This is a genomic window from Bradyrhizobium sp. 1, assembly GCF_023073315.1.
Classification (GTDB): Bacteria; Pseudomonadota; Alphaproteobacteria; order Rhizobiales; family Xanthobacteraceae; genus Bradyrhizobium.
On sequence record NZ_JADPJH010000018.1, the window covers coordinates 391,432 to 447,070 of the forward strand.

General features: G+C 63.5%; 53 protein-coding genes and 2 tRNA genes (1 of these 55 cut by a window edge). 33 read left to right on the top strand and 22 right to left on the bottom strand.

Features of this window, described 5'->3' with window-relative positions:
• Positions 1 to 84: 84 nt before the first annotated feature.
• Positions 85 to 894: an IclR family transcriptional regulator gene (locus IVB29_RS14270; RefSeq protein WP_247503999.1), complete on the bottom strand. Its 810-nt coding sequence runs from the start codon at positions 892 to 894 to the stop codon at positions 85 to 87.
• Between the two features lie 128 nt (positions 895 to 1,022).
• Between IVB29_RS14270 and IVB29_RS14275 the strand changes: the two genes are divergently transcribed.
• The 6 genes from IVB29_RS14275 to IVB29_RS14300 are packed head-to-tail and all read left to right on the top strand — an operon-like array spanning position 1,023 to position 5,638.
• Positions 1,023 to 1,988, top strand: a complete 966-nt coding sequence (locus IVB29_RS14275; RefSeq protein ID WP_247504000.1) for a tripartite tricarboxylate transporter substrate binding protein — start codon at positions 1,023 to 1,025, stop codon at positions 1,986 to 1,988.
• Positions 1,989 to 1,991: 3 nt separating this feature from the next.
• On the top strand, positions 1,992 to 2,609 hold the full coding sequence (locus IVB29_RS14280; RefSeq protein ID WP_247504001.1) for a flavin reductase family protein: 618 nt from the start codon (positions 1,992 to 1,994) through the stop codon (positions 2,607 to 2,609).
• Positions 2,610 to 2,662: 53 nt separating this feature from the next.
• A complete protein-coding gene (locus IVB29_RS14285) occupies positions 2,663 to 3,523 on the top strand; it encodes a fumarylacetoacetate hydrolase family protein (RefSeq protein WP_247504002.1) in 861 nt (286 codons plus the stop codon).
• Positions 3,524 to 3,526: 3 nt separating this feature from the next.
• Positions 3,527 to 4,330, top strand: a complete 804-nt coding sequence (gene hpaH, locus IVB29_RS14290) for a 2-oxo-hept-4-ene-1,7-dioate hydratase (protein ID WP_247504003.1) — start codon at positions 3,527 to 3,529, stop codon at positions 4,328 to 4,330.
• Positions 4,331 to 4,356: 26 nt separating this feature from the next.
• Positions 4,357 to 4,749 carry a RidA family protein gene (locus IVB29_RS14295; protein ID WP_247504004.1) on the top strand — a complete coding sequence of 131 codons (393 nt, stop codon included), beginning with the start codon at positions 4,357 to 4,359 and terminating at the stop codon, positions 4,747 to 4,749.
• A 13-nt stretch (positions 4,750 to 4,762) separates the two neighbouring features.
• Positions 4,763 to 5,638 carry an amidohydrolase family protein gene (locus IVB29_RS14300; protein ID WP_247504005.1) on the top strand — a complete coding sequence of 292 codons (876 nt, stop codon included), beginning with the start codon at positions 4,763 to 4,765 and terminating at the stop codon, positions 5,636 to 5,638.
• A 68-nt stretch (positions 5,639 to 5,706) separates the two neighbouring features.
• On the opposite strand, the gene IVB29_RS14305 is transcribed toward IVB29_RS14300, so the two are convergent.
• From IVB29_RS14305 to IVB29_RS14315, 3 genes are all read right to left on the bottom strand, one after another.
• A complete protein-coding gene (locus IVB29_RS14305) occupies positions 5,707 to 6,435 on the bottom strand; it encodes a LuxR family transcriptional regulator (protein ID WP_247504006.1) in 729 nt (242 codons plus the stop codon).
• Positions 6,436 to 6,622: 187 nt separating this feature from the next.
• Positions 6,623 to 7,630 (bottom strand): LLM class flavin-dependent oxidoreductase, encoded by a 1,008-nt coding sequence (locus tag IVB29_RS14310; RefSeq protein WP_247504007.1) that lies wholly within the window; start codon positions 7,628 to 7,630, stop codon positions 6,623 to 6,625.
• 177 nt (positions 7,631 to 7,807) lie between these two features.
• Entirely contained in the window at positions 7,808 to 8,578 is a 771-nt protein-coding gene (locus IVB29_RS14315) for a hypothetical protein (RefSeq protein WP_247504008.1), read from the bottom strand.
• Positions 8,579 to 8,843: 265 nt separating this feature from the next.
• Between IVB29_RS14315 and IVB29_RS14320 the strand changes: the two genes are divergently transcribed.
• From IVB29_RS14320 to IVB29_RS14330, 3 genes are all read left to right on the top strand, one after another.
• Complete coding sequence (locus IVB29_RS14320) at positions 8,844 to 9,347, top strand: Twin-arginine translocation pathway signal (protein WP_247504009.1); 504 nt, start codon at positions 8,844 to 8,846, stop codon at positions 9,345 to 9,347.
• A 10-nt stretch (positions 9,348 to 9,357) separates the two neighbouring features.
• Entirely contained in the window at positions 9,358 to 9,978 is a 621-nt protein-coding gene (locus IVB29_RS14325) for a ferric reductase-like transmembrane domain-containing protein (RefSeq protein ID WP_247504010.1), read from the top strand.
• Between the two features lie 690 nt (positions 9,979 to 10,668).
• Positions 10,669 to 11,145, top strand: coding sequence for a cyclic nucleotide-binding domain-containing protein (locus IVB29_RS14330; RefSeq protein ID WP_247504313.1), 477 nt, complete (start codon positions 10,669 to 10,671; stop codon positions 11,143 to 11,145).
• A gap of 970 nt (positions 11,146 to 12,115) precedes the next feature.
• Here the strand turns inward: IVB29_RS14330 and IVB29_RS14335 are convergent.
• Positions 12,116 to 12,190, bottom strand: a tRNA-Thr gene (locus tag IVB29_RS14335).
• Between the two features lie 315 nt (positions 12,191 to 12,505).
• On the opposite strand from IVB29_RS14335, the gene IVB29_RS14340 reads away from it, so the two are divergent.
• From IVB29_RS14340 to IVB29_RS14360, 5 genes are all read left to right on the top strand, one after another.
• Entirely contained in the window at positions 12,506 to 12,694 is a 189-nt protein-coding gene (locus tag IVB29_RS14340) for a hypothetical protein (RefSeq protein ID WP_247504011.1), read from the top strand.
• A gap of 41 nt (positions 12,695 to 12,735) precedes the next feature.
• Positions 12,736 to 14,442 (top strand): FAD-dependent oxidoreductase, encoded by a 1,707-nt coding sequence (locus tag IVB29_RS14345; RefSeq protein WP_247504012.1) that lies wholly within the window; start codon positions 12,736 to 12,738, stop codon positions 14,440 to 14,442.
• A gap of 229 nt (positions 14,443 to 14,671) precedes the next feature.
• The gene (locus IVB29_RS14350; protein ID WP_247504013.1) at positions 14,672 to 14,980 is read left to right on the top strand and encodes an EthD family reductase; all 309 of its coding nucleotides are present in this window, start codon (positions 14,672 to 14,674) and stop codon (positions 14,978 to 14,980) included.
• Positions 14,981 to 15,161: 181 nt separating this feature from the next.
• Entirely contained in the window at positions 15,162 to 15,671 is a 510-nt protein-coding gene (locus tag IVB29_RS14355; RefSeq protein ID WP_247504014.1) for a hypothetical protein, read from the top strand.
• 126 nt (positions 15,672 to 15,797) lie between these two features.
• Positions 15,798 to 16,622: an alpha/beta hydrolase gene (locus tag IVB29_RS14360; RefSeq protein ID WP_247504015.1), complete on the top strand. Its 825-nt coding sequence runs from the start codon at positions 15,798 to 15,800 to the stop codon at positions 16,620 to 16,622.
• Positions 16,623 to 16,634: 12 nt separating this feature from the next.
• On the opposite strand, the gene IVB29_RS14365 is transcribed toward IVB29_RS14360, so the two are convergent.
• Positions 16,635 to 17,276 (bottom strand): TetR/AcrR family transcriptional regulator, encoded by a 642-nt coding sequence (locus IVB29_RS14365; RefSeq protein ID WP_247504016.1) that lies wholly within the window; start codon positions 17,274 to 17,276, stop codon positions 16,635 to 16,637.
• Positions 17,277 to 17,359: 83 nt separating this feature from the next.
• On the opposite strand from IVB29_RS14365, the gene IVB29_RS14370 reads away from it, so the two are divergent.
• From IVB29_RS14370 to IVB29_RS14410, 9 genes are all read left to right on the top strand, one after another.
• On the top strand, positions 17,360 to 18,298 hold the full coding sequence (locus IVB29_RS14370) for an SDR family oxidoreductase (protein ID WP_247504017.1): 939 nt from the start codon (positions 17,360 to 17,362) through the stop codon (positions 18,296 to 18,298).
• Positions 18,299 to 18,324: 26 nt separating this feature from the next.
• Complete coding sequence (locus IVB29_RS14375; RefSeq protein WP_247504018.1) at positions 18,325 to 18,984, top strand: NAD(P)H-binding protein; 660 nt, start codon at positions 18,325 to 18,327, stop codon at positions 18,982 to 18,984.
• 78 nt (positions 18,985 to 19,062) lie between these two features.
• Complete coding sequence (locus IVB29_RS14380; protein WP_247504019.1) at positions 19,063 to 19,512, top strand: DUF2948 family protein; 450 nt, start codon at positions 19,063 to 19,065, stop codon at positions 19,510 to 19,512.
• Positions 19,513 to 19,667: 155 nt separating this feature from the next.
• Positions 19,668 to 20,963, top strand: coding sequence for a histidinol dehydrogenase (gene hisD, locus IVB29_RS14385; protein WP_247504020.1), 1,296 nt, complete (start codon positions 19,668 to 19,670; stop codon positions 20,961 to 20,963).
• A complete protein-coding gene (locus IVB29_RS14390; protein WP_247504021.1) occupies positions 20,960 to 21,457 on the top strand; it encodes a UPF0262 family protein in 498 nt (165 codons plus the stop codon). Before hisD ends, IVB29_RS14390 begins: the two co-directional genes overlap by 4 nt.
• A gap of 69 nt (positions 21,458 to 21,526) precedes the next feature.
• Complete coding sequence (locus IVB29_RS14395; protein WP_247504022.1) at positions 21,527 to 21,994, top strand: arsenate reductase ArsC; 468 nt, start codon at positions 21,527 to 21,529, stop codon at positions 21,992 to 21,994.
• A gap of 146 nt (positions 21,995 to 22,140) precedes the next feature.
• Positions 22,141 to 22,770: a Maf-like protein gene (locus IVB29_RS14400; protein WP_007597557.1), complete on the top strand. Its 630-nt coding sequence runs from the start codon at positions 22,141 to 22,143 to the stop codon at positions 22,768 to 22,770.
• Between the two features lie 144 nt (positions 22,771 to 22,914).
• Positions 22,915 to 23,097, top strand: a complete 183-nt coding sequence (yacG, locus tag IVB29_RS14405; RefSeq protein ID WP_247504314.1) for a DNA gyrase inhibitor YacG — start codon at positions 22,915 to 22,917, stop codon at positions 23,095 to 23,097.
• A 183-nt stretch (positions 23,098 to 23,280) separates the two neighbouring features.
• Positions 23,281 to 23,356: transfer RNA gene (locus IVB29_RS14410), tRNA-Phe, on the top strand.
• 83 nt (positions 23,357 to 23,439) lie between these two features.
• On the opposite strand, the gene IVB29_RS38500 is transcribed toward IVB29_RS14410, so the two are convergent.
• Together IVB29_RS38500 and IVB29_RS14430 are read right to left on the bottom strand one after the other, a co-directional pair.
• Positions 23,440 to 29,739: a S8 family serine peptidase gene (locus IVB29_RS38500; RefSeq protein WP_276576854.1), complete on the bottom strand. Its 6,300-nt coding sequence runs from the start codon at positions 29,737 to 29,739 to the stop codon at positions 23,440 to 23,442.
• A 35-nt stretch (positions 29,740 to 29,774) separates the two neighbouring features.
• Positions 29,775 to 30,128 carry a hypothetical protein gene (locus tag IVB29_RS14430; protein ID WP_247504023.1) on the bottom strand — a complete coding sequence of 118 codons (354 nt, stop codon included), beginning with the start codon at positions 30,126 to 30,128 and terminating at the stop codon, positions 29,775 to 29,777.
• Between the two features lie 232 nt (positions 30,129 to 30,360).
• Between IVB29_RS14430 and IVB29_RS14435 the strand changes: the two genes are divergently transcribed.
• Complete coding sequence (locus tag IVB29_RS14435; RefSeq protein WP_247504316.1) at positions 30,361 to 31,581, top strand: ABC transporter substrate-binding protein; 1,221 nt, start codon at positions 30,361 to 30,363, stop codon at positions 31,579 to 31,581.
• A 117-nt stretch (positions 31,582 to 31,698) separates the two neighbouring features.
• Here the strand turns inward: IVB29_RS14435 and IVB29_RS14440 are convergent, their stop codons facing one another.
• The 5 genes from IVB29_RS14440 to IVB29_RS14460 form a co-directional block, all read right to left on the bottom strand.
• Positions 31,699 to 32,844 (bottom strand): helix-turn-helix transcriptional regulator, encoded by a 1,146-nt coding sequence (locus tag IVB29_RS14440; protein WP_247504024.1) that lies wholly within the window; start codon positions 32,842 to 32,844, stop codon positions 31,699 to 31,701.
• Positions 32,845 to 32,913: 69 nt separating this feature from the next.
• Positions 32,914 to 34,059 carry a helix-turn-helix transcriptional regulator gene (locus tag IVB29_RS14445; protein ID WP_247504025.1) on the bottom strand — a complete coding sequence of 382 codons (1,146 nt, stop codon included), beginning with the start codon at positions 34,057 to 34,059 and terminating at the stop codon, positions 32,914 to 32,916.
• Positions 34,060 to 34,496: 437 nt separating this feature from the next.
• Complete coding sequence (locus tag IVB29_RS14450) at positions 34,497 to 36,371, bottom strand: di-heme-cytochrome C peroxidase (RefSeq protein ID WP_247504026.1); 1,875 nt, start codon at positions 36,369 to 36,371, stop codon at positions 34,497 to 34,499.
• A 44-nt stretch (positions 36,372 to 36,415) separates the two neighbouring features.
• Complete coding sequence (locus IVB29_RS14455) at positions 36,416 to 37,804, bottom strand: Dyp-type peroxidase (protein ID WP_247504027.1); 1,389 nt, start codon at positions 37,802 to 37,804, stop codon at positions 36,416 to 36,418.
• A 5-nt stretch (positions 37,805 to 37,809) separates the two neighbouring features.
• Positions 37,810 to 38,262, bottom strand: a complete 453-nt coding sequence (locus tag IVB29_RS14460; protein ID WP_247504028.1) for a hypothetical protein — start codon at positions 38,260 to 38,262, stop codon at positions 37,810 to 37,812.
• Between the two features lie 332 nt (positions 38,263 to 38,594).
• On the opposite strand from IVB29_RS14460, the gene IVB29_RS14465 reads away from it, so the two are divergent.
• Positions 38,595 to 38,774 (top strand): hypothetical protein, encoded by a 180-nt coding sequence (locus IVB29_RS14465; protein ID WP_247504029.1) that lies wholly within the window; start codon positions 38,595 to 38,597, stop codon positions 38,772 to 38,774.
• Positions 38,775 to 38,823: 49 nt separating this feature from the next.
• Here the strand turns inward: IVB29_RS14465 and IVB29_RS14470 are convergent, their stop codons facing one another.
• Positions 38,824 to 40,944 (bottom strand): ATP-binding protein, encoded by a 2,121-nt coding sequence (locus IVB29_RS14470; protein ID WP_247504317.1) that lies wholly within the window; start codon positions 40,942 to 40,944, stop codon positions 38,824 to 38,826.
• Positions 40,945 to 41,077: 133 nt separating this feature from the next.
• Here IVB29_RS14470 and IVB29_RS14475 point away from each other — a divergent pair, with 133 nt between their 5' ends.
• Genes IVB29_RS14475 through IVB29_RS14485 form a run of 3 tightly spaced genes read left to right on the top strand, consistent with a single transcriptional unit; the run spans position 41,078 to position 43,763 of the window.
• On the top strand, positions 41,078 to 41,752 hold the full coding sequence (locus IVB29_RS14475; RefSeq protein WP_247504030.1) for a heme-binding beta-barrel domain-containing protein: 675 nt from the start codon (positions 41,078 to 41,080) through the stop codon (positions 41,750 to 41,752).
• Positions 41,753 to 41,771: 19 nt separating this feature from the next.
• A complete protein-coding gene (locus IVB29_RS14480; protein WP_247504031.1) occupies positions 41,772 to 42,482 on the top strand; it encodes a RibD family protein in 711 nt (236 codons plus the stop codon).
• Positions 42,483 to 42,491: 9 nt separating this feature from the next.
• Positions 42,492 to 43,763, top strand: coding sequence for an NAD(P)/FAD-dependent oxidoreductase (locus tag IVB29_RS14485; protein WP_276576855.1), 1,272 nt, complete (start codon positions 42,492 to 42,494; stop codon positions 43,761 to 43,763).
• A gap of 49 nt (positions 43,764 to 43,812) precedes the next feature.
• On the opposite strand, the gene IVB29_RS14490 is transcribed toward IVB29_RS14485, so the two are convergent.
• From IVB29_RS14490 to IVB29_RS14520, 7 genes are all read right to left on the bottom strand, one after another.
• Positions 43,813 to 44,118, bottom strand: a complete 306-nt coding sequence (locus IVB29_RS14490; RefSeq protein ID WP_247504032.1) for a hypothetical protein — start codon at positions 44,116 to 44,118, stop codon at positions 43,813 to 43,815.
• 164 nt (positions 44,119 to 44,282) lie between these two features.
• Complete coding sequence (locus IVB29_RS14495; protein WP_247504033.1) at positions 44,283 to 44,852, bottom strand: cysteine hydrolase family protein; 570 nt, start codon at positions 44,850 to 44,852, stop codon at positions 44,283 to 44,285.
• A gap of 165 nt (positions 44,853 to 45,017) precedes the next feature.
• Positions 45,018 to 46,889, bottom strand: coding sequence for an ATP-binding protein (locus IVB29_RS14500; RefSeq protein WP_247504034.1), 1,872 nt, complete (start codon positions 46,887 to 46,889; stop codon positions 45,018 to 45,020).
• A gap of 142 nt (positions 46,890 to 47,031) precedes the next feature.
• Positions 47,032 to 47,634, bottom strand: a complete 603-nt coding sequence (locus IVB29_RS14505) for a hypothetical protein (RefSeq protein WP_247504035.1) — start codon at positions 47,632 to 47,634, stop codon at positions 47,032 to 47,034.
• Between the two features lie 193 nt (positions 47,635 to 47,827).
• Complete coding sequence (locus tag IVB29_RS14510; RefSeq protein ID WP_247504036.1) at positions 47,828 to 49,141, bottom strand: tetratricopeptide repeat protein; 1,314 nt, start codon at positions 49,139 to 49,141, stop codon at positions 47,828 to 47,830.
• Positions 49,142 to 49,155: 14 nt separating this feature from the next.
• Entirely contained in the window at positions 49,156 to 50,166 is a 1,011-nt protein-coding gene (locus IVB29_RS14515; protein WP_247504037.1) for an aldo/keto reductase, read from the bottom strand.
• A 161-nt stretch (positions 50,167 to 50,327) separates the two neighbouring features.
• Positions 50,328 to 50,753: a PaaI family thioesterase gene (locus IVB29_RS14520; RefSeq protein WP_247504038.1), complete on the bottom strand. Its 426-nt coding sequence runs from the start codon at positions 50,751 to 50,753 to the stop codon at positions 50,328 to 50,330.
• Positions 50,754 to 50,824: 71 nt separating this feature from the next.
• On the opposite strand from IVB29_RS14520, the gene IVB29_RS14525 reads away from it, so the two are divergent.
• Both IVB29_RS14525 and IVB29_RS14530 read left to right on the top strand, forming a co-directional pair.
• Complete coding sequence (locus IVB29_RS14525) at positions 50,825 to 51,451, top strand: CoA pyrophosphatase (protein ID WP_247504039.1); 627 nt, start codon at positions 50,825 to 50,827, stop codon at positions 51,449 to 51,451.
• 56 nt (positions 51,452 to 51,507) lie between these two features.
• Complete coding sequence (locus tag IVB29_RS14530; protein WP_247504040.1) at positions 51,508 to 52,722, top strand: hypothetical protein; 1,215 nt, start codon at positions 51,508 to 51,510, stop codon at positions 52,720 to 52,722.
• Positions 52,723 to 52,869: 147 nt separating this feature from the next.
• Here the strand turns inward: IVB29_RS14530 and IVB29_RS14535 are convergent, their stop codons facing one another.
• Positions 52,870 to 53,172, bottom strand: coding sequence for a hypothetical protein (locus tag IVB29_RS14535; protein WP_247504319.1), 303 nt, complete (start codon positions 53,170 to 53,172; stop codon positions 52,870 to 52,872).
• A 193-nt stretch (positions 53,173 to 53,365) separates the two neighbouring features.
• Here IVB29_RS14535 and IVB29_RS14540 point away from each other — a divergent pair, with 193 nt between their 5' ends.
• The 3 genes from IVB29_RS14540 to IVB29_RS14550 form a co-directional block, all read left to right on the top strand.
• Positions 53,366 to 53,845 (top strand): hypothetical protein, encoded by a 480-nt coding sequence (locus IVB29_RS14540; RefSeq protein ID WP_247504041.1) that lies wholly within the window; start codon positions 53,366 to 53,368, stop codon positions 53,843 to 53,845.
• 164 nt (positions 53,846 to 54,009) lie between these two features.
• Positions 54,010 to 54,957, top strand: coding sequence for a TAXI family TRAP transporter solute-binding subunit (locus IVB29_RS14545; RefSeq protein ID WP_247504042.1), 948 nt, complete (start codon positions 54,010 to 54,012; stop codon positions 54,955 to 54,957).
• A gap of 229 nt (positions 54,958 to 55,186) precedes the next feature.
• Positions 55,187 to 55,639 carry the beginning of a TRAP transporter permease gene (locus tag IVB29_RS14550; protein WP_247504043.1) on the top strand. The gene runs 1,662 nt beyond the window's last position, so the window shows 453 of its 2,115 coding nt (coding positions 1-453); it begins with the start codon at positions 55,187 to 55,189; its stop codon lies beyond the right edge, outside the window.

Consider the following 55,639-nt stretch of genomic DNA (forward strand, 5'->3'; position numbering starts at 1 on the left):
TCCCCCTCACCCGGAATTCAAGCTGCGCTCGAATTCCGGCCTCTCCCCGCAAGCGGGGAGAGGCGAAGTAGCGCCGCCGGCGTCTTAGGCAACACCGACTCGGATCGCCTGCTCGATGGTGCGGGCCTCGCGCAGCAAGATCTCCGCAACCTCCTGCTCGCGGCGAGGGCCGAGCCTCGTCCGAACGGCGGCGACGGTCATGGCCGCGGCCGGCTGCCCGTCCGGCGTCTTGATCCAGGTCGAGATCGATTTCGTGCCCTGCACGAGGCCGATCTCTCTCATATTATACCCCCGCTTCCGCGCGGCGGTGACCTGGCCGAGCACGGTCGCGACGTCGGTCTGGTAGGCCTCGAACCGCTTCTCATTGGCTGCGACGATTTTTCGCGCGTCCGGCGCGGGCATTGCGGCGAGGATGGCAACGCCTGCGCTGGAGACACCGAGCGGCCGGCGCGCGCCGACCTCGATCGACAGCACCTGGATCGGATAGACACCGATCCTCCGATCGACGCACAGTGTGTCGTGGCCGGTCCGCACCGTCAGGAACAGCGTGTCGCCGATCTCGGCTGACGCGCGCCGCAGCGACGGATTGGCAGCGACCAGCAGCCGCGACGGTCGCGGCCGCGCCAGCGCCAGCTCCGGCACCTGGTTGCCGATCGCGTAGCGGCCGGTTTTGCCGTGCCGCTCGACGATGCCTTCCTCGATCAGCACATGGACGATGCGATGCACGGTCGGGCGGGTGAGGCCGGTCGCGCGCACGACCTCGGCCAATGGCACACCGTCCTCGCGGCCTGCGGCAAGAATACGCAGCACGGCGAGCGCGCGCCGGATCGCCTGCGCGCCCTGTCGCGGTTCCATTGTGTTGCGGGCCGATTTCGGTGAAAGTCGCTTGTCCATAATATGGACAAGAACGCCACAATTCACTCGACAGGTAAAGCGCTCATCTGGAGATTGCGCGGCGATCGAGCGCCACGCGCAACGTCAAGGCGTTCGAAGTGAATTGGAAGCGCCGCCGGGAGGTTAACATGAGATTAATCTGGATTGCCATAGCTGCCGCAGCCGCGATGCTGGCGGGACCCGCGTCGGGCCAGCAATGGCCGGCGCGCAGCGTCAAGCTGATCGTGCCTTATCCTGCCGGCGGCAATGTCGACAGCGCCGCGCGGATCGTCGCCGACAAGCTCCAGGAAAAGCTCGGCCAGCCCTTCATGATCGAGAACAAGGCCGGCGCCGGCGGCATGATCGCGGGCGAGGCCTTCGCGAAATCGGCGCCCGACGGCTACACGCTGTTCGTCGGTGCCAACGGCCCGGTGCTGTTCGCGACCGAGATCAACAAGCGCGATGCCTATAATTGGAAGAAGGATTTCCTTCCCATCACGACCATCTCGATGACGCCGCTGGTGCTCGAGGTGCATCCCTCCGTGCAGGCCAATACATTCAAGGAATTCGTCGAGCTCGCCAAGCGCGATCCTGGCAAGCTGACGATGGCCTCGCCCGGCCCCGGCACCACCAACCATCTGCTCAGCGAGCTGATGCAGTCCAACCTCGACCTGCAATGGGTCACCGCGCATTACCGCGGCAACGCGCCTGCCATCAACGACCTGCTCGGCGGCCAGGTGCAGTTCGCATTCGACCAGCTCACGGTCAGCCTCCAGCACATCAAGGCCGGCCTGTTCCGCGCGCTCGCCGTCACCAGCCCGCATCGCCTGAAGTCGCTGCCTGACGTGCCGACCTTCGCCGAACTCGGCTACAAGGATTTTGACGGCCAGACGTTTACCGGCCTGCTCGCGCCCGCCGGCACGCCGGCGCCGATCGTGGACAAGCTGCACGAGACGCTGGTCGCGATCCTGAAGGACCCCGCCGTGGTCGACAAGTTCGAGAAGCTCGGCGGCGAAGCCACGCCGATGACGCCGGACGAATTCAGGGCTTATCTGGAGCGCGAGGACGCCAAGTGGATTCCGGTCGTGCGCAAGGCCAACATCAAGGCTGATTGATCGATGCAGATCGACCCCACCGAGCTCGGCGCGGAGCGCATCTACCGCCTGATGACCGGCATCGTGGTGCCGCGCCCGATCGCCTGGGTGACGAGCCTGTCGCGTAGCGGCGTGCTCAACCTCGCGCCCTTCAGCGCCTTCACCTTCGTCTCGCAGAAGCCGCCGATGCTCGCCATCAGCGTCGGCCGCAAGGGGGCCAACTACAAGGACACCGCGCACAACATCCTCGATACCGAGGAATATGTGATTCACATCGCCGATACCCCGCTGATGAAGGCGGTGCACGACAGCTCGGTCGAGCATCCGCCTGAAGTGAGCGAGGTCGCAGAGCTGGGCCTGGAGACGATCGCGAGCGAGCGCATCAAGGTGCCCCGGCTTAGCGCCGCACCCGTCGCGATGGAATGCCGCTTCCGGCAGTGCCTCGAATTCGGCGACGCCCGCAGCCGGCTCATCGTCGGCGAGGTCGTGATGTTTCATTTGCGCGACGGCCTCGTGAACGAGGGCAAGGTGGAGACCAAGGCGCTCGATCCGATCGCGCGCATCGGCGGGCCGCGTTACGCCAGCCTCGGCGAGATCGTGACGCTGAACACCGTGTTCCAGACTCCCAAATCGAAAGACTGAGCGCGCGGCTCATCGCGCCGTCACGTGTGCCTGAAGACCATTGGAGAAAGACAATGCGACTCCTGAGCTATCTCTTGGACGGAGAGCCGCGCTACGGCGCGGCCGTCGCAGGCGGTGTCGTCGACCTGACCAGGCGGATCGGCCGGGACTATTCCGACGTCAAGGCGCTGATCGCGGCCAACGCGCTCGACGAGGCGCAGGAAGCAGTGGCAGGACAAAAGCCCGACTACGCCCTGGACGAGCTCGTCCTGCTGCCGCCGGTGCTGGCGCCGGAAAAGCTCTGGTGCATCGGCGTCAACTACGCCGAGCGCAACGCCGAATACAAAGACAATTCGGACCTGCCCAAATATCCGAGCCTGTTCGTGCGCAGCATGTCGTCGATGACGGGTTCCGGTCAAGCGCTCGAAAAGCCGCACGTATCCGAGCAGCTCGATTACGAAGGCGAGCTCGTCATCGTGATCGGACAGGGCGGCCGCCACATCCCGCGCGAAAAGGCATGGTCGCACATCTTCGGCATGACCCTATGCAACGAAGGCACGATCCGCGACTGGCTGCGTCACGGCAAGTTCAACGTCACGCAAGGCAAGAATTTCGATCGCTCCGGCAGCATCGGTCCTTGGATCGTCACCGCGGACGAGCTCGACCCGCGCGGTCCCCACGACATCATCACGCGCGTCAATGGCGAGGTGCGGCAGCAGGACACGACCGAGCGGCTGATGTTCCCGTTCGACCATCTGATCTCCTATCTCTCGACCTTCGCCACGCTGAAGCCCGGCGACATGATCGTGACGGGCACGCCGACGGGGGCGGGCGTGCGCTTCGATCCGCCGCGTTGGCTGAAAGTCGGCGACGTCGTCGAGGTCGGGTCCAGCCGCATCGGCGTGCTGCGCAATGTCGTCGCCGCGGAGCAGTAAATCATGCTGGATGCCGCCACGATCGAACGCCTTGCCGCGCGCCTGGATGAAGCCGAGCGCACCAAGTCGCTGATCACGATGTTCACGAAGGACTATCCCGATTTCGCCATCGAGGATGCCTACGCCGTCCAGCGCGCCTGGACCAAACTCCAGCTCGGGCGCGGCCGAATCATCAAGGGCCACAAGATCGGCCTGACCTCGAAGGCGATGCAGAACGCGGTCGGCATCTCCGAGCCCGACTACGGCGTGCTGTTCGCCGACATGTTCTATGCCGACGCCACGCCGATTCCGTTCGACCGTTTCCATGCACCGCGTATCGAGGTCGAGCTCGCCTTCGTGCTGAAGGCGCCGCTGCGCGGGCCCGATTGCACCATCTTCGACGTGCTCAATGCCACCGACTACGTCACGCCCGCGCTCGAAATCCTCGAGACGCGCATGCATCGCGTCGATCCCCAGACGGGCAAGGCGCGAAAAGTCATGGACACGATCTCGGACAACGCAGCGAATGCCGCGCTGGTGCTTGGCGGCCGGCCGTTCCGCCCCCTGGATGCGGACCTGCGCTGGATCGGCGCCCTGCTGTTCCGCAATGGCGAGGTCGAGGAGACCGGGCTTGCCGCCGGCGTGCTCAATCACCCCGCCAACGGCATCGCCTGGCTCGCCAACCGCCTCGCGCCGCATGACGAATATCTCAGGGCTGGCGAGGTCGTGTTGGCGGGATCGTTTACGCGTCCGGTCGACATCCGCCGCGGCGACACGTTCCATGCCGACTACGGCACGTTCGGCTCGGTGTCCTGCCAGTTCGTTTGAACCAACAAAATAAAAGGGAGCGCACCATGACCGGCCAATCGCGGCGCAAGAGCATCCATATCGGCGGCTTCAAGCACGCCAACCCGATTCCGAACGCCTGCCGCATCGGCAATCTGGTGATGTCAGGCGTCATCCTCGGCCGCGATGCGGTCGGCGCGATGCCCGAAAGCCTGGACGCGCAATGCGCCAACATGTTCGCGTATATGAAGGCGACCGTTGAGGCCGCCGGCGGCACCACGGACGACATCATCAAGATGACGGTGTGGCTGAAGGACCGCACGCAGCGTGCACCCGTCAATGTCGAGTGGCTGAAAATGTTTCCCGACGAGCATTCGCGCCCGGCGCGCCACGCGCTGCCGATGGACAACATGGAGGGCGGCGCACTGGTGCAGTGCGACTTCACCGCTGTGATCGACTGAAGGAGCACCTTGCATGCCGACCTATCTGCCGTTCGATCCCAACCCGCGCCGCCCGATCAAGGCGCCGCCGCCCAAAACCGTCGACAGCCAGTTTCATGTGCTGGGTCCCATCGACAAATATCCCGAGCGTCCAGGTGCTGCCTATCGGATGCCGAGTGCGACCTGGGAAGCGGCGTTGCGCGTGCACAAGACGCTCGGTATCGAGCGCGGCATCATCGTGCAGACCACGACCTACGGCGCGGACCATTCCGTCGTGCTCGACGGCCTCGCCGCGATGGGCCCGAACTATCGCGGCTGCGCCAACGCGCTGGTGTTCGCGGAGGCGAACGATTCCTATCTGGCCAAGCTGCATGACGCCGGCGTGCGCGGCGCGCGCTTCAGTTTTCGACAGGAACTGGGCGCCGTGCTGTCGGATGCGGATTTCGCCCGCGCCATCGCGCGCATCCGCGAACTCGGCTGGTACGTCAAAATCCAGCCGGAGAAGGACGGCATCGTCTCCAGCGTCGCCAAATACGAGAATCTCGACGTGCCCGTGCTGATCGACCACATGGCCCGCCCCGATCCGGAAGCCGGCAAGAACGATCCGAACCTGCGCAAGATGCTGGAGCTGCTCACCAAAGGCAATTTCTGGGTCATGTTGTCACTCGGCGAGAAGACCTCGAAGGCCGGCCCGCCCTACGACGACGTGATCCCGATCGCGCGCACCTATATCGAGGCCGCAATCGACCGCTGCGTCTGGGCCAGCGACTGGCCGCATCCGGTTTCGGTCAAGCAGCCGCCGAACGATGCCGATTTGCTCGAGCTGATGTACCGCTACGCGCCTGATCAAGCCGAGCTGGAGAAGATTCTGGTGCACAATCCGGCCAAACTGTTCGGGTTTCCGGATTGATTCTTGCCGCGCTCATTGCTGTCGGAATTCCGGGGTCGGGCTGACGCGTCCCGGAATGACGGGATAGCTTATGGCGAGATGATCCGGTCGCGCATGGCGATCATCACGGCCTGCGTGCGGGTCACTGCGCCAAGCTTGTCACAGCAGCTCCTGACGTGAGCCTTCACCGTGCGCGCCGTGATGTGCAGGCGATCAGCGATCTGCTCCGTGGAACGTCCGATGGCGGCCAGCGTCAGCACCTCACGCTCGCGTATAGATAGTGCGAGCTGGAGCACCTGAGGCACGCCCGCCAGCCTCAGCGAGCGATCGAAGCCATAAAGCGCCATGAGATGGAGCGCGGGCAACTGCCGATCCGGAAGCTCGATCGAGGCGCCTCCGAAAAAGACCTGACCCAGGCGGCGCGCAGGCGAGGCGACCGGGATCATGACGCCATCCACCATGCCGAAGTCGTGGGCGCGCCGCACGAGCTCGGCCGCGCGCGGCTCCCGCTTCGGATCGTACGGCGCCTCCCTGAACCATCGGAACGGCCGGACCGTCACGTTGCAATAGCGCAGCGCCGGATCGGCGTGCAGAAACTGCTCCTTGGAGTACATATCCAGAAATCCGGCCGGCAGCCGTTCGGCGAGGACGGCCGCGCGCGGACGTTCGTTCGCCGCTGGCGCAAGATAGGAGCAACAGAAATAGTCAAAGCCGTGCTGCCCGAGCACGTGGCCCATGGCGTCAAGAACGCTGGCAGCGTCGGGAAGCTTCTGCACTTTCTCCACGAATTCGAACGCGCGACAGCGAATCTCGTCCATCCACGGTCCTGCATCAGGTTTGAGAGCTCGGCGAAGTGCTACCCTTCCGTATATCGAACTGTAGGACAGCCATGTGTTAGCTGGCAATCCGCGCGGAGTTGAGGGCCATCACGTTGGTCATGGTCTCCGCTCTATCGAGGCTCCTCGGGAGATTGGCCCGCACGCGTCGGCCGCTCGAAGCCCCCGATCAAGCTGCCGGTTGGTCCGCCAGCCTGTCGCGTACTGCCGCCGCGATCTCGAACGAGCGTAGCCGCGCCGTATGGTCGTAGATCTGGCCCGTCGTCATCAATTCGTCCGCGCCGGTATCGGCGATCAGCGCCTTCAGCTTCTCCTCGACGACATCACGCGAGCCGACCGCGGAGCAGGACAGCGACTGGCCCACCATGGCCTTCTCGGCCGGCGACCACAGCGCGTCCATGTCGTCCACCGGCGGCGGCAACGGGCCGGGCGTGCCGCGGCGCAGATTGATGAACTGCTGCTGCAGCGAGGAGAACATGCGCTGCGCCTCCAAATCGCTATCGGCGGCGAATACGTTGACGCCGACTATCGCGTAGGACTTGTCGAGCTGCGCCGAGGGCTCGAAGCGCGCGCGATATTCGCGCAGTGCCGGCATCATCATCTGTGGCGCGAAATGCGAGGCGAAGGCGAACGGCAGCCCGAGCATGGCCGCAAGCTGTGCGCCGAACATGCTGGAGCCGCGGATCCAGAGCGGCACCTTCGTCCCCATGCCCGGCACGGCGCGGATCGCCTGGTCCGGCTGCAAATCGCCAAGCAGCGCCTGCAATTCCAGCACGTCATGCGGAAAGTTTTCGGCCGCCGTTGCAAGGTCGCGCCGCATCGCCCGCGCGGTGAGCTGGTCGGTGCCCGGCGCGCGGCCGAGCCCGAGATCGATGCGCCCGGGATAGAGCGATTCCAGCGTGCCGAACTGCTCGGCGATCACCAGCGGCGAATGGTTCGGCAGCATGATCCCGCCGGAGCCGACGCGGATCGTCCTGGTCCCGCCCGCGATATGCCCGATCACCACGGAGGTCGCGGCGCTCGCGATACCCGTCATGTTGTGATGCTCGGCGAGCCAGAACCGCTTGTAGCCCCACGTCTCCGCATGCTGGGCGAGATCGAGCGAATTGCGAAACGCCTGCGCCGCATCGCCACCCCTGCGGATGGGAGCGAGGTCGAGCACGGAGAAGGGGATCATGTTGGGGGTACCGGGTGGAAGGCGATATACGCCGGAGCTTCACATGTAGTGGCGTCCAGCCCGAATGTCAGCGCGGCACGGCCGCCCAAATGTCCGCGCAACGATGCCATTCAAAATCGCCGTGCCGGGCTTGATCCGAGCCCCATGGCTCGAACCATGACGAGGCGTTGCAGGCAATCACGTTTTTCCGCGCGGGTCTTTCAGGAGGCCCGGCTGGACACGGCCACCTTCCCCGAACACGTTGAGAACCTCGCTGCAAAACGCAGGGATCTCGGCGGCATCGGCCCGCACTGCATATTCGGCATCTCCCTTTTCCAGCGCGATGTCTTGCGCAATCCCCTCTGGCGTTGCGTGTTGTGCGTTTGGTCCTTTGCGCAAAAATTCGGTCCACGACGATCGTCCCGTCGCGATGATCGTTTCCGCGGCCTGTGTGTTCGCCTCGACGCCAGCGCATTTGCCGGGAACGGCAAGCGCGTAATAAGCGGCGAAAACCGGACTCAATGAGTTGTTTGCAGTGGGGTCTTCGTTCGGCCGCAATCCGATCCCGGCATTTGCATCGGCCTTCGTGCATCGGGCCAGTGTCTTCGGCGGATCGTGCCTGGCCAGGTACGTGATTTCAATGGCGCCCTTGTCGAGCAGCTTGACTTTCGCACGCCAGACCGACCGATTGCCGGGACTCCTGAGATTGAGGATGTATCCCTCCTTCAGCTTCTGGTGCGACACGATGGTGGCGCCGCACATGGAGCCACCACAGAACTCGTAACTGGTCGCACTGATCGAGGTGATGTTATCGGAGTTGCGGTGGTAGGACTGGCATTGCGCAGGGCTGTTGCCGTAACTGCCGATCAGATCGCGGGGGCCGTTCGGATAGACCTTCGCGTCGCCAGCCTTCGCGGCAATCTGTCCGGCAAAGACCGACAGCACGGCGATCGCAAGCAGTCGCTTCATTGTCACGTTTCCCCTCGCCACACACGCACCAGCGTTATCTCTGGATGATACCGCCTTCACTGCGGAAGACTACTGCCGAAAGAAATGGCCATCAATCGAAGGCGTGCCCCGGAAGCGGAGCTTCCGGGCAGGTCTCGTCGAGCGGCCCGCACCCCGTTCACAACACCGTTATTGCGACCTGTTGCGCCTTTTGTCTCAACTGGGCGTCCTTTGCGCGTTGTTGTATCATCAACGGAGCGCCTGCCGCTCGCCAGGAGGACCTGACATGACCATCGTCGTATTCAGCCGCCGCAGTCTCCTCGCCGCCGGCGGCTCCGCTCTCGTTACAGGGGCTTTGGCAACCGGCGCCTCCGGGCTGCTGTTGCCGGCCCGCGCGGACGGGCTCGCGCCGACCGAAACGATGTCGGGCGGGGCGAACAATTACCGCAAGGGCGCGCCGGTCGTGGAGCGGATCGGCAAGGGCGGCTTCTGGATGAGCGGCACCGTGCGCCGCGCCGGCGACGGGGCTCCGCTCGCTGGCCAACGCATCCAGATCTGGGCGCACACGACCGAAGGCCAGGAACACGAGCCGCAGAGTCACGGCGCCACGCTCACCGACAAGGACGGGGCGTTCCGGCTCGAGATGCCGCAGATCATTCCGATCTTCGGCCAGCCGCATGGTCACCTCGCCTATGACAGCAGTGAGTTCAAAACTGTCTTCCTGCGGCCGGTGATGCGGAGCGCCAAGGAAACCAGCCTCGAGGCGCACTTCGTGCTTCAGCCGGCCTAATCGATTGCGAATGAAGCAATGGAGATCGGCGCGGGCGCCCCTGATCTGGGTCGCCCTTGCCTTAGCCATTGGCGTGCCGATCGCGCTCGCCGCGGGAAGCGAGCAACTCGCATGGCGCGGTCCGGTCTACATCCTCGCCGGCTTCGCAGGCATTGTTGCCCTCGGTCTCGTGCTGGTTCAGCCCTTGCTGATTGGCGGATATTTGCCGGGCCTGTCGGCCTATCGCGGACGGCGCGCCCATCACTGGATCGGCGGCGCGCTTGCTCTGGCGATTGTGATCCATGTCGCCGGCCTCTGGATCACCAGCCCGCCCGACATGATCGACGCCCTGACCTTCTCGTCGCCGACGCCGTTCTCTCCCTTTGGCGTGACCGCCATGTGGGCGATCTTCGCGGTCGCGCTCCTGGCGCTGCTCCGCCGGCGATTGGGCCTGCGGCTGCGAACCTGGCGCCTCGTCCATATTCCGCTCGCGATCGTCATCGTCGCAGGCAGCGTCGCCCATTGCCTGCTGATCGAGGGGACGATGGAGACCATCTCGAAGGCGGCGCTTTGCGCAGCTGTGCTCGCGGCGACCATCAAGGTCATCGCGGACCTCTGGAGAAGACCGACGTTGCGCGGCGAGAGCTCGTAGCCCGGATACGCTCGTGCTCCATCCGGGCTACGCCTGCGAACTAATCCCGTTCGTCGTATTTATCGCAACGTGAATCGCCTCGCCTGACGTCGGTGTCGATCTCGTCAAGCGGCGGGGTGCATCGAAGCAACGAATATTTGTCGTTGTAAGGCGCGGGCTGTCGCCGGCAGACACTCGCGCCGATGGGGACCTGGATCGACTGAGTTCCAACGGTGTAGAAGCAATTGTCCGACTTTGGATCCGCTTTTTTGGCTGCGTCCTGCGCCAATGCCGGCGCCGAACCGAGCGTCACGACTGCAATTACGACAGCTTTCCACACGGCCACTCTCCGTTAAAAGCATGATCCGGACCCGAACGGCCGCGTTAGCGCAAAATGCGAATCGGCTTTCCGAACGGATCATGCGCAAACAACAACCCGAAGCGCGATGACGATTCATCTCGATCTCGTCGCGCTTTAGTGCAGCAGAGATCGGGACAATGTACGATCGATTGGCGAAACATTCAATTCATACGCACGTATGGTGGCTGGAGCACTTGCGTCGGCTTGCCCGGACAGGCGAGGCCGTTGAGGCCAGTCTTGAAATCGCAAATTGAGGGACGTGCGAACATCGGCTCCAAGCGTGTCGAGCGTCGTCAGTGCCGATGTGCGCTCTGCTTGCCGCAGATAGCGGCGGGGCGTATCCTCGCCGAATGGTTGTCAGTGCCCCCGATCTGAAAGCGTTTCTGCTCGCGACGCCGTTCTTCGGCGGTCTTACGGACCCAGGTCTCGTCCTCCTGATGTCGATGCTTGTCGAGTGCCACTTCGATGTCGGCGCGACCGTCGTGACGGAAGGCGAGCCGGGACGCTCGATGTTCATCGTCAGATCCGGCCGGCTGGCGGTGAGCAAACGGAGGAATGCGGGGAGCGTCGTGCCGATCTCCGTTCTGGAGCGTGGTGATTTCTTCGGTGAGATGACGCTGATCGAAATGCAGAATCGCTCGGCCACGGTGGTCGCGGAAAGCCCGACCGTGCTGTACGAGCTGACGGCCCAAAATCTCTACGCCTGCTACAAGGCCGATATCCACGCCTATGTGATCGTCCTGCAGAACATCAATCGCGAGCTATGCCGACGGCTGCGCCGTGCCGACGAGCGGTTTGCGGGGCACCAGGTGGGTGAAGAGGATTGATCATGCGTAGGATGGGTAGAGCCCTTGCGAAACCCATCATGCCCCGGCACCGAACAAGGCCTTGAGGGCTTCGCTTCGCTCGACCCATCCGAGGAGCAGGCATCGCTGATGCGGCTACAGCAACGCCATCGAGTGCAGCGAGTTTCTATGCAAGCCGAAGGCAACTATGCCGGACAGAAACAACGCAATCCCAGTCACGATTAGGCAACACGCAAACACTATCGGAGCCTCTGATTCATCGTCCACGGCACGGACCATAATAGATAAAATTTTACCGACAATCGAAAGGAAGAATTAACCTTACCTGCGCGGCCCAGTCTCGACCCGTCGGGCAAAACACCCGCCTCCTGCAAAACGCTGTCAATCCTTCCCGACAAAAATATTCCACTTTACCGAAATTCGGAATTGCGGCATTCTCTGCGCCATCCCGGCCCAAGGAGAGGGGCGATCGTACGTCGTGTCGAACGTGGGTCGGGGTGCGGTGGACGCGGCAGTGTCGGGCACGCGAAGGCGGGATCAGGGCGAGATGAACCTCGTGAGGTCTTGGCTAGCGTGCGGACGACCGGCGCCTGTGTCCGGTTAAGCCTTTGGGCGGAGCCGGGCGGCTGCGTACGGCAAAATCGTGTGGTCCTGGCCGTCGTTGCTACGGTCAAGCCTTGCGGAGATGGATCGGGGCTCAACCGGGTCTTCGGCCATCGCCAATTCGCAAGGCGACGGTTACAAAAAGGAACTCGTCGCCGGGGAGAGCGCGGCATAAGCCGTCAACCCATTGCGCAGGGAAGGCCGAGTGTTCGGCGTCACCTGTATGCTGCTGTGCGGTTTTCTGCGTGTGCTTTTGCGCAGCAGACCGCGGGTGCCAGCCGGCACCCGGTCTTCCCTGCGCCCTCTTCACTAAGAGGGGTACGCAAAACAGCAAAACTCGGGCATCCCGTGCCGCGAGAAGGCTGCTTCATGCGTTTGAGCTGAAGAATGGTGCTGCCAGACAGGATTGAACTGTCGACCTCTCCATTACCAATGGAGTGCTCTACCACTGAGCTACGGCAGCATGTGCTGGGACAAGAATCGGCCGCCAAGGGCGGCCACCAAGCGGGCCGATATCTGACACAAGCCCCCCTCCTGTGCAAGCTTGCAGGGCAGGTCGGAACGAGAAAATCGGGGCGATATCAGGCCCAAAGTGCCCGATTTGGCGCGAAACGGCCGACTTCTCCGGATTTTGGTCCTGATATCCCCGGCCAACTGGCCAGTTGGCGAAGCCGTCGGATTCGGTCCATTTCGAGTTTCGCACGATCGGATTCGCGCGGGCCTCTTGAGCTGCCTTATTCCTCGGGCATGTTATCGCCAATCGCTGTATGGACCCGTGATGGCTGACGAGAACGACAAAAGCACACGACAGGCGAGCGGATCCCGCGACGACCGCCTGAAATCGGCGCTGCGTGAAAATCTGAAGCGGCGGAAGGTGCAGGCGCGCGAACGCGCCGCAATCACCGACCCCTCGCAGAATGACAATGGTTCCCTAAATGAGGGGACCGCCGGCAAGACCGACAGTTGAAATCCGGCGGCTGAAATTTCTTGGAGTGAGTGGAAGTGGCAATGGCGCAGGACGAATCGCAACGAACCGATGGTGATGCGCAAATGTCGCGGTTCACGCGTCCTGAACAGACCTTTCCGGCGCTGACGTCAGCTGAGATCGAGAGGATGCGGCATTTCGGCGAGGTCCGCCTCTATGCCGACGGCGAGCTCCTGTTCGAGACCGGCAAGCCGGGGCCGGGCATGTTCGTCGTTTTGAAGGGCCATGTCGCCATCACCCAGCGTGATGGTCTCGGCAACGTCACGCCGCTGATCGATCAGGGCCCGGGGCAATTCCTGGCCGAGCTCAGCCAGCTCTCCGGCCGCCCCGCGCTGGTCGACGGCCGTGCCGAGGGCGAGGTCGAAACGCTGCTGTTGCCGCCGGAGCGCCTGCGCGCGCTGCTGGTCGCCGAGGCCGAGCTCGGCGAGCGCATCATGCGCGCGCTGATCCTGCGCCGGGTCAATCTGCTCCAGGCCGGCGTTGGCGGTATCGTGCTGATCGGTCCCTCGCATTCGGCCGGCGTCGTCAGGCTGCAAGGCTTCCTCACGCGCAACGGCCAGCCGCATCACCTGCTCGATCCCGCGCGCGACCGCGACGCCGCCGACGTCATCGCGCGCTATTCGCCCAAGCCGGAAGACTGGCCGCTGGTCGTCACTCCCGATGGCGCGGTGCTGCGCAATCCCGGCGAGACCGAAGTCGCGCGCGCGATCGGCATGATCGGCGGCCCGCGCAACGACCGCATCTACGACGTCGCGATCGTCGGCTCCGGACCGGCCGGGCTCGCCACCGCGGTGTATGCGGCGTCCGAAGGATTGTCGGTTGCCGTGCTCGACACCCGCGCCTTCGGCGGCCAAGCCGGCGCCAGCGCGCGCATCGAAAATTATCTGGGCTTTCCGACCGGCATCTCCGGCCAGGCATTGACTGCGCGCGCGTTCAACCAGGCGCAAAAATTCGGCGCCGAGATCATGATCCCTGTCACCGTGAAGTCGCTCGACTGCACGCGCAAGGACGGCGCGTTCTCGGTCGCGCTCGACGGCAGCGATCCCTTGCGCTCTCGCGCGGTCGTGGTCGCGAGCGGCGCGCGTTATCGCCGGCCTGACATCGACAACCTCGACAAGTTCGAGGGGCGCGGCGTCTGGTACTGGGCCTCCCCCGTCGAGGCGAAGCTCTGCGCCGGCGAGGAAGTGGCGCTGGTCGGCGCCGGCAATTCGGCAGGCCAGGCGGCCGTGTTCCTGTCGGGCCACGCCAGGAAGGTGCTGATGATCATCCGCGGCGGCGGCCTGGGCGCCAGCATGTCGCGCTATCTCATCGAGCGCATCGAAGCGACGCCGAACATCGAACTGCTGTTCAACACCGAGATCTCCGCGCTCGAGGGCGACGAGGCTTCGCTGCTGCGGCGCATCCGCTTGAAGAGCCGGTTGTCGTGCGACGAGGACACCGCCGACATCCGCAATCTCTTTCTGTTCGTCGGCGCCGATCCCGCCACCAACTGGCTCGACGGCTGCGGTGTCACGCTCGATCGTGGCGGCTTCGTCGTCACAGGCGCGCAGTCGGAGCAGAACCAGGGCCGGCTCGTCGCGCCGCTGGAGACCTCGGTGCCCGGGGTCTACGCGGTCGGCGATGTCCGCTCCGGCTCGGTCAAGCGCGTCGGCGGGGCCATCGGCGAAGGCGCGCAGGTCGTGGCCTCCCTGCACGGCTATCTCGGCGACGCCGCAAAACCGGCGCTTTAGAACGTTTCGAGCGAAGTGGATACCGGTTCGCGTGAAGAAAACGCGTCAAACAAGAATCTAGAACCATTTCTGTTCCGATCCTATCGGAACGGAAATGGCTCTAGTCAAGCAGAAGACAAGCAGACGGCAAGTCGAATGTGGCTTGCCATTATGCCGTGTGATGCGTGACTATCCCTCGACGCGAGTCCAATCGCGCATGGAAGAATAAAGATTCCTATGGGAGGACTAAATGGCTGAACTCGTCGTGCTCTACAAAACGCCCAAAGACGCTGCCGCCTTCGACAAGCATTATGTCGAGACCCACATCCCGCTCGCCAAGAAACTTCCCGGCCTGAAGAAATACGCCGTCAGCACGGGCGCGGTCGGCTCGCCCGCCGGTCCGTCCGGCGTTCACCTCGTCGCCATTCTCTCCTTCGACAGCGTGGGCGACATCCAGAAGGCCTTCGGTAGCGAAGCGGGCAAGGCGGCCGCGGGCGACGTGCCGAAATTCGCCAGCGGCGGCGCCGATCTGCTGATCTTCGACACCAAGGAAGTGTGAGACTCGATTCAACTTTCGTAGAAAACCTGCCATCGTTTGTGACATCGCTGCAAAAAATTCAGCCATGCGTTTGTCGATTCGCACGACGACGCATGGCTTCGCACGAGCCTGTGACATTGCGCATATAGCCATTCCATGAGGGCCGTAATACCATCTCATCCTTCCAAACGGAGAGCTTGAGATGTTGCTTGGATTGAGTCTGCCCGCCTTCACGTTGGTCCATGTCATCATCAGCCTGATCGGTGTCGCCGCCGGCCTCGTCGTCATGTTCGGCCTGCTCGCTTCGAAGCCGATGCCGGGCCTCACCGCGATCTTCCTGCTGTTCACGATCCTCACCAGCGCCACCGGCTTCCTGTTTCCGTTCAAGGAACTGCTGCCCTCGCACATCATCGGCATCATCTCGCTGGTGCTGCTCGCGGTCGCCTGCCTTGCGCTGTACGGCATGAAGCTCGCCGGCGTGTGGCGTCCGGTCTACATCGTGACCGCGATGATCTCGCTCTATTTCAACGTCTTCGTGCTGGTGATCCAGTCGTTCCTCAAGGTGCCGGCGCTCGCCGCGCTCGCGCCGGCCGTGGCGCCGGCCCCGCCGGGCGGCCCCGTGTTCGCCGTGGTGCAGGGCATCGTGCTGGTGTTCTTCGTGGTGCTGACAATCGGTGCGTGGCGCCGCTTCAAGCCGATGTCATTTGCCTGATCACACGATTGTCGTCATCCCGGATTGATGCAAGGCATCGCGTTCGGAATTTCGCACAACCACATCTGAATCATCGGTGCGCGCCTGTTGGCGCCGCGCAATGATTTTCACCGAAAGGAGCAATCCATGCCCACCATCACCACCAAAGACGGCGTCGAGATCTTTTTTAAGGATTGGGGCTCGGGTCAGCCGATCGTGTTCAGCCATGGCTGGCCGTTGTCGGCCGACGATTGGGACGCGCAGATGCTGTTCTTCGTCGCGAAGGGCTACCGCGTCATCGCTCATGACCGCCGCGGCCACGGCCGTTCCTCGCAGGTCTCCGACGGTCACGATATGGATCATTATGCCGACGACCTCGCGGCCGTGACGGCGCATCTCGATCTCAAGAACGCGATCCATGTCGGCCACTCCACCGGCGGCGGCGAAGTCGTGCACTACATCGCGCGCCACGGCGAGAGCCGCGTGGCGAAGGCCGCGATACTTTCCGCGGTGCCGCCGCTGATGGTGAAGACCGAGGCCAATCCGGGCGGTCTGCCGAAGAGCGTGTTCGACGATCTCCAGAAGCAGCTCGCCGCCAGCCGCACGCAATTCTATCGCGATCTCCCTACGGGTCCTTTCTATGGCTACAACCGCCCCGGCGCAAAACCGTCCGAAGCGGTGATCCAGAACTGGTGGCGCCAGGGCATGATGGGCGGCGCCAAGGCGCATTACGACGGCATCGTCGCGTTCTCGCAGACCGACTTCACCGAGGATCTCAAGAAGATCACTGTGCCCGTGCTGGTGATGCACGGCGACGACGACCAGATCGTGCCCTACGCTGATTCCGGCCCGCTGTCGGCCAAGCTGCTGAAGAACGGTACGCTGAAGACCTACAAGGGCTTTCCCCACGGCATGCCGACCACGCACGCCGAGACGATCAACGCGGACCTGCTGGCGTTCTTTAAGGCGTGAGGGGCAAAACCCTCACGTCAAGATCGCTCTGATCGCATCGAAGGTGCGCTTCACGAAGGCCTCCGGCTTTTCGCGCGCACCTTCGCCGATCCAGCTCTCGCCACCGACGCGCATCGCGCCGGTCGAGATCATCGCGACGAGCCGGGCCTTCAGCCGGTCCGACTTGCGGCCGGAGCGCTGGGCAAGTCCTTCCGCCAGGGCCTGCTCGAGCTTTTCGTATTTCAGTTGGTCGCGGGCGCGCAGTGCCGGATTGTCGCGCTTGAGCCGCGACATCGCGGCCGCCTCGGCCGGATCGATCCGTTTGACCGCCGCCGCGATCGCATTCTCCGCCGCCGTCAGCATGGATTCGTCGGCGGGCCGCGCGAGGATCTCGGCGACCAGCGCGGCCGCGGCGTCCTCCTGCCAAGCGGCGACCACGTCCTCTTTCGAGGCGAAATAATGGAAGAAGCTGCGGCGCGACATGTCCGCTTTGGTCGCGATGTCGTCGATGGTCGTGGCTTCGAAGCCGCGTTCCAGGAACAGCGCCATCGCCGCCCGCTTCAGCCGCTCACGCGTCTGCTGCTGCTTGCGCGCGCGCAGGCCGGGCGCCGCCGGGGATTTTCCTCCCGGCGACAATGGCTTGGCGGTTTTCCTGGCAGGCTTCGAAACCTTCAAATTATTTCACCTCTTGCAAATTTGCACTCAGTGCACATTTAGACCGATCGCGGGGCTTTTCCAGCCCCGAACGGAGATATGGCATGACCGACTGGAGCACGGCAGACATCCCCTCTCTCAGCGGCAAGACCGCCGTCGTCACCGGGGCGACGGGCGGCCTCGGCTACGAGACGGCGATGGCGCTGGCGGGCGCCGGTGCCATTGTCATACTCACCGGGCGCAACGACGCAAAGGGCCTGCGGGCGATCGAGGGCATTTGCGAACGGTTTCCCAGCGCGCTGATTGCCTATGAGCATCTCGACCTCGCAAGCCTAGCCTCCGTCGCCGATTTCGCCCGGCGATTTGCCGCCAGCAACGAGCAGCTCGACCTCCTCGTCAACAATGCCGGTGTCATGGCGCTGCCGAAACGACAGCAGACGGAAGATGGTTTCGAGATGCAGCTCGGCACCAATTATTTCGGCCATTACGCGCTGACGGCACGCCTGTTGCCGCAGCTTCGCCGCGCGAAGGCGGCCCGTGTCGTCAATCTCTCCAGCCTTGCGCACCGTTCCGGCGCGATCAATTTCGACGATCTCCAGGGCAGGCATTCCTATCGCCCCTGGCGGGCGTACTGCCAGTCCAAGCTGGCGATGCTGATGTTTTCGCTCGAATTGCAGCGCCGCAGCCTCGCCGCCGGCTGGGGCCTGACGAGCCTTGCCGCCCATCCCGGCTACGCGCGGACCGATCTCATTCCGAACGGCCCGGGCACCAGTTCCTTCCGGTCGCGGGTGAGCCGGTGGCTGCAGCCCTTCATCAGCCAGTCCGCGGCCGAAGGTGCACTGCCGACGCTGCTCGCCGCGACCTCGCCTGCCGCCGAGCCCGGCGGCTATTATGGTCCGAACTGGTTCTATGAATTGAAAGGACCGCCGGTGGCGGCGAGGATCATGTCTCAGGCGAAGGATTTTGCCACGGCAGCCATGCTGTGGGATGTCTCGGCAACGTTGACGGGTGTATCCTTCGACGAGATCGCAGCCGCCGCATGAGCCGCGACATCGTTGGGGACGTTCCGATGCGAGTCATCATTTTCGGCGCGACCGGCATGGTCGGGCAGGGTGTTTTGCGCGAGTGCCTGATCGATCCCGGCATTGACCGCGTGCTCGTGGTCGGCCGCAGCCCGACTGGCGTGCGCAACGCCAAGCTCACCGAGATCATCCACGGAGATTTCACCAACTATTCGCCGATCGAAGCGCAGCTCGCCGGATTCGACGCCTGTTTTTTTTGCCTTGGCGTGTCCTCGATCGGCATGAACGAAGAGCGCTACCGCCATCTCACCTACGACATCACGCTCGCCGCTGCGGCGACGCTGGCGCGGCTCAATCCGCAGATGACCTTCACCTATGTCACCGGCGCCGGGACGGATTCCACCGAGCAGGGCGCGCGGATGTGGGCGCGGGTCAAGGGCAAGACCGAGAACGATCTGCTCAAGCTGCCGTTCAAGGGCGCCTATATGTTCCGTCCCGGCGCGATTCAGCCGCTGCACGGCGTCAGGTCCAAGACGGCCTGGGTGCAGGCAATCTACACCGCAACTTGGCCGCTCTGGTCAGTGCTGCGGCGGCTCTCGCCCAGGCTCGCCACTTCGACCGAGCAGTTGGGCCGCGCCATGATCCATGTCGCCCGGGAAGGGTATCCGCGGAAAGTGCTGGAGATGGAGGATATCAATAGCGTCTAGTCGGCCGGCCCGTTACTTGAGGAAATATCGGCGCCCGTGCGCGTTGGGCCATATCCGCCCCCGAGGAGAAGTTCGGTGATGTCTCCCCAGCTCAAACTGATCGCGCTCGACGCCGACGATCTTGCCGTGATCTCGACCCATGTGCAGGACGCCCGCGTCCAGCCCGCCGATATCATCTGGCGGCAGAGCGAGAAGCGGCTGGTGGTCGGGATGAGCCGGCTAGACTGGGAGCAGACGCTGGACGGCGACGCTGAGCCGCGCCGGCTGGTCGCAGCGCTCCGCTTCGACCGCGTGCTCGCCTGCAAATCGCGCAACATCGACCTTGCCGCTTCGGACGAGATTCTGGACCTCATCGGCATCGAGTTTCACGCCCAGGACGGCCGCGAGGAGGAGCCGGGCGGCAGTGCTCTGCTTTTGTTCGCCCAGGGCGGCGCCATTCGCCTCGACGTCGAGTGCCTGGAATGCGAGCTGACTGATCTCGGGTCGGACGAGCTGGGGGCGGGACTGGGGATCGAGGGGGAGGGCTAAGGCGGCCTGTATACCAGCCGAGCCGCTCAGCCTCCGCCGGAACGGCGTCTTCCAAGGGGTGATTGCAAGGGTTGACGCAGCTTCCCCGCCGCGCCATTGAGCAGGGGTCGGGTGAGCCAATCCGCCTCAAAAGACCAGCCGGAAGCCAAGCCAAAATGCCCGTTCGTCTCGACCGCAGCAGCGCCGATTTTGACCAGCGATTTGCGGCCTTCCTGGCCGCCAAGCGCGAGGCCTCGGCCGACGTCGAGGCCGCCGCGCGCACCATTGTCGACGACGTCGCCAGGCGCGGCGATGCTGCCCTGCTCGAGGCCACCGCGAAGTTCGACCGGCTCAAGCTCGATGCATCCGGCCTGCGCATTACCGCCGCCGAGATCGAGGCCGCGGTGAAGGCTTGCGATGCCGTGACGCTGGATGCGCTCAAGCTCGCGCGCGACCGCATCGAGATCTATCACCGCCGCCAGCTGCCGAAGGACGAACGCTTCACCGATCCGCTCGGCGTCGAGCTCGGCTGGCGCTACACCGCGATCGAATCCGCTGGCCTCTACGTGCCCGGCGGCACCGCGGCCTATCCGTCCTCGGTGCTGATGAATGCGGTGCCCGCGAAAGTGGCGGGCGTGTCGCGTCTCGTGATGGTGGTGCCCTCACCCGACGGCAAGCTCAATCCGCTGGTGCTGGCGGCAGCGTCGCTCGGTGGCGTCAGCGAGATCTACCGCGTCGGCGGCGCGCAGGCCGTGGCTGCGCTCGCGCACGGCACCGCGACCATCGCGCCGGTCGCAAAAATCGTCGGTCCCGGCAATGCCTATGTCGCTGCCGCAAAGCGGCTGGTGTTCGGCAAGGTCGGCATCGACATGATCGCCGGCCCCTCGGAGGTGCTGGTGATCGCGGACGACACCGGCAATGCCGACTGGATCGCCGCTGATCTGCTGGCGCAAGCCGAACACGATGCCAGCGCGCAGTCGATCCTGATCACGGATTCCGCGCGGCTTGCTGCCGACGTCGAGAAGGCTGTCGAAGCACAATTGAAGACGCTGCCGCGCGCCGCGATCGCCGGTGCCTCGTGGGTCGATTTCGGCGCCATCATCATGGTGAGGACTCTCGCCGACGCCATTCCATTGGCCGATGCGATCGCCGCCGAGCATCTCGAGATCATGACGACGGACCCGGATGCGCTCGCCGCAAAAATCCGCAACGCCGGCGCGGTGTTCCTTGGGCCCCATACGCCCGAAGCGATCGGGGATTATGTCGGCGGCTCCAACCACGTGCTGCCGACGGCGCGCTCGGCGCGATTCTCCTCAGGCCTCGGGGTCGCCGATTTCATGAAGCGCACCTCTATCCTGAAATGCGGGCCGGACCAGCTGCGTGCGCTGGGACCTGCCGCGATGACGCTTGGCAAGGCGGAGGGGCTGGACGCTCATTCGCGCTCGATTGGATTGCGCCTCAATCTGTCATGACAGAGCTGCCCGAACAGGACGACTCGCAGAACCGCATCGTCGGCGTCACGCTCGACGAGGACTCGATCGGCCGTTCCGGGCCCGACATCGAGCATGAGCGCGCGATCGCGATCTACGACCTGATCGAGCAGAATTTGTTTGCGCCGGAGGGCGCCGATGGGAAGGGGCCGTTCACGCTGCATATCGGCATCACCGGCAGCCGCTTGATGTTCGACATCCGCCGCGAGGACGGCACGCCCGTGGTCGCGCATCTGTTGTCGCTGACGCCGTTCCGGCGGATCGTGAAGGACTATTTCATGATCTGCGACAGCTACTATCAGGCGATCCGGACCGCGACGCCTGACAAGATCGAGGCCATCGACATGGGCCGCCGCGGTATCCATGACGAGGGCTCGCGCACGCTGCAGGAGCGGCTGAAGGGCAAGGTGCGGGTCGATTTCGAGACCTCGCGCCGGCTGTTCACGCTCATTACCGTACTGCACTGGAAAGGTTAGGGTATGGCCCGGAAAAGTGTGCAGCGGTTTTCCGGAAAGGCCATGCCCTCTGCTCAAGAAGGCTAACGGATGGCTGCGCCCCCACGCGCACGCGATCCGCAATCGGTGCTGTTCGCCTGCGCGATGAACAGCGTGCGCTCGCCGATGGCAGAGAGCCTGCTCCGGCACATGTTTCCGCAAGGCCTCTACGTGAAGTCGGCCGGCGCGAGGAAGGGCGAGCTCGATCCCTTCGCGGTCGCTGTGATGGACGAACTCGGCCAGGACATCTCGACCCACAGACCGCAGACGTTCGAGGAGCTGGAGGACTGGGAGGGGTTGAATTTCGACCTCATCATCACGCTCTCGCCCGAGGCGCATCACAAGGCGCTGGAGCTGACCCGCACGCTCGCCGCCGACGTCGAATACTGGCCGACGCAGGATCCCACCACCATCGAAGGCAGCCGCGACCAGAAGCTTTCCGCCTATCGCGAGGTCTGCGACCAGCTCGTGATGCGCATCCGCCGGCGGTTCGCAAAGGTGGGGGCGGCGAACGGGTAGCCGTAACACCTGCGTCACAGACTGGGGGCACACGCATGTCGGAGACCTCGAATCAGCAAAGTCCGGGTTCCCGGGTTGTGAAATCAGCCCCCTTCCGATAGGTTCCGCGCGCAATTCACCCCCTGCTTCATCCCCCAAATCACCTGATGCTCGGCCGCCCCAAATTCGTACTTGCTTCCGGTTCGCCGCGACGCCTGTCGCTGCTCAACCAGGCCGGCATCGAGCCGGACGCGCTCCGGCCGGCCGACGTCGACGAGACGCCGAAGCGGGGCGAGCTGCCGCGCGCCTGCGCCAACCGCCTCGCGAGGGCCAAGGCCGACGCGGCGCTGAAATCAGTACAGCTGGACGACGAGCTGCGCGGCGCCTTCATCCTCTCCGCCGATACGGTTGTGGCGGTCGGCCGCCGCATCCTGCCCAAGGCCAATCTCGTCGACGAAGCCGCGCAGTGCCTGCGGCTGCTGTCGGGCCGCAACCACCGCGTCTACACCGCGATCACCCTCGTCACGCCGCGCGAGGCCTTCCGCCAGCGCCTGGTCGAGACCCGCGTCCGCTTCAAGCGCCTCTCGGAGGACGATATCCAGGCCTATATCGGCTCCGGCGAATGGCGCGGCAAGGCCGGCGGCTACGCCGTGCAGGGCATCGCCGGCTCCTTCGTGGTGAAGATGGTGGGGTCCTACACCAACGTCGTCGGCCTGCCGCTCTACGAGACCACGACGCTGCTGGGCGGCGAGGGATTTCCGATCCGCTTCGGCTGGCTCAACGCCACGGCGGTGTGAGCGCCAACTAAAATCTCGAAAACAAACCCCATGCACAGTAGAATGGGCCTTTCCGACCCCGGCGGGAGGCATGCGCCGCCGCCCGAGGAACCCATTTTCCGACAGGCTCTTGAACCCTTTTACCCCGTGTCAGCCGCCGACATCATGGACGACCAGCTCAAAAAGCCCGCCGGGCCACTCAAAACCTGCCCGATCTGCGGCAAGCCGCAGGCGCAGGCCACCCGTCCGTTCTGCTCCTCGCGCTGCCGTGACGTCGACCTGAACCGCTGGCTGAAAGGCACCTACGTCATCCCCGGCCGCGACGATGAGGCGGATGGGGAAGAATAAATAAGTAATATCAGTGGTTTGATTGCGTAATGAACGTACCGCACATCGACCACGGCAAAGCCGCCCCAGCTTGTGCACAGCCGGGCCGCGCCCCGCAAAGCCAAAGGCGAAGCGTGGGTGGACAGGCCGCGCCGAGCCCACTATAAACCGCCCGCTTGATGGGCTTTGGCCCCTTTGGAGCACGCCCAGGTAGCTCAGTTGGTAGAGCATGCGACTGAAAATCGCAGTGTCGGTGGTTCGATCCCGCCCCTGGGCACCAAAGTTCCATCGTCCCACACAAGAACAGCGAACGATGCAGTGTCCGATCAAACGGAACGGGCCGCGATCTCTTTCGGCAAACGCTCAGATTATGTGCCAGTCGTGTACGGAGATCGCCGACGCATGATCATGCGTCGCATCGCTTAGCCTTTGCGTGAAAGTTTCGTGGCCGAGGCTCGCCAGCATGTTGTCCTGCGGTCCGACCCGCCAGGCATCGGCGAACAGCCCCTCGATGACCTTGGCGTTCGGATTGGCCAGCCACGTGCCATTGGCAAGGCCGAAATCGTTCTTGGCGTTGCCATCGAGATTGCCGAGCAATCCTTCGAAACTGCCGGGCTCGCGGGCGCTTCCCGCATGCACGGAAAGATCGAGATAGCTGCCATGATCGAGCATATCAACGAAGTCGAGCGGTGTTTCGATCTGGTGCGTCGTCGCTGTCGCCCGGCCGATGACGACACCATCTCCGAGGTCGAGGCGGTCGCCGACCGCGAACGTGACGGCATGGCCGTCGACGAGCATCGTGCTCGGCTTGGCCTCGTCGAACACGATGAGGTGGTCACCCGCCTCGACAGCGACGGCGGTCAGATAACTGACCCCGGTGTGCCCCAGATTTTCAGCGCGTCCATCGACCTCGAATTCCGGGCCGGACGTTGCATGGGCGATGACATAATCACCGGTCGACTGCAGGTTGAATTTGAATCCATCGAACGACGTGTAGTGGACGTCGCCCCAGCCGCCCCCGGTGGAGCCTGACTTGACGTTGACGCCGACGGTCCCCGTGGCCAGACCGCCATGGCCGTCGGAAATCGTGTAGTCGAACGCCGCGGCACCGCTATAGCCGGCATCCGGCGTAAAGGTGACGGTCTCGTGGGCGGCATCGAACACCACGTTGCCGTGGGTCGCGTGACCGACGCTGACCAGATTCAGCGTGTCGCCGTCGGGATCGGTGTCGTTGGCGAGAAGATCGGCGGCCGATGTGACGAGTGGCGTATGTTCCCGTGCGGTGAGATGATCACCGCCCGCGGTGGGCAACCCATTGGCGGCGGCCGCAAGCGTGGTCGAGAGCTGATCGGTATTGCCCGCAAGGTCGGTGGCCGACGCGACCAGCGTGTGATCACCGACGCCGTGGAGCATGACATCAGCGTGCCAGCTGCCGTCGGAGCCCACGATCGCGGTGCCGAGCACCGATCCGCCTTCGCTGATCTGGACGGTCCGCCCGGAATCCTCAAGCCCGGCCGTGCCGAAGATCTCGGTCGGCCTGTCCGTGATGATGGGTCCGGTCGGCGCGGCCAATGCGAGACCCGGCGCGACGGTGTCGTAAGTAAAATCGATCTCGCCGGCGGCCGAGACGTATCCGGCGGCATTGGTCTGGGTGACGCTGACGTGGTGGACGCCTTGCGTGAGGCCAGCGGGGTCATAGGAAGCAACGACGCTTCCATCCACTGTGTAGGCGAGAGTCTCTCCGGCCGGCGCCGCTACGACTGCAATGGTCGCATTGCTGGTGATGTGGTCGGTGCTCGACGCGCCGGAATCGTGGGCGAGTGTCAGCGTCGGCGCCGCAGGTGTCGCGATGGAGTCGGCGAGATCGCCTTGGGCGTGGGTCTGGATCGCGATCAGTGACGCAGTATTTGGCGCGGCAAGGATCTGGCCGTTGATCGAGACCAGCGCCTGCGTGACACTGTCGGCAAATTCGCCGGTCAGGCCGGCAAGGGTCACGATCTGCCCGAGCAGACCGGCATCGGTCGGATCGATGCTCGAATTGCCTGATATGACCGATGCCACGGCAGCAAAGGCACTCGTGGCCGCCGCCATCGGAGCCATGTTCGATTGACCCTCCAGACCAGCGGCAATCAAAGCCACATCGGACATCACGCCCGCCGCGGCTGCGAGCAGGTTGAAACCCGACGGATCGCCCGCCGCGGCCATGGCAACGGGGTCGATGTGAAGCAGATCGGTGCCAGCAGGCAGATGAAAGACCTGCAGCACCTTGGCGAGAGGATCGGCGACACCGCTCTCCGTCAAAACCTGCACCAATGTCGTCAGCGGTGTGATCACCGTCGCGCCGGAGGGTGCGGAAAGGAACCCTTTGAACGCCAGGCCGGTCGCAATATCGGTTCCGCCGATGGCGATGAGGGGGGCATCTCCAGGCGCGAGGGTGAAATTGCCCTGACCATCCGTCGTGGTCGCGGCCTCATGGGGGCTCAAGACATGATCGTGATTGGTATCTGCGAAAATCGTCGCGCCGGCGAGGTAGCCGTCCTCCGCCTTGCCAGAGATATCGGGCGCCGGGGGCGTGAACCGGAAGTCCGACGCCGCCAGATGGTACGGGTTCGACAAGTTGAGCTGGAAGTCCGCGATGCCATCGCCATTGGTATCGCCCTGGACGTAGGTCATGCCCGTGGCATGATCCTGGCCGGTCCGCAATTCGCCGGCATGCCCTGAAAATGCAGCATCGCCGATCAAGGAGAAACTGTCCTTCGGGCCCGTTGCATCGATTGCATCGATGCCGGACAGGTCGATGATATCGCCGGCCGAAAAGTCTGTGATGACGTCGGACGCGGTGCCGGTCGCGCCGCCTCCGATATCGCTGGCGTGCGCAAAGACGAAGGTATCGTCGCCGCCGCCGCCGGTGAGAGTATCTTGTCCGTTCAGGCCTTGGATCCTGTTGTCGCCGGCGTCGCCGGTGAGGGTGTCGTTAAAATAGCTGCCTTGCAGATCTTCGATCGAGATGTAGGCGTCGCCTTTGGCATCGCCCGTGTTGAGCTCCGGGTGGGCAAGGTTAGCGGTGACCCCTTCGATGGCCCAGCGATAGCTCGCGGTGTCCTCGCCTTCGCGTCCGTCGAGGATATCGGCGCCTGCCTCACCCATCAGCACATTGTTGCCGGTGGTTCCGTAGAGCGCATCGTCGTAGAAGCTGCCACCCAGGCCCTTGATTCCGTAGAACCGATCATCGGCGGCGTCACCGGTGTTTCTGGAATCATTCTCCAAATCGACCGTCACCGCCGAACCCGCGTACCAATAGCCGACCAGATCATCGCCGCCGATGCCGAAGATACTGGAGTGCGCGGATGTGCCGCCGATGTAGGTATCCGCGCCGCCCATGCCGTAGAGCTCGTCATCGCCGAGCCCGCCGATGATGACGTTGTCGCCGTTGTCGCCTTCCAGGATATCGTTGAACTGGCTGCCGATGATATTTTCGACGCCGATCGATTGGGCGATCCCTTCGAAATGGCCGGTGTAATTGGCGATCCACAAACTGTCGTCGGACGTTGTCCAGGCGTGACCTGTCGCAAGGGGATCGCTGGGCGGGGTCCACCCGGGCCCCGCCGAGCTATCCGCTGAGTCGAGCTGAGCCCAGATCGCGCTGGCGGACTGACTGAAGTTTTCCGTGTCAGTTCCCAGGCCGCCGTCGATATGGTCGACGCCGCCTTGGCCGACCATGAACATATCGTCGCCACGGCCGCCATTGAGCGTATCGTTTCCGGCGCCGCCGGTCAGCACGTCGTTGCCGGCATTTCCGTCCAGCGTGTCACCACGGGAATCGGCGGTCAGCGTGTCGTCCAAGCGGCTGCCGTAAATATGTTCGATACCGCTGAGGTGGTCGCCCTCGGCGTCACCTCCCAGGCCGATACCTGTTGCAAGATTGACGTTCACCGCCAAGGATGCCGAGTAGTCTGCGGTGTCGTATCCATTGCCGCCGATGAGAACGTCAGCCCCCGCACCGCCGATCAATGTGTCATCGCCGGTGCCGCCATCGAGATGGTCGTTGCCAACGCCGCCATCCAGCGTGTCGTTGCCTGCACGGCCGCGCAGCGAGTCGTCGCCTTGGCCGCCATTGAGTGTATCGTTTCCGGCGCCGCCGAGCAGCACGTCGTCGCCGGCATTTCCGTCCAGCGTGTCACCAAGGGAATCGGCGATCAGCTGGTCGCCCGAGAGGCTGCCGATAATATGTTCGATACCGCTGAGGTGGTCGCCCTCGGCGTCACCCTCCAGGCCGGTGCCGGTTGCCAGATTGACGTTCACGGCCGCCGAGGACGTCGAATAGCTTGCGGTGTCGAAGCCATCGCCTCCGGTGAGTATGTCAGCGCCAGCACCGCCGATCAGAATATCATCGCCGATACCGCCATCGAGGTTGTCGTTGCCGACACCGCCATCCAGCGTGTCGTTGCCTTCATAACCGCGCAGCGTGTCGTCGCCCCGCATGCCCTGAAGATGATTGTCGGCCTCGTTTCCGCCCAGCGTGTCGCCGCCGTCGCCGCCGATGACGTTCTCGATCAGGTGCAGGTGGAAATCATCGGCCGTGCCCCAGCCGCCAGAGTATTCGCGACCCGCAATACGATAATGTCCATTCTCCAGGTCGATGATCGAGGCGGTCGAAACCGCGGCCGCATTGATGGTGTCGATCCCACCATCATTGTCCAGCATGACAAAGCCATGTTTCGGATCGTTGCCGAGCGTGCCGAACTCGTCGGTGAAGACGTAGGTGTCATTGGTCGTGTCGGCGCTGCCAAAGATGTTGAGCCTGGCGCCGGTAATGTCGCCGGTGTAGCCGATGTTGTGGTCGATGATGGCAACGGTCCAGGTTCCAGCGCTCAGTTCGCCCGCGAACTGGTTGCTGGTCATGGTCCATCCGCTGGTCGGGAAGGCGATAGGATTAACGTTGCCGTGGACGATGGCGGCTTGATAGTCGGCGTTGTCGACCTGATCCAGCATCATGCTGCGCGTCCCGTCGGGCGAGGTCAACACGATCGTCAGATCGCTCACATTCGCATGACTGCTGGTGAGGGTGAGCGTCAGGTCCTCGATCTTGATATCGTCGGCGATATTGATGGAAAACCGCGTAACTCCTTCCTCGCTGTGGACAACGCCGCCGGCGTTGACTACGTAACTGGCGTCGGCGATGTGCAGCGGCTGATGAAAAAATCCCACCGCAAGGGCCTGATTGGAAGAGACGGATTGCTCGGTCCAGGTTTCGGCGAGGCTAACCGCCGCCTTGGCATCCACGGTGCCGAACCCGTAATCGTTCGAGAAGTGAAGTCCACCGCCGTTCCATTCGTCGGCGCCATTATTGGTCCAGATATATTTTTCGGACCCCGTCGGGGCTGCGTTGATGGCGCTTCCCGTATGGCGAGCGGTCAAGGCGAGAATATCGCGCACGTCACGCCAGCCGAGATCGGGATTGGCTTGCAGCATGAGCGCAACGACACCCGCCACCTCGGGGGTGGCAGCAGACGTTCCCGTGAAAAGCGCGTAGTCGCCATCAACGAGGCCGCCCGAGGGATTGTTATTGTAGCCGTTCCAGCCAAGCAGATCGGTGGAAAGGACGCCGTCCCTGGTTCCGATGACGTGCGGCTTCCCATCGGGTGCGGTGCCCGTTCCATTTCTTTGGTTATTGTCGGTGGTGCCGCCCAGACCGCTGAACGCCGAAACCAGCAGTGCGGCGCCTGGTGTGCTGTAATCGAGCACGTTGCCATTATGATCGACGGCACCCACCGTGATGACCCGCGGGTCGCTGTTGAAATTCTCCGCATTGACGTCTGTAGCAAAGAACGGCTGGACTCCGTGCTCGGTCTCGTTCACGTCACGGACATATTCAGACCCGCCCTCGCGATCGTTGCCGGCGCCGGCAACGATGATGGTGCCAAGGCCGCCGCGCCCGGCCGTCACGGCTACGAAGACCGCCCCTGAGATCTGCGGGAGGTGGTTGTAGTTCAGCCCGAAAGCGTGCCTGTCCGTCCAGCTATTGCTCGTAACATCGAAGTTCTTGAAATAGTTGAGGAGGCCGTAATCGGTCTGCCCACCGACATCAAAAGCAACGCCGGTAATTTTCGCATCATAGGCGATGCCTGTCGCACCCACACCGTCGTTTGCGGCAGCGATGATTCCCGCGACTTGTGTGCCATGGGCGTTGTCGGAGTTCCCGAGTTCCGCCGCGGTCGGTGAATAACTGGGAATATTCGTCCCGGGTATGCCGGTTATGCTGGCCGCAAGGTCGGGGTGGTTGCCTTGAACGCCGCTGTCGAAGATGCCGACATGCACGCCCTTGCCGGTATAATTATAATCCTGCCAGACGGGCTTGACGTTGAGGTCCTGGCCCGGCGTGCCGAGATCCTGCCCAACATTCTCAAGATACCAGTCGCCTCGCTGAAGTGGGGTGAGAACGGGAGGCGGTGGGAAGATGACCGGCTGATTGGGATTGAAGTTTGAGGAAAGCTGATCGAGAGCCGCATTCGAAGCAGGCTGAATGGGATCGGCAATCGAAGAATTGAGATTCGGCGTTGGCAGTATGTTGCCGAGCACGGGATCGGAAAAAGAAAACTGCAAATCGTAAAATGGGGTGTCCAGATCGAAAAACGGGAAGCGCGCCGAACCTTTGTAAGCCATTGATCTCATCTCCAAAGACTGTCTTGAGCTGAAATTCACGCAGTAGTTGCAGATCGATTCATTGTTGTGTTGGGCCGATCACGCAAATCGCCTGCTCGATCGTCAGCACGCGCTTCTGTCCGGTGCGACGAAGCAGAAGCATTCAATTTGAAATGAGTGGTGGCCGCCTCCACCGTTAGGTTGAGTTCGGTCCGCTTTGGGCAATGGTTGCCCACGAACCCGGTCACAAGACAGAGAGGCCGCACTTGCGCGCCGAGGTTCCATGCCCTGAAGGTGGAGAAATTTTCGGCGCCGGCGCCGGTTGAACTGGCAACGACAGCCGCGGCTGCACTATCGGTTACCGGCGCGAAACGATTGCTGTTTCCTGTGATCGCTTCGAAACCATCCATTCGGGGCACACGACAAAATCGGTGTCGCCCGCATTTGCCGAACACTGGGAAGATTTCCTAACGCGCTGCGGGCAGGGCTCCTTGGACTACGCTTGTCCGTTCTGATCCAATCCGGCCGAACAGCTTTCTCGCGGGCTGCGTGATGAGTTCGCTCTTCAGCCGGCGAAGGAGCACGCATGTCGTGAACGGCGAGCGGATTGGCCAGCTCCGCTCCGGCGACGAGGTTGCAGCGATGAGCAAGAGCTTGCGCATGAATGCTGCCAGAGCGGCAATCCTTGCTGCCGGACTTTTCGTCGCGACCCCTTCGCTCGCGGGTGATCGTCAATATGGCCCGGGCGCAAGCGATGCCGAGATCAAGATCGGCCAGACGATGCCCTATAGCGGTCCGCTTTCGGCATCCTCCGTGATCGGCAAGGTGCAGGCGGCCTATTTCCGCATGATCAACGATCATGGCGGCGTCAATGGACGCAAGATCAATTTGATTTCCTACGACGATGCGGCGACGCCGTCCAAGACCGTCGAGCAGGTCCGCAAACTCATAGAGAGCGACGAAGTGTTGTTCACATTCGAGACGCTCGGCAATGCCTCGAACATCGCGGTCCAGAAATATCTCAATGACCGCAAGATCCCTCAGCTCTTCGTGGCCGGGCGATCGACGCGTTTTGAGGATCCGATCAACTTCCCCTGGACGATGGGATTTGCTCCCAATCTGCGCACGGAGATTCGCGTCTACGCGCGCTTCATCCTGGACAACTATCCGAATGCCAAAATCGGCCTGCTCTATCAGAACGATGAAAGCGGCAAGGATTATCTGACCGGGTTGAAGGAAGCACTCGGTGCAAGGGCAGGCGAACTCATCGTCAGTGACGCTTCATACGATGTATCGGACCCGACCGTCGACTCGCAGGTCGTGCGGCTCAAGGCGGCCGGTGTCGATGTCCTCGTCAACATGGCTGCCTCGAAATTCGCCGCCCAGGTCATCAGAAAGATGGCAGAGCTTGATTGGAAGCCCGTTCATCTCCTTGGCGTGGGCTCGTCCTCGATCGACGCGGTTCTGATCCCCGCAGGCATCGAGAACGCAAAGGGCATCATCTCGGCGAGCTCGTTCAAGGAGGCCGCTGACCCGATTTGGCGTGATGATGAAGGCACGAAGCGATGGAGCACCTTCATGAATGGTTATTATCCGGGAGGCGACCGGAAAAGCATCTTCACGGTCTACGGCTATAGCGCCGCCGAGCTGCTGGTGCAGGTCTTGAAGCAATGCGGCGACAATCTCTCGCGCGAGAATGTCATGGCGCAAGCGACGAGCCTGAAAAACGTGAAGCTTGATCTGCTGCTACCGGGGCTCTCCGTCAACACCGGCCGGACCGATTATCGTGTCGTCAAGGAGTTCCGAATGATGCGTTTCACAGGCGATCGATGGGAGGCGTTCGGACCGATTGTCACCGATTGATCCGCCCGGCCGTGAGCGGACGCCGTTCGCGCCACCATACTAAGGACAAACAGCGGTTTGTCGTGTCGGTGGTTGCGTATGATTCCCTCCCTGGCACCATCCCTCCCAGTTCGCACCTCACACCGGAAACGTCAGCGACTTTGCCAGCCTGACAAGATCGACCTGCCTCCCGCAGCCCGTCTTCTGGAAGACATGAACGAGGTGGCTCTTCACGGTGGCGACGGAAACGCCGAGCGACGCCGAGATATCGGCGCGTGTCTGTCCTTCGCAAATCAGCTCGAAGATTCGAATCTCGGCCGGCGTCAGGTCATAGAGTTGGATGAGAGCATCGTGAGGCAATCGCGGCGGCCCGGAGGCCGACGTCACGAACAAGGCGGCGGCGGCTCGCTGGATCAGACCGGATCGCATATGGCTGCGTCGCAGCGGCAGAACGTGGATGACGAGAGGGTCGCCGCCGGGGCGAGGGATCGGGATGCCAATGCCTTTTTGGCCGAGCGTCGCCTCGTCCTTCGCGGCCTGCGCGATGGCCGATTGCAATGTGCTGGTGGTCGTCGCGGATTGGACGGCGATCCGGCCATGTTGAACCACAATCGGATCACCCGACGCGAGCATGGCGCCCGCTGCGGCGTTGGCGTGAACGATTTTCGAATCTTCATCCGCCAGGACGACGCCGACCGTCAGGGCCTCGACGGTCGCGGCGAATGTCGCGGCCTCCACCGCCTTCATGTCGAACAGATTGCTGATCGTCACGGCGCGGCGGATGTGTGGCGCCAGAAGGCGCAATCCGCCGATTTGCGCATCGTCGATGGGGCCGGCCGACTCATGCTGGCTGAAGATCGCGTTTCCAATCATCGTCCTGTCGCGAACGAGGCCGACGGCAACGGCGTCAAACAAGCCTTTGGGCAAGGCCCATTCGCGATAATAGCGATTGCCGGAGATGACGTCCTGCCGGACAGCCTGGGATTGAACGATCGGCTCCCCGAGCGGGTATTGCTGAATGCGCTCGGCGCCGCCCCAGAGCTCGATGATGTCAGCCCCGTACCCGATCGCATTCTGAGACATCTGGGCGAGATCGCTGGTCCTGGAGACCGCATTGACGACGGCCTTCATATTCGAGAGGCTGGCGGCCGAGAGCGCGCCGGTGGCAAAGCCGAACTCGGCGCATATCCCGTCCAGGACTTCGGTCCAGCGTTCGGGTGCGATCACACAATCATAGATATCACCGATGAGATCCGAGAGTTTCCCGACCGAAGCCTGCTGCATTCCAAACCACTCACTTCAAAGCCACTCACTTCAAAAAATCACGCAAATCATCGTCACCCAGGCCGTTCCCTACACCGGAAACGTCAGCGATTTTGCCAGCCTGACCAGATCGACCTGGCGTCGGCATCCTGTCTTCTCGAAGACATGAAAGAGGTGGGTTTTCACCGTGCTCACGGACACCCCGAGCTGCGACGAGATCGCGTCACGTGTCTGTCCGTCGCAGATGAGCTCGAAGATACGAACCTCGGCCGGCGTCAGATCATAGAGCTGGACGAGCGCATCGTGAGGCAGCTGCGGCGGACCGGAGGCCGATGCCACGAACAGCGCGGCGGCGGCGCGCTGGACCAGTCCGGCCCGCATATGGCCGCGTCGCAGCGGCAGAACATGGATGACGAGCGGATCGCCGCTCGGGCGCGGGATCGGGATGCCGATGCCTTTCTGGCCGAGGGCCGCCTCGTCCTTCGCGGCTTGCGCGATGGCCGATTGCAGTGAGGCGGTCGTCGCCGCGGACTGAACCGCGATCCGGCCATGTCGCGCCAGAACCGGATCGCCGGCCGCGAGCATGGCTTCTGCTGCGGCGTTGGCGTGAACGATTTTCGAATCCTCGTCCGTCAGGACGACGCCGGCCGTCAGGGTCTCCACCGTCGCGGAGAATGTCGCGGCTTCCACCGTCTTCATGTCGAACAGATTGCTGATGGTCACGGCGCGGCGGATGTGAGGCGCGAGAACGCGCAATCCGCTGACCTGCGCATCTTCGATGGCTCCGTCCGACTCATGCTGACTGAATGTCGCATTGCCGATCATCGTCTTTTCGCGAACGAGGGCGACACCGACAGCGTCGAACAGGCCCTTGGGCATGGCCCATTCCCGATGATAGCGGTTTCGGAGGATCATTTCCTCTGGAACCGCCTGGGATCGAATGATCGGTTCTCCAAGCGGATATTGCCGGATGCGCTCAATGCCGCCCCACAGTTCGACGATATCAGCCACATACTCGACTGCGGTCCCGGTCATCGTCGGGACCGGGTCGGTTCCGGAGGCCGCATTGACGCCGATTCTCGTGTTTGTGAGGCTGTAGGCTGAGAGCACGGCCGTCGCGAAGCCTAACTCCATGCGAATCTCGTTCAGAACCCTCGTCCATTGTTCAGGCGCGATCACGCAATCGTAGATCTTGCCGATCAGGTCCGAGAACGTCTCGACCGAAGCCTGCTGCATTCCAAACCACTCACTTGAAAATCAGTGTCGTCACTTGAAAGCTATATTGGAGTGGCTTCATCGCCTATGGCGGATTTCACAATTCTCACCCCATGGTCTTATCACCGCGATTTCGCGGCGCAAACGGGAACGCCGGACACAAACCCTTGACGCCTCTTGCGCGGCCTCCATGATTTTCGCGAATGGCCGGACTTCTGCGTCTTGAATGCGCAGGTCCAGTGCATGGTCTGCGCGGGGCCTGATTAAAACTGTGGCAGACGCGACGTCGATTGCGGGCCGGCGGACTCGACTCGCGTCGAGTTGCGGGATTCGACGATGCTGGCTGGCGATCCGGCGAAACTTCGGCGTGTTGCAGCAGTGTGGCGCTGGCGGCCGGCTGGCGCTGAGGTCGCGGCCGGGCTCCCGAGCTGTCGTGCAGTTCGGGGCGCGTTTGGCTTTCACATGGTCTTCAGAAATTCGACCAGCGCCCGCCGCTCCTGCGGCGTCAATAGGCGCCCGATCACGCCGTCCTTTTCATTTTGCTTGGTCCCATCACCATTGAACTCGTGCCCGGTGTTGTGATTGCCCCGGAGCCTCGTATCGAGCTCGAATCCGTTTTCCAATTTGTCAGTGCGATATCCGACATTGACCGCGTCATATTCGCGATTGCCCAGGTCAAATTTCGCCGGCCGATCGCTGACTGGCGACAACAGGGCGTAAAGGTTGGGCACCGAGCCGTTGTGCAAGTACGGCGGCGTTGCCCATATCCCGTTGAGCGGACGCGCCTTGTAGCCCAGCGGCGCCTGGATGCCATTGTCGCGGTATCCGTTCATCTCGTCGCGCTTTTCTGGCGCAACCGGGGGCGTCTGGCTGTCATACCAATGCTTGATGGTTTTTCCGGTGACTTCGCCGAGCGCTGGGCCGAAACTGTCGGAGGAAATATCGAGCTCCCCGGGAATCGTGACCTTGCGATCGAACATATCCTGGGCCTGCGCGGGGTCGGTGCCGATATCCGTGATCGGGACGACCTTGAGGTGGAGATAACGCTCGCCTGGATAACGCTCATCCTTCCGATTGTCCGGCAGCGACCAGCGGTCGGACTTCCAGAATTCGGCACTGCTCACCGGGGCCAGGTGGCATCCCTGACAATGCTCCTTGTAGAGGGCTGCACCTTGCTCGGCGAGCCTCTTGTCTACAGGAGGAAGCTCGGCAGGCCATTGTGGTGACTTCAATCCGGTGAAGCCTGTGCTTTCATTCGGCTGCTTGCCGGCCAGCGATTTCTCGATCCTGTCCAGGTTCATGATTTCGATGCCTGAGTTGTAAAGCCCTCCCTTCGCGCTTGTCAGGTTGATCATCGCGGATACGCCCATGGCTTCACCGGCATTGCGCACCAGGGGCTGTTCGATCGATGCGTTGTATTGGACCCAATCGAACCACGAGGCATCCCAGATGCGCGGGAAATGCACGGGCGCCGATGTGGCGGCATAGTTGGCGGGAATCTTGAGATCAACCGCAAAGACCTCGTTGCCGATGCGGTTCAACGCGTCGAGCCTGCCGAACCCCTCGACCACGCTCTGCGGAGCAACCATGGTGTCGAGATCGGCGAGCCCCTTGCCCTGCGCCAGGATCTTGTCGAGTTGCGCAAGCAACTGGCTCTTTTCCACTTCGCTTAAGTTTGCTCCGATGATTTTTTCGGCAAACCGATCGAAGCGGAACGGAACGAAGCGCGTGAACGCCAGCGAGAGGCCAAGCGCGCTCCGGAACTTGCCGAGATCCGTGAGCGCCGGGCCGCCGTCGACCAGCAGTTCTGTGCCTTGGTAGGTGAAACGTCCGGTGTGGCACGCCGCGCAGTTCAGCCCGATCCGCGTCATGTCATTGTAGGGAGCCCGTGGATTTTTCCAGGGTCGTGCGGTGCCGTCGACCATGGCCTTGCCGCGCGCCATGCCGACAGGCAATCCGAGCTTGGGATCGGTCGGATCGGGAATGAATCCGAAGCGGTCGAGATAAGCCGGGTCGCTCAAAAGTCCCACCGACGTCAGAGGCGTCAGCGATAACACCGGCTGTTCAAGGGCCATGAACCATTCGTAAGGGATGTGGAAAGTCGCCGTCCCCTGATCGGCGTGGTGAAACCAGTCGCGCTTATCCGTCCAGTTCTGGTCGAGCCAGCGGGTCTTCCGGGCTGTTGGATACTCCGGCAGCTTCACCCTGATCCCGTCATAGACCTTGGAGACATAGGGGTAGCCGATCACGCCCGCGATCACGACGACCGCGGCAACAATGACCGAGAAGAGCAGGGCCAGTGAGGCGACGCTTGAATTCGGTTTCCACGCCATTTTGCTCTCCTTGGCAGGCTGTTGGAGAACTCAGCCTGAAGCAATCATGAGGTCGTGCCCGCCGGGGAGTCGGCAAAGGATCGCAACGCAGCGATGCCGGGCAGGAAGAAATACTCTCCGCCGCGTGTACTCACGAACGCCGGTAGTTTCTGCAATCGACGCCGCGGCGGTCCGACACGCGGGATCGTGAAGGTCCCGCTCCCGTCGTTGCCGCCGATCATCGGATCCTTCTCATTCTCCAGTCCGGCGAAGTCACCATCATTGATCCAGACCTTCTGAACGAATTCGAATTGACGGGCGATGTCGGCGTTCACCAGCAACATGACGGCGCCGCGCTCGGCGCCGTCGTCGGCAGTCGCATCCGCAGGCAGGCGCGACCCGTAGGGCAAACCCTGGCGCAGCAGCCGATGCCGATGGACGGATGCGCCATTCGGGCCTGTCAGCCCCGAGCGCGGATTGAGGCGCCGCACGTGCGCCCCCACCGGGCAGCTCGTTCCCTGCAAATCGTCGAGATACGTGAAATCATTGTTTCGCTTCGGATCTGCGGCGAGCGCCGGATCGTCCTGCTTTGCTGTCAAAGCCAGCGGTGCGCCGCTTTGCCAGCGTCCCATCATCTTCGCCGCCAGGAGCGCGGCGTCGGCGTCGTCCTTGGCGGAGCTCCGCAGATAGTTGCGGAAAGCCCAGACATGCTGGTGCAGCTTGCGCAACACCACGAAGCTGCCGTTGCCGCTGAAACTTGCCGGGGTGGGCAAGTCAGGGACGGCACCGGTCTCATCAGGCTGCCCGAGCACGAACTCACCAGCCCTTAGGGCTCGCCAGCCAGCTGCGTCCGGAATGCCCGCGCCGGGCAAGGCAGGCTCCCCACTGCCCTCGATAGAGGGTTCGGTAATTCCGTCACGGTAGCCAAAGTGCTCGATTGGAGCGAGCCTGCCATCTGGACCGGCCAACAATTTCGCATCGATGGCGCCTGCTGCAGTCAAGCCGTTATCGCGCACATCAGACAGCAATGCTGTCGAAGCGGCATCGCGATCCGCTGTAGTCATCGCACTCACCACGACGAGCACGTGCACTCTCTCGTTGAACGGTGCGTCCCACCGCGCCGGAGCGCTGTCGCCAACGTCGCCGAGCCGATCGGCGCGTGCCGCCATTCCCTGCTGGAATTCCTGCGAAAAACTCGACAAGGTGGCTTCCTGCACGCCGATCGCCGACAGACCTTGCCACGAGAGGGCGACGTTGAAGGCCTGCGAAGGCGATGCGTCCAGACCCGCCACAGTGGTGCATCGCCCGGCGACACCACTGAACCATCGCCGAGCTTTCGCCGCCTCGCTCACGTTCAGCAGATGATAGTGCGCAAACGGAAATCGATACGGCCGCATCGCCATCCCCTGGATCTCGTTCCGATCCAGGTTGCCGGCAGCGGATTGTGCAGTCATTCCCGTCAACCGAGCTGGTCGAGGAATGTGTCGAGCTTGCCCTTCCAATCCAGCGCCTTGTTGATGTCTGCGACGGTCGAATTCGGATAGGCGCAATAATAACCGTCGGTTTCGACGGCGCTTCCGAGAATGTAGTCGCGCAGCTTTGGATAATCGCGCGCGCCCGGATACCCTTCGCAATGGCCCCAGATCGCGTCGATTCCATCGGGGGCCCGCTCGGCGAAGTCGCGCATGTAGTCTTCGACGTCGCCGTCGAAATTCGTTGCAAAGAATAAACGCGTGTCATTATCGAAAATGACCCAGCGCACGATATGGATCGTGCCGAGAGAAGCGATCTTGCCGCCGTTTGCAGCGGTCAGCCCCTGAAGTGTCTTGCGCAACACTTCGGCATGACCGGGAACGATCTTGGTAATTGCGGTCAGGACGCTGATCTTCCCAGCTTTCAATACAACTGACATAGCAACTCCTCCCTGTGATTCGCTGAAACCGTTGCGAATGACACATTTGCAGCGGAGCAGCAGCGGCGACTGTACGCCCGCGCTTTTAGCACGGAATGCAGCTAGAAATTGTGAAGTGTTTCACACCGGAAAGGCGCCGTTGCTCTTGGGGCTCGTTACACACGGCGCCTCACCGTCTGGTCACCGGCGACATCACCGCACATCGCACGCAAGGCGCGCCGTCGCGAGCGCATCAATCGTTACCGCGTGATCGTCGGCACATATCATTCCGACGGATCGATCTAGCCTTTTGTCAGGTGGCTCGCAGTGATCCACCAGCAAAGGAAGAACTCATGCGCAATTCCATCCTCGTGGCTCTCGCAGCGATCATTCTGGCAGGCATGGCGATACCCTCGAACGCGACAACGATCGTCCGCGACCATCGCGACCCGCCCATCGTGCGCGACCATCGCAATCAGACGATCGTCCGGGATCACCGCACCCAACCCGAGGTCCGCGATCACCGCCACTAAGCTTCCCGGCGACGGAGCCGAACTGAACCGGTTCGGCTCCGCTTGCCCCTTATCTTCCCACCTTCGCCAAGCCGGCCAGACTTGCCGCCAGCTCGTCGCTCCGGAACGGCTTCGTCAGCCGCGACAAATCCGGCGTGATGCCTTCGTTGTTGGCATAACCTGAGACCACGAGGATTTGCAGCTCGGGATACTGGTTGCGCAGCGTGAGGCCCAGATCCGTTCCGCTCATGCCCGGCATCAGATGGTCGGTGACAAGCAGGTTCGGCCGCAGGCCCTCCCTGACGCGCTGAAGCGCATCTTCCGCCGACCCCGCCTCGACGACTCTGTAGCCGAGCTCGCTCAGCATGTCGGCGGTGCTCATGCGCACCAGCGGTTCGTCGTCCACGAGCAGCGCCGTGCCGGCGGGACGCGGCTGCGGCTTCGGTTGCGGGACGGTCTCGATCGCGCTCGCGGCGGTGTGGCTGACCGGCAGCCACAGCTCCACCGTCGTCCCCGATCCCGCAGCGCTCTTGATCGTCAGCGCGCCGCCGAGCTGCGAGGCAAGGCCGTGGACCATTGAAAGGCCAAGACCGGTGCCTTGCCCGACGCCCTTGGTCGAGAAGAACGGTTCGACGGCATGAGCCAGTGTCTCGTCGTCCATGCCGATGCCGGTATCGGCGACCGAGATGCAGACATAGATGCCCGGGGCCAGCTCCGCATTGTGCTCGCCGGTCACCGTTCGCGCCTTGGTGGAGATGCGCAAGCTTCCGCCGTCGGGCATGGCGTCGCGCGCATTCACGCTGAGGTTCAGGATCGCCATCTCGATCTGGTTGGGATCGGCCATGGCCTCGGGAAGTCCTTCCGGCGTGTCCACCGTCATCTGGATCTGCGGTCCTGTCGTGCTCGAGATCAGATCTCCCATGTCGGCCACGAGCCGGCCGATGTTGACCGGAACGGCCTGAAGCGGTTGCCGGCGCGCAAAGGCCAGAAGACGCTGCACCAGCGTCTTGGCGCGCTCGGCCGCCTGGGCTGCGCCGGCGATCAGGCGATGCTCGCGCTCGCCGCCGATGCCCTTGCGCTGAAGCATGTCGAGCAGGCCGACGATCGGTGTGAGCAGATTGTTGAAGTCGTGTGCGACGCCTCCTGTGAGCTGGCCCATCGCCTCCATCTTCTGGGCCTGACGCAGCGCTTCCTCGGCCCGCGCGAGCCGTGCCTGCTCCTCCAATCGATCCGTCACGTCGCGCCCGGTCAGGAAAGCGCCGATCCGCGCGCCGTCCGCGGCGCGCAAGGCCTCGAGCTTCATTTCAAAGACGCGGCGCTCGAATTGCGGATCACCGAGCTCCTCGACCTTGGTGAAGGTTTCGCCGGCCAGCGCACGATCCCAAATGGCCGTCGCCGCAGCGAGATGCTCGGGACGGTCGGCCAGGAATTCATGCAGGGAATCGCCGATCTCCGGTCGCTTGCCGTAGATGCGCTGATAAGAGTCGGCACAGGATGCGTTGATGGCAAGCCAGCGATAATCGAGATTCAGAGCCTGAATCTGGCCGTCGGTGGTTTCCACGATCGTGGCCAGCAGATGACGCTCGGCGGTTCGTTCGGCCACGCGCTGCTCGAGCGTGGTGGTCAGCTCCCGGTACCGCGCTTCGCTGGCCCGCAGCCGCGTCACGCCCAACACGCGTTCCGTGGTCTCCGAGACGAGACAGAGTACACCGCCGACCGAGCCGTCATCATCAGGCACGGCGGAATACGAGACATCCCAATAGCTGGTCTCGCCGTAGCCATGACGCTCGACGTAGAACGGACGATCCTTCGCGGCGAATGTCTTTCGGGTTTGACGGACGCCTGACAGCAGCGGTTCGAGATCGTCCCACAGCTCGCCCCAGTTCTCGATCGCCGGGCGGCCGAGGGCGCGGGGGTGGTTGGCACCGATGCCCGGCGCGTAGGCGTCGTTGTAGAGAGCGACGAAATCGGGGCCCCAGAACAAAACGATCTGGGCCTGGGCGGGCAGCATCATGCCGACCGTCGCCTTCAGGGCCTGGGACCAGTCGCGGGGAGGACCGAGCGGTGAATCCGACCAGTCGAGGGAGCGCATCGCGGCGCCCAGCTCGCCGCCGTCGGCGAGGAAGCTTATATCGGTCGACTGCCGAGCAGCATTCTCAGACAGCACCTGATCCCCCGCGACGCATGACATGGGCATCTTTGCCCATCGAGCCCGAACTTCGTGGACTCAACGGTCGGTAACGCGCAATGCGGAATCTGGTTCCGTTCCAGTGGTTTGACCCCACCCTTGTGCTATTGCTTCATCCGCAACGACGCGAGGTACCATGCTCCCCATTCCCGCCGATATCTTCACCGAGCCCGAGGACGTCTCGCCCGACAGCCTTGCCAATCTCGGCCCGCTCCGCCGACTCGCCGGCAGCTGGCAGGCGGACAAGGGCATCGATGTCAATCCGAAGGCGGAGGGGCCGGAGCGGCGGACCTTCATCGAGCATATCCGGATGGACCCGATCGATCCGCAGGCCAACGGGCCGCAGCTGCTCTATGGACTGCGCTATCACATCCACATCAATACGCCCGAGGAAGACATTACCTTCCACGACCAGGTCGGCTACTGGCTGTGGGAGCCCGCGACCGGGCTGATCATGCAGACGCTGGCGATTCCGCGCGGGCAGGTGCTGCTGGCCTCGGGCAAGGCCGGACCGGATGACAGAAAGATCTCCGTCACGGCGAAGCGCGGCGACACCGCTTACGGGATCTGCTCGACCGATTTTCTGGAACAGGCATTCCGCACCGATTCCTACCGCTGCGACATCACCTTCAACGATGACGGAAGCTGGACCTATCTGATCCAGACCGAGTTGTTCGTCCGCGGCGCGCCCTTCAATCATCACGACAGCAATACGCTCAAGCTCGTCGCGCCGCCAAAGCCCAACCCGCTCGCGGTGATCGTCAACGATCGCGCCAAAGACAACTCCAAGAGCGGCGGCACGGCGGCTTGAGCGTGGTCCGGAGATTTGCATGAAGCCTTATGTCATCTGTCTGATGCATTCGAGCCTCGACGGCCGGACGCATCCCAGCCGCTGGCGTCCAAAGGGCGCGGGCACGGACTGGTTCGAGACAATCCATGGCGAGCTCGGCGGCGATGCCTGGGTGATCGGCCGCGTCACCGGCTCGGAGTTCGCCAAGGGCGAGCCTTATCCTGCGACAGTGAGCGAAAAGTTTCCCCGCGAAAACTGGTTCGCGCGGCGCGATGCGAAAACCTATGGCGTGGTGCTCGACGCGCAGGGCAAGATCGGCTGGGGCCGCACCGACATCGGCGGCGATCCGATCGTCGTCGTGCTGACTGAGGGCGTGCCGGATTCGCATGTCGCGGGGCTTCGTGGCGAGGGCGTGTCCTACATCTTTGCCGGCAAGTCGGAGATCGATCTCGCGCTGGCGCTGGACATCCTCAACCGTGAACTCGGGGTGAAGCGTCTGCTGGTGGAGGGCGGCGGCGTTGCCAATGGCGCGTTCCTGCGCGCCGGTCTCATCGACGAGTTCAATCTGATCCTCAGCCCCGCGATCGACGGCGCCAAGGGCGCACCCTTCGTATTCGATTCGACGGACGCGGACAGCGACAAACGCGCGCCCCTCACCGCGATGACGCTGGAGAATGTGCGGGAGCTCGGCGGCGGCGTCCTGCTGTTGCGCTACCTGATCAAGAACGATCCGCAAGGCCTGGTCGGGTGATGCGCTGGCATGTCGGACATGTCTGAGCACATCATTGTCGTCGGCGCCGGCGCAGCGGGCCTGATGGCGGCGCGCGAACTCGCGCGCGCCGGGAAGAGGGTGACGATCCTGGAAGCCCGTGAGCGCTGCGGCGGCCGGATTCACCCGCTGCCGGCCGCGGAGTTCGGCTACCCCGCCGACGGCGGCGCCGAATTCGTCCATGGCGAGGCGCCGGTCACGCGCGCTCTGTTGCGCGAGGCGAAGTTGTCCCTTCAGGAGATCGAAGGCACGCAATGGAGTTTTGACGGCACAAAACTCTCGCGCGAAAGCCGTCACGATCCGCATGAGGCGGAGCTGCATGCCGTTCTCGGGCAGTTGAAGGACGATCTCGCCGTCGCTGATTTCCTGCGCCGGCATTTTGCCGGACCTGAATACGGCCGGCTGCGCACTTTCATCGAGCGCATGGTCGAAGGCTACGACGCCGCCGATCCCGAGCGTGCCTCCATTCTGGCGCTGCGCGAGGAGTGGATGGACGGCGGGCACCACACCCAGGCGCGCATCGTCGGCGGCTATGGCGCGCTGATCGATTTTCTGGCGGCCGAGTGCCGCGGGCGCGGCGCTGCGATCCACTTTGGCTGCGTGGTGTCGGCCATCGATGAGAAGGACGGCGCGGTGGTCGTTCATTGCACCAATGGCGACGTGCACGCCTGCGATCGCGTGATCGTCACCGTTCCGCTGCCGTTGCTGCGCGACATCGCTCTGCCCGCGGCCGCGCGCGCGAAGGCCGCCGTGGCCTGCGACATCGGCTTCGGCAGCGTGATCAAAATCCTGCTGCGGTTCTCACGGCCATGGTGGCGCGAGGTGAAGCAGGATCTTGCGGATATGACCTTCCTGCTGTCGGACCAGGCCATTCCGGTGTGGTGGACGCGCTATCCGGAGCAGCATCCGGTGCTCACCGGCTGGTTCGGCGGCCCGCGCACCGCGGTGCTGGCGCATCTCGACTCACGAGGGCTGATCGACGCCGGGCTCGAATCGCTCGCCGTGGTGTTCGGTCTGCCGCGGGAAAACATCGCGCGCGACCTCGTCGCAGCGGAGGCGACGAATTGGGTGCACGATCGATTCGCTCGCGGTGCTTATTCCTGGGCGACGCCGGCGACGCGCGCGGCGCAAACAATCCTCGCGCGCGCCGACGGCCCCGTGCTGTTTTCCGGTGAGGCGATCTATCGCGGCCGCGACATGGGTACGGTCGAGGCCGCGCTTGCGAGCGGGCTGGAGACGGCGGGGATGATCCTGCGCGGATGAAAAAAGGCCCGCGTATTCGCGGGCCTTTCGTTCGTTCGTGTCAGTCCGCTCACCAGCGGTTGCCGCCGAAGCCGAAGGTCACGTTCGGACCGCCACCGCCGTAATATCCGTACGGTCCGCCGCCATAATAGCCGTGGTGGCGCGGGTAATAGCCGTAGCTCCGGTGGTGCGGGCGATAATAGCCGTGCTGATGATGGCGCCATTGGTGATGGCGCTGGCCATGATGATGGTGCCGGTGTTGTGCGCTAATGTCCGTCGGCGCGTTCTGCTTCGCGCCTGTGTTGGCCGCGTTCGCCGCCGAACCGCCGGCCAGCGCCGCAGCACCGACGGCCAGCGCGACAAAGAGATACTTCATGTCATCACTCCAGTTGAATGTCGTGTGACAACAGATGGGCGCTGGCTGCGTTCCGGCCAGTGCGGGCGTCGAAACGACGCAGCGTGCGACGTTCGATTCTAGGCGAATGATCGCATGTCGTGAGATGTATTGTCGCATCAGCGGCGCGCGTTGTGCCGCTGCCATCATCTCGCCGCGAATGATGCGATCACGTCGTCGGTCGTGACGATGCGCGCGAATTCGCCATTGAGATTCGACAGCGTCATCGCATGGATCTCTTCGGCGGAATGCGCGTCGCCGTCGGGACCAATGCGGTCGAACGTCCAGGTCGCATCGCGGACCAGGCGCGCATCGAAGCCGAGATTGCCGGCCATCCGCGTCGTGGTCTCGACGCAATGATTGGTGGTGGCGCCGCAGATCACGAGCGTGGTGATGCCAGCCGCACGCAGGCGCGTCTCGAGGTCGGTGCCGATGAAGGCGCTGTTGACGCGCTTGACGATGACAGGCTCACCCGCCTCCTCGCGCGCCTCGTCCTTGACCGCGTAACCGGAATGCGACGGCAGAAACGTCGAGTTCGGCTTGGTACCCTCGTGGCGGATGTGGACAATCGGCGCACCGTGTGCCCTGAACGCCCTCAGGAGATCGACGATCCGCGCCACTGCATCCGGATTGTTGCGGCGCTTGCCCGCCGCCTCCCATTCGTCGAATGCGCGCTGAACGTCGACGACGATGAGGGCGGGGAGGGGGTGGGGCATGATCGAACCTTTCGGACGGCCTGTTGGGCCGAATATGCGAGGCGATCCGGGAAGCGCAATGCCGATCTTCCCTCGTTTCATGACGAGCAGTCTCGTAGGGTGGGTTAGCGTAGCGTAACCCACCATTGTCAGTCTCCGCCGAGGCAGAAGAGTACTGCGCTCACGCTATCGCGACGCTGCCAGCGGCAGGCTGACGTGAAACACGGCGCCCCCTGACGGGGCGTTTTCGGCCCAGATGCGCCCGCCATGTGCCTCGACGATGGTATGCGCGATCGAGAGGCCTATGCCCATGCCTTGCGCCTTGGTTGTAAAAAACGGCTTGAAGATCTCGGTCACCTTCTCCGCAAGAATGCCGTCGCCTGTATCGGCGATGGAGACAAGGGCCAGATTGCCGTTGGCGAGGCTGGTCCGACTGACGACGCGGCGCCGATCGTCCGGAAGATGAGCCACAGCATCCATACCGTTCACGACGAGATTCAGGATGGCCTGCTGCAGCTGGACCTTGTCGCCTTTCACGCGGATGGTCGACGACGACAGCTCCGTCGCGAGTTCGACATCATGGGTCATGGCCTGCACCGAGAGGAATCGAAACACCTCGGCGACCGTCGCATTGAGGTCGATCTCGCGCCGTTCAGTCGGGTCTCGCTTCAGAAACGAGCGCAGCCGGTCGATGATTTCGGCCGCCCGCTGATCGTCGCGGCGGATGTGGTCCAGTATGTCCCGGATCTCGCCGAGATCGGGGGGCGGATTCCGCAACATTTGCTGGGCCGTCTCGGCATTGATCAGGATCGCGGCGAGCGGCTGGTTCAGCTCGTGCGCGATCGAGGCGGACATCTCTCCGGCGGTCGCGCGGCGGTTCATGTGGGCGAGTTCCGACATGCGCTGGCGTGCCTCGACCTCGGCCAGGAAACGCAAGCGGCGCTCGCGCAGCAGAATGGCGATCATCAGCCCCTGGACCAGCACCACGCTCGCGACGATTGTCGAGTGCCAGTAATATTGTTCCCAGAAGCTCCGTTCGCGGAAACGCACCTCGCTGCCAGGAGGCAGATTGGCTTCGTCCACGTTCCAGCGTTGCAGCTGCCGCCAGTCGAAGATCGGCTTCACGTTGTCCCCGCTGAAGGGCGCGATACGCGACGGCGCTTCGCCGTCGAGAATCCGCATCGCTACTTCGCCGGCTTCGCGGCCGATGATTTCGGGCAGCAGCAGGAAGCCGCCCACTCCCGACCGCCCCAGGAACGTATCGGACGTAATGATGATCGGGCGGTTCGCGCTCTCGGCGACGCGCGCGAGTGCCGAGGCGGCGGAGTAATAGGTGCCTTCGCCGTCGGAATACATCGCCGAGGTCAGGATCGCGGAGCCGGCGGGCAGGGAGGCGACCTGCTTGCGGACGTCACGCAGGACCGCATCGGAGAGATCTGTGACCTCCAGACCGGGCATCACGGCCGCGAAGTCCTGCTTCCAATGTCCATACACCAGCGGATTCTTCCAGGCGTCGCCGACGAGGACGACACGGGTCAGATTGGGAACGACGGCGCGCGCTGCGATCAGGAGATCGGTCGGCCTCACTCTGGCGAAGACGGCCGTCGCGTCGGGCAGAAACAGCGCGCGTGTTTCGGGCAGGTCGGGCACGAAGCCGTACACGACAGGCGCGGCGGGCCAGATGTCCTGCTTGCGTTTCTGAAGGAATTTCGCCGATGCGACGCCGATCGACACGATGACGTCGATGGAGCGGAGTGCATATTTGGTCTTGAGGTGACCGACCAGGCTTTCTTCGTAGTCTGGTCCGGGGAAGCGGGCGAGATCGAGGCTCTCGCCGTAGATCACCGTGTGACCCTTCCCGTTTTGCTTTGCGGCGGCACGGATGCCGGCAAAGATCTCCGAATAGAAGGGCGAGCGAAAATCGGCTTCTTCCAGAACCAGGATCGAACGCTGCCGCGGGCCGTCGGCTGCGATGCATTCAGATGACAGGTTTGCAGACGACAGGCTTGCGAACAGGCAGACGATCAGGATGCGCGCGATTACGGCGATCCTACACATTCCTGGACTCATCGCCCCGCTTCCGGTTGCAATCGGGCCTCCTCGATGAGGACGCACGCGAGAGCATACAAGCCGGACCTGGAGTTTCAACGGAAGGATGCCCGCCCGGTCCCGGGGACAAGCGGGGCGGGACGAAAGGCCGCTATTTGAACGGATCCTGGATCGACGGCGACGATTGCCTGATGCGGCGCACGCTGACCGGCGTGCCGTCGGAGACGAACAGCAGCTCGTAGCTGCGGCCTTCGCTGTCGGTCGCCGAGCAGGTGACGTCGTTCACCTTTTTGGCGGCAAAATTGCCGGTCTGGCGGCAGACGCCGGTTGAGGCCTGCTCGGCCGGCACCGGCAGGCCGTCGACCTTGGGCCGGTCCTTGGAATTGAGCAGCATGCGGTCGATCGGCAGCTCGTAGGAATTGTCGTCGGCGCGCTTGCCGTTCTCGCCGGAGAACGACACGACGTGATTCTCGTCGCCGGGATCGTCGACGGCGACCGCGAAATTGACCCGGCCCTTGTCGCCATGGGCGTAAGCCACCGTCTTGCAGGCGAAGGTGCGGCCCGCGACCTTCAGCGTCTTGCAATGGCCGGACATCAGCGCCAGCAGGTCGATGAGGGCGTTCTGCTGCGCCGGCGGATTGTTGACCGGGATCGCCGCGGAAGACTCGGCAAAACAAGGACTTGCCCAGGGACTTGCCCAAGAACTTGCCAAGCTGACGAGGGTTGCGGCCAGAACCGGTTTGCAAAGGCGCATCGTCAGGCTCGCGTGCCAGGGGCCACGGTCAAATCCCGTCCAACAACCATCGAACCGCAAATTGGTTGCGATCCCGTTTGCCTAGGCCTGCCTGACTGGAATACCACCGCGCCACCCCTGGCGATTCGTCCAAATCGCCCCATCCGTCCCGGCAGCCACTTGCCGTCAGGCCGATGTTTTTTTCGTGGCGGAGCTAGGCGATCGCCGCCTGCCAGCGCCTGTCACGCAACGACGGGCGGCGATGCAGGCGGGCATCGATCAGGCCGCGGGCGCGGGGGAGGTCGCCGCTGCGCATCAGCGCCACGATGAAGGTGTCTTCGATCAACTCGCGCTGGGCGTGGCTGCCGCCGATGCGGACGACCTCGCCCAGGACGGGTGCGAGCGTTTGCGCGCAGGCCGCATAGTCCTCGTCGGCGAAGGCGGCCAGCGCGCGGCAGATCGCCGGCACCACGGGACCGGCCGGCAGCTTGCCCTCGGTGAGCCGCTGCTCGATCACGGCAAGCCGCGCGGCGAGCGCCTCGCGGTTCTGCGTCGCGGCCGCGAACAGCGCCATGTGAACGTCGGCGAACGGCAGGCCTGATCTCGGAAACAGTTTTTGCGCGGTGGCGTCGGCATCAAGCCAGAGCGTCTTCGGCACGGCATGGCCATAGGCCGACAGCCGCCAGAGCAGCGAGGCACCGTCGGTGACGACGTTGAGCGGCGGCGCCTGCGTGGCAGAGGGCTGAAGCACGTCGGCATAGATCTTGAGCGCACGCGCCGCGTCGCCATATTCGAGCGCGCCGAGCGCCTGATGCCAGAGGATATGGCCGTGCAAAATTCCGGCGCGGCCGTAGGAGGGGAGCCATTCGTCGACGAGACGGTCGGCCGCCTCGATCGAGCCGTCCTCGAACATCGCATGCAGCACGGCGTGCGCGGCATGGGCATTCGCCGGGCGCAGGTCAAAACCGCGCTCGGTGACGCCGCGGCCGCGGACGACGTCGCCGCTCTCGGTCATCGCCCAGCCATACATGGTGAGGAACCACCAGTCCTCGCCATAGTGCTGCGCGACGCGCTCGCACAGTTCACGCCGGGCGCGGTCGTGATCGGCCATGCCGGAGAAGGCGAACAGGCCGAACGCGCCGAGCGGCAACGACAGCACCACGGCATCGCGCGGCCATGCCTCGATATGCTTCAGCATCGCTGCGATCGACTCGGGCAAGCGGCCCTCGATCGCGAGCGCGAGTGTCTCGACATGCGAGCGCTCACGCTCGGTGCCGCGCTTGGAAGCGCACTCGCGCGCGAGTGCCGCCTTCTGCCGTGCGAGATCGCCCTGCTGGTAGAAGGCGTGGATGCGGGCGCGGGCGATGTGGGCCAGTGCGAAGTCCTGATCGGCCGCGATCGCGCGCTCCAGCGTCTCCGCCGTGCCGGTCCACCCCGCCAGCATGAGATCGACGCCGTCGCGATAGGCGGATGCGGCCTCGTGCGAGGTGGTGGAGAGCGGCAGGCCGTAGCGGTCTTCGTGCGCCATCGTCGTCCCCGCTGTTACGCCGTCCGCGCGCGTCGGCCCTCGATCGGATAGGCCGGGTCGTTGTAGCCCGGCGTCGAGGGATGGCCCGGCACCACCAGGCGGTCGATCAGCGCTTCGTCATCGGCGGTGAAACGATAGTCGAGCGCGCTGATGTAGCCGTCCCACTGCTCCTCGGTGCGCGGGCCGGCGACGATCGAGGAAACGAAAGCCGAGTTCAGCACCCAGCTGACCGCGAACTGGCCGGCGGTAATGCCCTTCTTCTCGGCATGGGTCTTGATTTCCTGCGCAAGCTGAAGCGATTCCGGCCGCCATTCCGTCTGCATCATGCGGGTGTCGTTGCGGCCGGCGCGCGTCTCCTTGTCCGGAGCGGCGTCCGGCTTGTATTTGCCGGTGAGCACGCCGCGCGCCAGCGGGCTGTAGGGCACGATGCCGAGGCCGTAATAGGAGCAGGCGGGAAAGTGCTCGACCTCGGGCATGCGGTTCATCGCATTGTAATAGGGCTGGCTCACCGCGGGCCGGTCGATGCCGAGCCGGTCGCAGATGTTGCAGATCTCGGCGACGCGCCAGGCGCGATAGTTGGAGACGCCGAAATAGCGGACCTTGCCGGCGCGGATCAAATCGCCCATCGCGCGCACCGTCTCTTCCAGCGGCGTCGCGTGGTCTTCCTTGTGCAGATAGTAGATGTCGATGTGGTCGGTGCCGAGCCGCGCCAGGCTTTCGTCCGCGGCCTGCAGCACCCAGCGGCGCGACAGGCCGACACGATTGGGATCAGTGCCCATGGGATTGGCCAGTTTCGTGGCGAGCACCCAGGCGTGCCGATTGTTGGCGATGGCGCGGCCCACGACCTCTTCGGATGCGCCTTTCGAGTAGGCGTCCGCAGTGTCGATGAAATTGATCCCGGCCTCATGCGCTTTCGCGATGATCCGCTTCGATGCGGCTTCATCGGTCGGCCCACCGAACATCATGGTGCCCAGACAGATCGGCGAAACCTTCAGGCCAGTGCGGCCGAGCTGGCGGTATTGCATGGGCTGCGTCCTTGCTGCTTCTTGTGGCGTCAGCATAGCCGCCCAGTTCCGTCATTGCGAGCGCAGCGAAGCAATCCAGAGATGCGTCCGCGGAGAGATGCTGGATTGCTTCGCTGCGCTCGCAATGACGAGGAGAGCGCGGTGGCAGCCTGACTTCGCGCCTACTCCGGCCCCTTCAGAATCTTGAACACGCCATTGGCCATCACCACGCAGCGGTCGTCGACGCTGACCTCGGTGCTCATGAAGATCAGGCTGCGGGTCGAGCGCACGACGCGGGGGCGGGAGATCAGGATGTCGCCGATCTTGCCGGCCTCGACGAAATGGGTGTCGAGCTGCACCGTCGCCATGAATTCCTTGCCGGAGACGTAGCGGGCGGTCATGCCGCAGGTGCGGTCGGCGAAGGTCATCATCACGCCGCCCTGGACCATGCCGCGGCGGTTGTGGTGCTTGTCCTCGGTTGCCAGCGCAAATTCGAAGTGGCCGTCGACCTTGCGCTCCCACAACGGGCCGATCAGGTGCATGAAGCCCGTGGTCTCGAGGATGCTCCAGCCCTCTGATTTGAGCCTTGCGGCGGCCTTGTTGGTCATCTCGTCGTCCATTCCTGTGCGGGCCCTGCGATCTCATTTCATCGGGGGCGGACGTGGTGTAGTCAAGCATCATGAGACCGTTCGACGATGCCACACGACGGAATATCGCAGGCGCCTGCGCGGCCTTCACGCGGCTGCCGGAAGACGGCGCATCGCCGGCGCTGAAGCGCGCCGCGGTGGCGGTCGCGCTGACCGCGGCGGGCGAGGGCGATGACACCGCGTTTCTGCTCACGCTGCGCGCATCGCATCTGCGCGCCCATCGCGGCCAATGGGCCCTCCCAGGCGGACGTTGTGATGCCGGCGAAACGCCGGTCGAGGCGGCTTTGCGCGAGCTCGACGAGGAGCTTGGCCTTCGCCTTACGGGCGCCGATGTGCTCGGCACGCTCGACGACTATCCGACGCGGTCCGGCTATCTGATTACGCCGGTCGTGGTCTGGGCCACAGACAGCGCCGCGATCAAACCGAACCCGGACGAGGTCGCTTCCGTCCACCGCATCAGGCTCGCCACGATCGAGCGAGAGGATGCCTTCGACTTCGTCGCGATCCCCGAAAGCATCCGCCGCGTGATCCGCTTCCATCACCAGATGAGCCTGATCCATGCGCCGACGGCGGCCTTGATCTATCAGTTCCGCGAGGTGCTGGCGGGGCGACACACCCGCGTCACCGATTTGGAACAGCCGGTCTTCGCCTGGAAGTGACGATGGTAAACGGCACGTTAACGTGACGGTTACCGGATGCCTGCTAAGACGGCAGCATGCATCATTCGATTCGAAATGCCGTGAGGCTGGTTCCACTTGCGCTCGTCCTGCTTGCGCCGCCAGCGCGTGGCGGCGAAGCCGATGCGCTGCCGCCCGCCGTCCGCGATGCCAAAGCCCAGCTGTTGTCGCAGTTCTTCGCGCAAGGTGGGGCCTCGCCCGCCGTGCTCGAATATCGCCGCAAGCTCGCAGAGTATCAGCAAATCCGCGGCGCCTTCGACGAGGAGGCCGGCGCCTATTGGAGCCGGATCTCCGAGAAGCGGAAAGGTCGCAATGCCAAGCGGCGCAGTGGGCAGCAGGTCACGCTCGACGATTACGTGCTGGAGCATCCGCCGCTCTATAACGGGCCGAAGCGGCCGGTGAATCCGGAACCGGAGCAGACCCCGGACCGCCCCGAGCGAAAGCCCATCCCCGTGGTCGCCGATCTGCTGCGCGCGGCGCAGGAGCTCTATCAGTTCACGCCGCAGCGCCCGTCCAGCGAGGTCGAGTTCAAGCGCGCCTATGCACGCTACGCGCTCGCCTCCGGGCTCACGCGCGAGCAGGCGGTGCGGGTCTATTCGTTCGAGACCGGCGGCACCGGAAATTACGACGTGCAGGCGGGCATCGAGCATGGCGGCAAGCGCGCCATCTCGACCGCGATGGGTTACAACCAGCTCCTGACCACCAACAGCGTCGAGCTGCTGGCCGAGCAGGGCCATGAATTGATCCGCGCGCTCTCCGAGAAGGTGGCGAAGACCTCGGGGCCGCCGCGTCAGTTGCTCGAGCACAAGCTCATCGTGCTGAAGAAAATGGTGGCGCAGGCGAAGTCGGTGCCCGACACATGGTCGGAGCACGAGAAGATCGGCAACACCGCGCAGGGCTGGGCCATGCATGCGATGGTGCTCGACGTCGATATCGGGCCGATGTTGCAGACCCACAAGCTGCTGACATCGGTGCTGTTCGCCCGCACCAAAGGCTATAGCCGCCCGCTCTCGGCGGCCGAGCTCGAGATGATGAACCTCACCGGCGACGGCACCGGGCTCGACATGGTGACGATGCCGCAGGCGATGCGCGAGCAGGTGCCGACCTCGAACTTCTTCCAGCGCGGCGGCTACGAGCGCAACCCGGTCGCGATCCGCCACAACACAGTGGCGAAGCTGCTGGCGGTGACGGATGCGCGGATGGACAGCAACAGCAACAATGCCGGCGCGAGGGAATTGGCGGGGGCGTTTTAAGCGGCGTCAAAGCAGGTTGCTGTCATGCCCCGCGAAGGCGGGGCATCCAGTACTCCGTGCCGTCAGTTGGTTTTCGACAACGTCGGCCGCGGCGTACTGGATCACCCGCTTTCGCGGGTGATGACACCGAGTTGACGCGTCGCCGCCCTACTGATCCGACCCGAACCTGAACTTGCCGTCGCCTTCGAGATACGGGCCGCTGCGCATGTAGAGCTGGCCGTTATGGCCGATGAAGAACAGCGTGCCCTTCGGCACCTTCTTGGCGCCCTTCAGCAGCTCACCGGCATTGCTGGTGCCCATCTTGTAGGAGAAGGTCTTGCCTTCCTTGTCATACGCATAACCCGTGTCTGGCTTGAGCTCCCACGGCGTAGCCGGGGCTTGCGCCAATGCGGGTGCCGCGAACGCGCCCAGCATCGTTACGAGTGCAAATGTCTTCGTCGAAAATGCCATCATCCATCCTCCCCGCCATTGGGGTGCCCTGTTTGAACAAATCACGAACGATATTTCCGGGTCAATCCGCAAAACGCCGCAGCGCATCACGTATTGCCCAGTAGTTTGTGATTTTCCCTTCGCCCACCCGCGACTATGTTCCGCTTTCCGTCTAGAACGCAATTCGACAAAAATATCGGTGGGGATGATTCGAATGAACCATGTCATTAAAGCCTGCTCGGCTGCCGCGCTGTTGGTCACCGCGCTGGCGCCGGCCGCCCGGGCCGATGATTACCAGCTCAGCCACAACCAGCGGATTTCGTGCAGCCGCGGCCTTGCCCCGGGCAAGCTGAACACCGCGACCTGTAAATCCTACACCTATCTGTTCAACACCAAGACCTCGGAATATTTCCGCTGCCAGGTCTCGCTGGCACTGACCCGGGACAACAAGGAAGTCATCAACGTCCAGACCGACGGCGGCTGCACCAAGAAGCCGCGCATCTTCGAGACCGACGGCCATTACGATTTCGACGCCACCGAGACCGAGCCGCCGAACACCAATTCGTTCTTCGGCCCCGGCGGCTACTCGATCTGGGCCGCTGACATGTCCGCGCAAAAGATCCGTGGCTGTATCACCATCTCGTCCGGCCTAGGCTCCGACATCTCCAAGTGCCTGGACATGACGTTCCAGTAAGGCGACAGCCAGCGCTTGGCTGCGCCACCTCGCCGCACCCGCCGGGTTCCCAAAAATCGAGCCGGGTCAGCCGTTTACCGCAGTCCTGTTGTGACTATTGGATGGGTTGACCCGACCTCCTCGTCCGGCCAATTTCCCGGCCGGTTTGGGGAGTAAATACAACCATGAAACGGACGATTTTCGGCGTGGCCGCAGCTCTTGCTCTGGCGGCGTCGGTACCTTGCGCGCATGCGCAATCCTTCATCAACGTGCTGACCGGAGGCACCTCCGGCGTCTACTATCCGCTCGGCGTCGCGATCGGGAAGATCTACGGCGACAAGATTCCGAACGTGAAGACGCAGGTGCAGGCCACCAAGGCGTCGGTCGAAAATTTGATCCTGCTGCAGCAGGGCCGCGGCGAAATCGCCTTCACGCTGGGTGACTCGCTGAAAGCCGCCTGGGACGGCGACGAGGAAGCCGGCTTCAAGACCAAGCTCGACAAGCTCAGGACCATCGGCGCGATCTATCCGAACTACATCCAGATCGTCGCGACCGCCGAAAGCGGCATCAAGACGCTGGCGGACCTCAAGGGCAAGAGCCTGTCGGTCGGCGCGCCGAAATCGGGCACTGAGCTGAATTCCCGCGCGATCCTCAGCGCGGCCGGCATGACCTACAAGGACCTCGGCAAGGTCGAATATCTGCCGTTCGCCGAATCCGTCGATCTCATGAAGAACCGCCAGCTGGGTGCGACGCTTCAGTCGGCCGGCCTTGGCGTGGCCTCGCTGAAGGATCTCTCGACTTCAAGTCCGATCACGGTGGTATCGGTGCCGAAGGAGACCGTCGACAAGATCGGGCCGCCCTTCATCTCGGCGACCATTCCGGCCAACACCTATACCGGCCAGGACAAGGACGTGCCGACGGCGGCCGTGGTCAACTATCTCGTGACGAGCTCGGCGGTGTCCGACGATCTCGCCTACCAGATGACGAAACTGGTCTTCGAGTCGCTGCCCGAACTCGCCAACGCGCATGCGGCGGGTAAGGAGATCAAGCTCGAGACCGCCGCCACCGGCAGCCCGGTTCCGCTGCATCCCGGCGCGATCCGCTATTACAAGGAAAAAGGGCTGATCAAGTAAGGTCGGGGTCTTGGTATCTGACGTCTTGGCCGGGCAAAAGCGCGAAGCGCGTCTTCGGGCGGATGTCCCGGCCATCCACGTTCTTAGGCGAAGCGAGAAAGGTCGTGGATGCCCGGGCCTTCGCCGCGCCGAAGGGGCTTCGGCCCCGCAGGCGGGACAAGCCCGGACATGACGGCTTGGAGATGCGGTGCCAATGCCATAGGCGTTGGCAAGCAGGGGACGGATTGAAATGCTGGAAAAGGCAGAGGGCACCGACGCGGCGCCCATCAAGGTCGAATTCGACAATTTCGAGCACGGCTTTCCGGAAGGTTTTGGCCCGGGCTGGTGGGGCACGCTCGCCTACTGGATCGGTATCGCGTTCGCGACCTTCCAGCTCTATGTCGCGGCCTTCAACTATCTGCCGAGCCAGGTGGTGCGCGGCGTCCATGTCGGCTTCCTCGTCCTGCTCACCTTCGGCCTGATCGGCAATTTCACCGCGAAGAGCAACGCCGGCCGCGCGCTCGGCTGGCTGATCGGCGCCGCCGGTTTCTTCTGCGGGCTCTATCAGTGGATCTTCTACGCCGATCTGATCGCGCGCGACGGCGATCCGACCAACGTTGATCTCGCGGTCGGTACGTTGCTCGCGGTGCTGATTTTCGAAGGCACGCGGCGGCTGATGGGCCCGGCGCTGCCGCTGATGTGC

Excerpts from the sequence above, each read along its gene's own strand:
- IVB29_RS14540 (WP_247504041.1), top strand. The coding sequence starts at position 53,366 with ATGAACCATGTCATTAAAGCCTGCTCGGCTGCCGCGCTGTTGGTCACC.
- IVB29_RS14400 (WP_007597557.1), top strand. The coding sequence starts at position 22,141 with ATGCTCGGCCGCCCCAAATTCGTACTTGCTTCCGGTTCGCCGCGACGC.
- IVB29_RS14430 (WP_247504023.1), bottom strand. The coding sequence starts at position 30,128 with ATGGATGGTTTCGAAGCGATCACAGGAAACAGCAATCGTTTCGCGCCG.
- IVB29_RS14440 (WP_247504024.1), bottom strand. The coding sequence starts at position 32,844 with ATGCAGCAGGCTTCGGTCGGGAAACTCTCGGATCTCATCGGTGATATC.
- IVB29_RS14300 (WP_247504005.1), top strand. The coding sequence starts at position 4,763 with ATGCCGACCTATCTGCCGTTCGATCCCAACCCGCGCCGCCCGATCAAG.
- IVB29_RS14460 (WP_247504028.1), bottom strand. The coding sequence starts at position 38,262 with ATGTCAGTTGTATTGAAAGCTGGGAAGATCAGCGTCCTGACCGCAATT.
- IVB29_RS14380 (WP_247504019.1), top strand. The coding sequence starts at position 19,063 with ATGTCTCCCCAGCTCAAACTGATCGCGCTCGACGCCGACGATCTTGCC.
- IVB29_RS14295 (WP_247504004.1), top strand. The coding sequence starts at position 4,357 with ATGACCGGCCAATCGCGGCGCAAGAGCATCCATATCGGCGGCTTCAAG.
- IVB29_RS14390 (WP_247504021.1), top strand. The coding sequence starts at position 20,960 with ATGACAGAGCTGCCCGAACAGGACGACTCGCAGAACCGCATCGTCGGC.
- IVB29_RS14470 (WP_247504317.1), bottom strand. The coding sequence starts at position 40,944 with ATGTCATGCGTCGCGGGGGATCAGGTGCTGTCTGAGAATGCTGCTCGG.
- IVB29_RS14535 (WP_247504319.1), bottom strand. The coding sequence starts at position 53,172 with ATGGCATTTTCGACGAAGACATTTGCACTCGTAACGATGCTGGGCGCG.
- IVB29_RS14395 (WP_247504022.1), top strand. The coding sequence starts at position 21,527 with ATGGCTGCGCCCCCACGCGCACGCGATCCGCAATCGGTGCTGTTCGCC.
- IVB29_RS14280 (WP_247504001.1), top strand. The coding sequence starts at position 1,992 with ATGCAGATCGACCCCACCGAGCTCGGCGCGGAGCGCATCTACCGCCTG.
- IVB29_RS14475 (WP_247504030.1), top strand. The coding sequence starts at position 41,078 with ATGCTCCCCATTCCCGCCGATATCTTCACCGAGCCCGAGGACGTCTCG.
- IVB29_RS14355 (WP_247504014.1), top strand. The coding sequence starts at position 15,162 with ATGTTGCTTGGATTGAGTCTGCCCGCCTTCACGTTGGTCCATGTCATC.
- IVB29_RS38500 (WP_276576854.1), bottom strand. The coding sequence starts at position 29,739 with ATGGCTTACAAAGGTTCGGCGCGCTTCCCGTTTTTCGATCTGGACACC.
- IVB29_RS14330 (WP_247504313.1), top strand. The coding sequence starts at position 10,669 with ATGGTTGTCAGTGCCCCCGATCTGAAAGCGTTTCTGCTCGCGACGCCG.
- IVB29_RS14360 (WP_247504015.1), top strand. The coding sequence starts at position 15,798 with ATGCCCACCATCACCACCAAAGACGGCGTCGAGATCTTTTTTAAGGAT.
- IVB29_RS14465 (WP_247504029.1), top strand. The coding sequence starts at position 38,595 with ATGCGCAATTCCATCCTCGTGGCTCTCGCAGCGATCATTCTGGCAGGC.
- IVB29_RS14510 (WP_247504036.1), bottom strand. The coding sequence starts at position 49,141 with ATGGCGCACGAAGACCGCTACGGCCTGCCGCTCTCCACCACCTCGCAC.
- IVB29_RS14520 (WP_247504038.1), bottom strand. The coding sequence starts at position 50,753 with ATGACCAACAAGGCCGCCGCAAGGCTCAAATCAGAGGGCTGGAGCATC.
- IVB29_RS14345 (WP_247504012.1), top strand. The coding sequence starts at position 12,736 with ATGGCGCAGGACGAATCGCAACGAACCGATGGTGATGCGCAAATGTCG.
- IVB29_RS14515 (WP_247504037.1), bottom strand. The coding sequence starts at position 50,166 with ATGCAATACCGCCAGCTCGGCCGCACTGGCCTGAAGGTTTCGCCGATC.
- IVB29_RS14350 (WP_247504013.1), top strand. The coding sequence starts at position 14,672 with ATGGCTGAACTCGTCGTGCTCTACAAAACGCCCAAAGACGCTGCCGCC.
- IVB29_RS14495 (WP_247504033.1), bottom strand. The coding sequence starts at position 44,852 with ATGCCCCACCCCCTCCCCGCCCTCATCGTCGTCGACGTTCAGCGCGCA.
- IVB29_RS14480 (WP_247504031.1), top strand. The coding sequence starts at position 41,772 with ATGAAGCCTTATGTCATCTGTCTGATGCATTCGAGCCTCGACGGCCGG.
- IVB29_RS14310 (WP_247504007.1), bottom strand. The coding sequence starts at position 7,630 with ATGATCCCCTTCTCCGTGCTCGACCTCGCTCCCATCCGCAGGGGTGGC.
- IVB29_RS14485 (WP_276576855.1), top strand. The coding sequence starts at position 42,492 with ATGTCGGACATGTCTGAGCACATCATTGTCGTCGGCGCCGGCGCAGCG.
- IVB29_RS14530 (WP_247504040.1), top strand. The coding sequence starts at position 51,508 with ATGCATCATTCGATTCGAAATGCCGTGAGGCTGGTTCCACTTGCGCTC.
- IVB29_RS14305 (WP_247504006.1), bottom strand. The coding sequence starts at position 6,435 with ATGGACGAGATTCGCTGTCGCGCGTTCGAATTCGTGGAGAAAGTGCAG.
- hisD (WP_247504020.1), top strand. The coding sequence starts at position 19,668 with ATGCCCGTTCGTCTCGACCGCAGCAGCGCCGATTTTGACCAGCGATTT.
- IVB29_RS14270 (WP_247503999.1), bottom strand. The coding sequence starts at position 894 with ATGGACAAGCGACTTTCACCGAAATCGGCCCGCAACACAATGGAACCG.
- IVB29_RS14375 (WP_247504018.1), top strand. The coding sequence starts at position 18,325 with ATGCGAGTCATCATTTTCGGCGCGACCGGCATGGTCGGGCAGGGTGTT.
- IVB29_RS14275 (WP_247504000.1), top strand. The coding sequence starts at position 1,023 with ATGAGATTAATCTGGATTGCCATAGCTGCCGCAGCCGCGATGCTGGCG.
- IVB29_RS14285 (WP_247504002.1), top strand. The coding sequence starts at position 2,663 with ATGCGACTCCTGAGCTATCTCTTGGACGGAGAGCCGCGCTACGGCGCG.
- IVB29_RS14450 (WP_247504026.1), bottom strand. The coding sequence starts at position 36,371 with ATGGCGTGGAAACCGAATTCAAGCGTCGCCTCACTGGCCCTGCTCTTC.
- IVB29_RS14340 (WP_247504011.1), top strand. The coding sequence starts at position 12,506 with ATGGCTGACGAGAACGACAAAAGCACACGACAGGCGAGCGGATCCCGC.
- IVB29_RS14445 (WP_247504025.1), bottom strand. The coding sequence starts at position 34,059 with ATGCAGCAGGCTTCGGTCGAGACGTTCTCGGACCTGATCGGCAAGATC.
- hpaH (WP_247504003.1), top strand. The coding sequence starts at position 3,527 with ATGCTGGATGCCGCCACGATCGAACGCCTTGCCGCGCGCCTGGATGAA.
- IVB29_RS14545 (WP_247504042.1), top strand. The coding sequence starts at position 54,010 with ATGAAACGGACGATTTTCGGCGTGGCCGCAGCTCTTGCTCTGGCGGCG.
- IVB29_RS14490 (WP_247504032.1), bottom strand. The coding sequence starts at position 44,118 with ATGAAGTATCTCTTTGTCGCGCTGGCCGTCGGTGCTGCGGCGCTGGCC.
- IVB29_RS14370 (WP_247504017.1), top strand. The coding sequence starts at position 17,360 with ATGACCGACTGGAGCACGGCAGACATCCCCTCTCTCAGCGGCAAGACC.
- IVB29_RS14525 (WP_247504039.1), top strand. The coding sequence starts at position 50,825 with ATGAGACCGTTCGACGATGCCACACGACGGAATATCGCAGGCGCCTGC.
- IVB29_RS14435 (WP_247504316.1), top strand. The coding sequence starts at position 30,361 with ATGAGCAAGAGCTTGCGCATGAATGCTGCCAGAGCGGCAATCCTTGCT.
- IVB29_RS14325 (WP_247504010.1), top strand. The coding sequence starts at position 9,358 with ATGAAGCAATGGAGATCGGCGCGGGCGCCCCTGATCTGGGTCGCCCTT.
- yacG (WP_247504314.1), top strand. The coding sequence starts at position 22,915 with ATGGACGACCAGCTCAAAAAGCCCGCCGGGCCACTCAAAACCTGCCCG.
- IVB29_RS14320 (WP_247504009.1), top strand. The coding sequence starts at position 8,844 with ATGACCATCGTCGTATTCAGCCGCCGCAGTCTCCTCGCCGCCGGCGGC.
- IVB29_RS14500 (WP_247504034.1), bottom strand. The coding sequence starts at position 46,889 with ATGTGTAGGATCGCCGTAATCGCGCGCATCCTGATCGTCTGCCTGTTC.
- IVB29_RS14505 (WP_247504035.1), bottom strand. The coding sequence starts at position 47,634 with ATGCGCCTTTGCAAACCGGTTCTGGCCGCAACCCTCGTCAGCTTGGCA.
- IVB29_RS14455 (WP_247504027.1), bottom strand. The coding sequence starts at position 37,804 with ATGACTGCACAATCCGCTGCCGGCAACCTGGATCGGAACGAGATCCAG.
- IVB29_RS14315 (WP_247504008.1), bottom strand. The coding sequence starts at position 8,578 with ATGAAGCGACTGCTTGCGATCGCCGTGCTGTCGGTCTTTGCCGGACAG.